The organism is Pseudomonas kermanshahensis, from assembly GCF_014269205.2.
GTDB classification, from domain to species: Bacteria; Pseudomonadota; Gammaproteobacteria; order Pseudomonadales; family Pseudomonadaceae; genus Aquipseudomonas; species Aquipseudomonas kermanshahensis.
Genome location: NZ_JABWRY020000002.1, coordinates 253,191 through 309,169, shown reverse-complemented (window position 1 = coordinate 309,169; position 55,979 = coordinate 253,191). Strand labels below are relative to the sequence as shown.

The 55,979-nt window shown below is 63.3% G+C and carries 52 protein-coding genes and 1 pseudogene (2 of these 53 cut by a window edge); 28 read left to right on the top strand and 25 right to left on the bottom strand.

The window, feature by feature from the left end; translation table 11 throughout:
- The 3 genes from HU764_RS25870 to ycaC form a co-directional block, all read right to left on the bottom strand.
- Window positions 1-132, bottom strand: the start of a protein-coding gene (locus HU764_RS25870) for an alpha/beta fold hydrolase (RefSeq protein WP_186703079.1). The gene continues 687 nt to the left of window position 1, outside the view; only the first 132 of its 819 coding nucleotides appear in the window; the start codon lies at window positions 130-132; its stop codon lies beyond the left edge, outside the window.
- A 39-nt stretch (window positions 133-171) separates the two neighbouring features.
- Window positions 172-738, bottom strand: coding sequence for an antibiotic biosynthesis monooxygenase (locus tag HU764_RS25865; protein ID WP_027592186.1), 567 nt, complete (start codon window positions 736-738; stop codon window positions 172-174).
- A 117-nt stretch (window positions 739-855) separates the two neighbouring features.
- Entirely contained in the window at window positions 856-1,485 is a 630-nt protein-coding gene (gene ycaC, locus HU764_RS25860; RefSeq protein WP_085272178.1) for an isochorismate family cysteine hydrolase YcaC, read from the bottom strand.
- 433 nt (window positions 1,486-1,918) lie between these two features.
- On the opposite strand from ycaC, the gene HU764_RS25855 reads away from it, so the two are divergent.
- Window positions 1,919-2,380 carry a PBECR2 nuclease fold domain-containing protein gene (locus HU764_RS25855; protein WP_159455775.1) on the top strand — a complete coding sequence of 154 codons (462 nt, stop codon included), beginning with the start codon at window positions 1,919-1,921 and terminating at the stop codon, window positions 2,378-2,380.
- Between the two features lie 335 nt (window positions 2,381-2,715).
- Window positions 2,716-4,143 carry a mechanosensitive ion channel family protein gene (locus tag HU764_RS25850; RefSeq protein WP_186681468.1) on the top strand — a complete coding sequence of 476 codons (1,428 nt, stop codon included), beginning with the start codon at window positions 2,716-2,718 and terminating at the stop codon, window positions 4,141-4,143.
- Window positions 4,144-4,260: 117 nt separating this feature from the next.
- Here HU764_RS25850 and amaA read toward each other — a convergent pair whose 3' ends face one another.
- Window positions 4,261-5,547 (bottom strand): L-pipecolate oxidase, encoded by a 1,287-nt coding sequence (gene amaA / locus HU764_RS25845; protein WP_027592183.1) that lies wholly within the window; start codon window positions 5,545-5,547, stop codon window positions 4,261-4,263.
- 181 nt (window positions 5,548-5,728) lie between these two features.
- Complete coding sequence (gene amaB / locus HU764_RS25840) at window positions 5,729-7,219, bottom strand: L-piperidine-6-carboxylate dehydrogenase (RefSeq protein ID WP_012274799.1); 1,491 nt, start codon at window positions 7,217-7,219, stop codon at window positions 5,729-5,731.
- Window positions 7,220-7,354: 135 nt separating this feature from the next.
- Here amaB and HU764_RS25835 point away from each other — a divergent pair, with 135 nt between their 5' ends.
- Window positions 7,355-8,239 carry a LysR family transcriptional regulator gene (locus HU764_RS25835; RefSeq protein WP_186703078.1) on the top strand — a complete coding sequence of 295 codons (885 nt, stop codon included), beginning with the start codon at window positions 7,355-7,357 and terminating at the stop codon, window positions 8,237-8,239.
- 145 nt (window positions 8,240-8,384) lie between these two features.
- Window positions 8,385-9,779: a 2-oxoadipate dioxygenase/decarboxylase HglS gene (hglS, locus tag HU764_RS25830; RefSeq protein ID WP_186703077.1), complete on the top strand. Its 1,395-nt coding sequence runs from the start codon at window positions 8,385-8,387 to the stop codon at window positions 9,777-9,779.
- 3 nt (window positions 9,780-9,782) lie between these two features.
- On the opposite strand, the gene HU764_RS25825 is transcribed toward hglS, so the two are convergent.
- Window positions 9,783-10,736 carry a LysR substrate-binding domain-containing protein gene (locus HU764_RS25825; RefSeq protein WP_027592180.1) on the bottom strand — a complete coding sequence of 318 codons (954 nt, stop codon included), beginning with the start codon at window positions 10,734-10,736 and terminating at the stop codon, window positions 9,783-9,785.
- 154 nt (window positions 10,737-10,890) lie between these two features.
- Here HU764_RS25825 and HU764_RS25820 point away from each other — a divergent pair, with 154 nt between their 5' ends.
- Window positions 10,891-12,279, top strand: coding sequence for a NorM family multidrug efflux MATE transporter (locus HU764_RS25820; protein WP_027592179.1), 1,389 nt, complete (start codon window positions 10,891-10,893; stop codon window positions 12,277-12,279).
- Window positions 12,280-12,310: 31 nt separating this feature from the next.
- On the opposite strand, the gene HU764_RS25815 is transcribed toward HU764_RS25820, so the two are convergent.
- Window positions 12,311-13,975 (bottom strand): putative bifunctional diguanylate cyclase/phosphodiesterase, encoded by a 1,665-nt coding sequence (locus HU764_RS25815; protein WP_186703076.1) that lies wholly within the window; start codon window positions 13,973-13,975, stop codon window positions 12,311-12,313.
- 286 nt (window positions 13,976-14,261) lie between these two features.
- Here HU764_RS25815 and rep point away from each other — a divergent pair, with 286 nt between their 5' ends.
- Together rep and HU764_RS25805 are read left to right on the top strand one after the other, a co-directional pair.
- A complete protein-coding gene (gene rep / locus HU764_RS25810; protein WP_099430788.1) occupies window positions 14,262-16,271 on the top strand; it encodes a DNA helicase Rep in 2,010 nt (669 codons plus the stop codon).
- A gap of 65 nt (window positions 16,272-16,336) precedes the next feature.
- Window positions 16,337-16,909 carry a xanthine phosphoribosyltransferase gene (locus tag HU764_RS25805; protein ID WP_003253535.1) on the top strand — a complete coding sequence of 191 codons (573 nt, stop codon included), beginning with the start codon at window positions 16,337-16,339 and terminating at the stop codon, window positions 16,907-16,909.
- A gap of 122 nt (window positions 16,910-17,031) precedes the next feature.
- Here the strand turns inward: HU764_RS25805 and HU764_RS25800 are convergent, their stop codons facing one another.
- The 5 genes from HU764_RS25800 to dadA form a co-directional block, all read right to left on the bottom strand.
- Window positions 17,032-18,888 (bottom strand): acetyl-CoA hydrolase/transferase C-terminal domain-containing protein, encoded by a 1,857-nt coding sequence (locus tag HU764_RS25800; protein ID WP_186703075.1) that lies wholly within the window; start codon window positions 18,886-18,888, stop codon window positions 17,032-17,034.
- Window positions 18,889-19,116: 228 nt separating this feature from the next.
- Window positions 19,117-19,521, bottom strand: coding sequence for a c-type cytochrome (locus HU764_RS25795; RefSeq protein WP_033693936.1), 405 nt, complete (start codon window positions 19,519-19,521; stop codon window positions 19,117-19,119).
- Between the two features lie 154 nt (window positions 19,522-19,675).
- Window positions 19,676-20,224: a cupin domain-containing protein gene (locus tag HU764_RS25790; protein ID WP_027592174.1), complete on the bottom strand. Its 549-nt coding sequence runs from the start codon at window positions 20,222-20,224 to the stop codon at window positions 19,676-19,678.
- 123 nt (window positions 20,225-20,347) lie between these two features.
- Window positions 20,348-21,421, bottom strand: coding sequence for an alanine racemase (alr, locus tag HU764_RS25785; protein WP_186703074.1), 1,074 nt, complete (start codon window positions 21,419-21,421; stop codon window positions 20,348-20,350).
- 147 nt (window positions 21,422-21,568) lie between these two features.
- Entirely contained in the window at window positions 21,569-22,873 is a 1,305-nt protein-coding gene (gene dadA / locus HU764_RS25780) for a D-amino acid dehydrogenase (protein ID WP_186703073.1), read from the bottom strand.
- Window positions 22,874-23,028: 155 nt separating this feature from the next.
- On the opposite strand from dadA, the gene HU764_RS25775 reads away from it, so the two are divergent.
- Window positions 23,029-23,517 (top strand): Lrp/AsnC ligand binding domain-containing protein, encoded by a 489-nt coding sequence (locus HU764_RS25775; RefSeq protein WP_186703072.1) that lies wholly within the window; start codon window positions 23,029-23,031, stop codon window positions 23,515-23,517.
- Window positions 23,518-23,519: 2 nt separating this feature from the next.
- Here the strand turns inward: HU764_RS25775 and HU764_RS25770 are convergent, their stop codons facing one another.
- On the bottom strand, window positions 23,520-23,873 hold the full coding sequence (locus tag HU764_RS25770; protein ID WP_027592171.1) for a YkgJ family cysteine cluster protein: 354 nt from the start codon (window positions 23,871-23,873) through the stop codon (window positions 23,520-23,522).
- A gap of 194 nt (window positions 23,874-24,067) precedes the next feature.
- Between HU764_RS25770 and HU764_RS25765 the strand changes: the two genes are divergently transcribed.
- Window positions 24,068-25,360, top strand: a complete 1,293-nt coding sequence (locus HU764_RS25765) for an NAD(P)/FAD-dependent oxidoreductase (protein ID WP_027592170.1) — start codon at window positions 24,068-24,070, stop codon at window positions 25,358-25,360.
- A 28-nt stretch (window positions 25,361-25,388) separates the two neighbouring features.
- Here the strand turns inward: HU764_RS25765 and HU764_RS25760 are convergent, their stop codons facing one another.
- Window positions 25,389-25,619: a DUF1127 domain-containing protein gene (locus HU764_RS25760; protein WP_186681487.1), complete on the bottom strand. Its 231-nt coding sequence runs from the start codon at window positions 25,617-25,619 to the stop codon at window positions 25,389-25,391.
- A gap of 178 nt (window positions 25,620-25,797) precedes the next feature.
- Here HU764_RS25760 and HU764_RS25755 point away from each other — a divergent pair, with 178 nt between their 5' ends.
- Window positions 25,798-27,228, top strand: coding sequence for an aminotransferase-like domain-containing protein (locus tag HU764_RS25755; RefSeq protein WP_177323868.1), 1,431 nt, complete (start codon window positions 25,798-25,800; stop codon window positions 27,226-27,228).
- A 60-nt stretch (window positions 27,229-27,288) separates the two neighbouring features.
- Window positions 27,289-28,842, top strand: a complete 1,554-nt coding sequence (locus HU764_RS25750) for a phospholipase D family protein (RefSeq protein ID WP_186681489.1) — start codon at window positions 27,289-27,291, stop codon at window positions 28,840-28,842.
- 121 nt (window positions 28,843-28,963) lie between these two features.
- Here the strand turns inward: HU764_RS25750 and HU764_RS25745 are convergent, their stop codons facing one another.
- Both HU764_RS25745 and HU764_RS25740 read right to left on the bottom strand, forming a co-directional pair.
- On the bottom strand, window positions 28,964-30,103 hold the full coding sequence (locus HU764_RS25745; protein ID WP_186703071.1) for an MFS transporter: 1,140 nt from the start codon (window positions 30,101-30,103) through the stop codon (window positions 28,964-28,966).
- Window positions 30,104-30,242: 139 nt separating this feature from the next.
- The gene (locus HU764_RS25740) at window positions 30,243-31,736 is read right to left on the bottom strand and encodes an aldehyde dehydrogenase (protein WP_027592165.1); all 1,494 of its coding nucleotides are present in this window, start codon (window positions 31,734-31,736) and stop codon (window positions 30,243-30,245) included.
- A 196-nt stretch (window positions 31,737-31,932) separates the two neighbouring features.
- On the opposite strand from HU764_RS25740, the gene HU764_RS25735 reads away from it, so the two are divergent.
- Window positions 31,933-32,292 (top strand): cupin domain-containing protein, encoded by a 360-nt coding sequence (locus HU764_RS25735; protein WP_027592164.1) that lies wholly within the window; start codon window positions 31,933-31,935, stop codon window positions 32,290-32,292.
- Between the two features lie 77 nt (window positions 32,293-32,369).
- Here the strand turns inward: HU764_RS25735 and rpmG are convergent, their stop codons facing one another.
- Both rpmG and rpmB read right to left on the bottom strand, forming a co-directional pair.
- Window positions 32,370-32,525: a 50S ribosomal protein L33 gene (gene rpmG, locus HU764_RS25730; RefSeq protein WP_003253507.1), complete on the bottom strand. Its 156-nt coding sequence runs from the start codon at window positions 32,523-32,525 to the stop codon at window positions 32,370-32,372.
- An 11-nt stretch (window positions 32,526-32,536) separates the two neighbouring features.
- Entirely contained in the window at window positions 32,537-32,773 is a 237-nt protein-coding gene (gene rpmB / locus HU764_RS25725; protein WP_003253504.1) for a 50S ribosomal protein L28, read from the bottom strand.
- A 360-nt stretch (window positions 32,774-33,133) separates the two neighbouring features.
- Here rpmB and HU764_RS25720 point away from each other — a divergent pair, with 360 nt between their 5' ends.
- Entirely contained in the window at window positions 33,134-34,723 is a 1,590-nt protein-coding gene (locus HU764_RS25720) for an ABC transporter substrate-binding protein (RefSeq protein WP_085272164.1), read from the top strand.
- A 119-nt stretch (window positions 34,724-34,842) separates the two neighbouring features.
- On the opposite strand, the gene radC is transcribed toward HU764_RS25720, so the two are convergent.
- Window positions 34,843-35,523: a RadC family protein gene (radC, locus tag HU764_RS25715; protein ID WP_186681492.1), complete on the bottom strand. Its 681-nt coding sequence runs from the start codon at window positions 35,521-35,523 to the stop codon at window positions 34,843-34,845.
- Window positions 35,524-35,650: 127 nt separating this feature from the next.
- Here radC and coaBC point away from each other — a divergent pair, with 127 nt between their 5' ends.
- From coaBC to argB, 4 genes and pseudogenes are all read left to right on the top strand, one after another.
- Entirely contained in the window at window positions 35,651-36,862 is a 1,212-nt protein-coding gene (gene coaBC, locus HU764_RS25710; protein WP_027592161.1) for a bifunctional phosphopantothenoylcysteine decarboxylase/phosphopantothenate--cysteine ligase CoaBC, read from the top strand.
- Between the two features lie 5 nt (window positions 36,863-36,867).
- Window positions 36,868-37,323 carry a dUTP diphosphatase gene (gene dut, locus HU764_RS25705; protein ID WP_186681494.1) on the top strand — a complete coding sequence of 152 codons (456 nt, stop codon included), beginning with the start codon at window positions 36,868-36,870 and terminating at the stop codon, window positions 37,321-37,323.
- A 135-nt stretch (window positions 37,324-37,458) separates the two neighbouring features.
- Window positions 37,459-38,832 (top strand): annotated as a pseudogene (locus HU764_RS25700) (phosphomannomutase/phosphoglucomutase); the annotation flags it as partial.
- A gap of 30 nt (window positions 38,833-38,862) precedes the next feature.
- Window positions 38,863-39,768, top strand: a complete 906-nt coding sequence (gene argB / locus HU764_RS25695) for an acetylglutamate kinase (RefSeq protein ID WP_027592158.1) — start codon at window positions 38,863-38,865, stop codon at window positions 39,766-39,768.
- Window positions 39,769-39,861: 93 nt separating this feature from the next.
- Here argB and pyrE read toward each other — a convergent pair whose 3' ends face one another.
- On the bottom strand, window positions 39,862-40,503 hold the full coding sequence (pyrE, locus tag HU764_RS25690; RefSeq protein ID WP_008091580.1) for an orotate phosphoribosyltransferase: 642 nt from the start codon (window positions 40,501-40,503) through the stop codon (window positions 39,862-39,864).
- Between the two features lie 80 nt (window positions 40,504-40,583).
- Between pyrE and HU764_RS25685 the strand changes: the two genes are divergently transcribed.
- On the top strand, window positions 40,584-41,363 hold the full coding sequence (locus HU764_RS25685) for an exodeoxyribonuclease III (protein ID WP_003253401.1): 780 nt from the start codon (window positions 40,584-40,586) through the stop codon (window positions 41,361-41,363).
- Window positions 41,364-41,502: 139 nt separating this feature from the next.
- On the opposite strand, the gene rph is transcribed toward HU764_RS25685, so the two are convergent.
- Entirely contained in the window at window positions 41,503-42,225 is a 723-nt protein-coding gene (rph, locus tag HU764_RS25680; protein WP_186703070.1) for a ribonuclease PH, read from the bottom strand.
- A gap of 225 nt (window positions 42,226-42,450) precedes the next feature.
- Between rph and HU764_RS25675 the strand changes: the two genes are divergently transcribed.
- Window positions 42,451-43,314, top strand: coding sequence for a YicC/YloC family endoribonuclease (locus tag HU764_RS25675; protein ID WP_085272162.1), 864 nt, complete (start codon window positions 42,451-42,453; stop codon window positions 43,312-43,314).
- A gap of 13 nt (window positions 43,315-43,327) precedes the next feature.
- Window positions 43,328-43,948 (top strand): guanylate kinase, encoded by a 621-nt coding sequence (gene gmk / locus HU764_RS25670; protein ID WP_027592155.1) that lies wholly within the window; start codon window positions 43,328-43,330, stop codon window positions 43,946-43,948.
- Window positions 43,949-44,062: 114 nt separating this feature from the next.
- Here the strand turns inward: gmk and HU764_RS25665 are convergent, their stop codons facing one another.
- From HU764_RS25665 to HU764_RS25655, 3 genes are all read right to left on the bottom strand, one after another.
- Window positions 44,063-45,604 (bottom strand): APC family permease, encoded by a 1,542-nt coding sequence (locus tag HU764_RS25665; RefSeq protein WP_186703069.1) that lies wholly within the window; start codon window positions 45,602-45,604, stop codon window positions 44,063-44,065.
- Window positions 45,605-45,716: 112 nt separating this feature from the next.
- Window positions 45,717-46,490 (bottom strand): gamma-glutamyl-gamma-aminobutyrate hydrolase family protein, encoded by a 774-nt coding sequence (locus HU764_RS25660; protein ID WP_099455723.1) that lies wholly within the window; start codon window positions 46,488-46,490, stop codon window positions 45,717-45,719.
- 4 nt (window positions 46,491-46,494) lie between these two features.
- Window positions 46,495-47,838, bottom strand: a complete 1,344-nt coding sequence (locus HU764_RS25655; protein WP_420876208.1) for a glutamine synthetase family protein — start codon at window positions 47,836-47,838, stop codon at window positions 46,495-46,497.
- A gap of 244 nt (window positions 47,839-48,082) precedes the next feature.
- Here HU764_RS25655 and HU764_RS25650 point away from each other — a divergent pair, with 244 nt between their 5' ends.
- The 5 genes from HU764_RS25650 (at window position 48,083) to HU764_RS25630 (ending at window position 52,751) form a co-directional block, all read left to right on the top strand.
- Entirely contained in the window at window positions 48,083-48,955 is an 873-nt protein-coding gene (locus tag HU764_RS25650; RefSeq protein WP_186703067.1) for a LysR family transcriptional regulator, read from the top strand.
- A 179-nt stretch (window positions 48,956-49,134) separates the two neighbouring features.
- The gene (gene rpoZ / locus HU764_RS25645) at window positions 49,135-49,398 is read left to right on the top strand and encodes a DNA-directed RNA polymerase subunit omega (RefSeq protein WP_012312123.1); all 264 of its coding nucleotides are present in this window, start codon (window positions 49,135-49,137) and stop codon (window positions 49,396-49,398) included.
- A gap of 59 nt (window positions 49,399-49,457) precedes the next feature.
- Window positions 49,458-51,566, top strand: a complete 2,109-nt coding sequence (gene spoT / locus HU764_RS25640; RefSeq protein WP_027592150.1) for a bifunctional GTP diphosphokinase/guanosine-3',5'-bis pyrophosphate 3'-pyrophosphohydrolase — start codon at window positions 49,458-49,460, stop codon at window positions 51,564-51,566.
- Between the two features lie 23 nt (window positions 51,567-51,589).
- Entirely contained in the window at window positions 51,590-51,970 is a 381-nt protein-coding gene (locus tag HU764_RS25635) for a RidA family protein (protein WP_027592149.1), read from the top strand.
- A 55-nt stretch (window positions 51,971-52,025) separates the two neighbouring features.
- Window positions 52,026-52,751 carry a hypothetical protein gene (locus tag HU764_RS25630; RefSeq protein WP_099430803.1) on the top strand — a complete coding sequence of 242 codons (726 nt, stop codon included), beginning with the start codon at window positions 52,026-52,028 and terminating at the stop codon, window positions 52,749-52,751.
- Between the two features lie 130 nt (window positions 52,752-52,881).
- Here HU764_RS25630 and HU764_RS25625 read toward each other — a convergent pair whose 3' ends face one another.
- Window positions 52,882-53,739, bottom strand: coding sequence for an SDR family oxidoreductase (locus tag HU764_RS25625; protein WP_099455724.1), 858 nt, complete (start codon window positions 53,737-53,739; stop codon window positions 52,882-52,884).
- A 192-nt stretch (window positions 53,740-53,931) separates the two neighbouring features.
- On the opposite strand from HU764_RS25625, the gene exbB reads away from it, so the two are divergent.
- The 3 genes in view from exbB to HU764_RS25610 are tightly spaced (at most 3 nt apart) and all read left to right on the top strand, a layout consistent with a single transcriptional unit that may run on beyond the window.
- Window positions 53,932-54,903, top strand: a complete 972-nt coding sequence (gene exbB, locus HU764_RS25620) for a tonB-system energizer ExbB (RefSeq protein WP_027592146.1) — start codon at window positions 53,932-53,934, stop codon at window positions 54,901-54,903.
- 3 nt (window positions 54,904-54,906) lie between these two features.
- On the top strand, window positions 54,907-55,335 hold the full coding sequence (gene exbD, locus HU764_RS25615; protein ID WP_027592145.1) for a TonB system transport protein ExbD: 429 nt from the start codon (window positions 54,907-54,909) through the stop codon (window positions 55,333-55,335).
- Window positions 55,332-55,979, top strand: the 5' portion of a protein-coding gene (locus HU764_RS25610) for an energy transducer TonB (protein WP_027592144.1). It continues 84 nt past the right edge of the window; 648 of the gene's 732 nt are visible here — the first part of the coding sequence; the start codon lies at window positions 55,332-55,334; the stop codon falls past the right edge of the window. The genes exbD and HU764_RS25610 overlap by 4 nt, the downstream gene beginning before the upstream one ends.

Below are 55,979 nucleotides of genomic sequence, written 5' to 3'. Positions count from 1 at the left end.
GACCAGGAATTCCATCTGCGAATCCCACATGTCGGCGTCCAACGGCCAACCATGGCTGAACAGCACGGGCTTGCCGCTGCCCCAGTCCTTGAAATAGAGCGAAGTGCCATCGCGGGTTACGAGTGTGCTCATATCGGTATCTCCTTGAAAGTCTATAGGGAAGGGGCTGAATCAGCCACGCAGCCAGTTGGCGCAGCGGCGGGTTACCCACGGCATGATGTAGAACACCACGGGCAGGATGACAAACAGGTTGACGATCAGGTTGCCGGTGATCGCGCCGCCCAAGTGCGGAAAGCGCGCGAACAACGGCGCCAGCAGTTGCGGAATGACCATGGTCATCGGGCAGATCACCAGGTAGGTCAGCAACGCTTGCTTCCAGCGCGGCGGTTGTGCCGCCGTGGTGCTCGGTGGGGTGAACCAGAACTCTGGGTCTTCATGAACCTGGGTGTTGTCACCCTCCTCCAGCAGCGGCAGCACCTGGCTGACCAGCGTCTGGCGCTCGGTGGAGTTGACCCAGGCCTGCAGCAGGCTGGCATCGCTGAAGCGCACCACGGTGGTGAAGTGGCGGCCGCCGTCTTCGGGGCGGATCACGTTGACGTCGAGGTGGCCGGGTTGGCGGCGCGCGGCACTGACCGTGTGCTTGAGCCAGTCCTCGTAGCCGGCCAGCGCCTCGGCGCGAACCTTGTGCTGGATGACCAGGGTGACCACGTTGCGGTTGTCTTGGAGTGCGGTGTTCATCGACATTCCTTGGGATGAGCTGGCCCGCACTCACTGTGCAACAGCGAACGGGCGGAGGATTGAATGGGTGTGCTGCCCTTGCCGGGCACCGACGGTCGGTGCCCGGTGCGCGGCGGGTTACTTGCCGGCGTTGAAGGCGTTGTAGCTGGTCATCAGGTTGCGGTAGTCCGGGATGTGGTTGGAGCACAGCGCCGCCAGGCCTTCGACGTCATTGCGCCAGTCGCGGTGCAGCTCACAGGCCACGCCGAACCAGGTCATCAGCTGCGCACCGGCCTGGCTCATGCGGTCATGGGCGGCATCGCGGGTCATCGCATTGAAGGTGCCGGACGCATCGGTTACCACGAACACCTCGAACTCTTCTTCCAAGGCTGCCAGGGCCGGGAAGGCGACGCAGACCTCAGTCACTACGCCGGCGATGATCAGCTGCTTCTTGCCGGTCGCCTTTACCGCTTTGACGAAGTCTTCGTTGTCCCAGGCGTTGATCTGGCCTGGGCGGGCGATGTAAGGGGCGTCTGGGAACAGCGCTTTCAATTCAGGCACCAGCGGGCCGTTGGGGCCTTGCTCGAAGCTGGTGGTGAGGATGGTTGGCAGGTTGAAGAACTTGGCCAGGTCGGCCAGGGCCAGCACGTTGTTCTTGAACGCGTCTGGCTCGATGTCGCGGACCAGGGACAGCAGGCCAGCCTGGTGGTCGACCAGCAGCACAGCGGCGTCGTCTTTGTTCAGGCGGTTGTATTTGAATGGGGCCATGGTCGTTGCTCCTAAGGGTTTTGATGTTCAGTAAGTTGGGTGTTTCGCGTTGATGGGAGAAGATTAAAACCATCACCTTTGGAGCGGTAGATAGCGGTTTTTGGCTTTAGCGTTCTGTTTTGTGAACGATTGATTGGCAGGCCTGTAAACCGGCAAGCCGGCTTCATGGACGCTGGGCTTGTTGAAGACCACAAGCCAATTCCTACGCCATGCTTCGTCTGAGGAAAATCCCTACAAGTAGTGTCGATACCGATCTGATTGTTCGTGTTGCCCGTGATACCTAGGCTTGTGGACTTGCCGTCGCTTCAGCAATCGCTAGTCGCCAGGTACTTCTTTGAACCCCCCTATCTCGCCCGCGAAAATCACTGAGAAAACGTGTCAGAGCACTTGGTTGGATAGGGGGTTGCCAGACCTCAGGTCTCTTGACCGTGAAATGCGTGCACAAGCCATCGATGAGGTCGCTGCAGCAGGCACCCATGAGGGCGCCATCGAGCGGGTTGCTCACCACCTAGGCTTGAGCAACTCATCGAGCGCCTTTGTGGTCATCAACACACCCTTGGGGGATGTTCAGATTCGACGCAGCTGCATCCATCACATCGTCGAGAAAAGGCAAGATGCGCGGGAGCGCTACATCCAAGTCGCTGTGGATACCCTGACCGGGCCGTTTGAGGTGTGGAGCGTGGCCTATACCAACGACACACATAGGTTGGCATTTATAGGGGTATATGAAGCCAAGCGGCAGATGCTGGCGATCGTTACGCTCGAGAGCGGAAAAATACTGTGGAATTTCATGCAGTGCGACGCGAAAGCACTCAACAAGCACCGCCATGGCGAACTGCTGTACAAGCGCTATGAGTTTCTGCCGGGCAAAGAAAAGGGCCACTGTCACCAGTAGCCCTGAATAGACGCTTGATATTCATATACACACCCTCAAGCCGGGGTGTGGAGGTCTCACCCTGCGCTGATGATTCAGCCATCGACGGGGTTCCTACGCCAGTTACTGCCGCTGAATGGCAACTGGTTTCGCGCTCGGGTAAAACGCTATCACAGTCTTTGAGCAAGTCAACAGCTTTGCGGCAATGCGGGATGTAGTTGGAGCACAGCCCGCGACCCCTTCGACCACAGGGCAACGGCCTTGACCGTCAGATACAACTTACCCGTCCCCCATTGCCTGCCTGCCCAACCTGCTCTATTACTACGCACAGCCCTCCCCTCACCCCCGAGACCACCATGCTGGCTTTCATCCAGTCGTCCCCGTTGTTGCTCGGCACTTCACTGATCCTGCTCGACCTGATTCTCTGGCAACTGATCCCCCTCCAACGCCGGGCCTGGCGTATCGGCTCGCGGCTGGTGATTTTCCTGCTGTTCAGCTGGGTGCTGCTGGCCGCGGGCATGAGCCCTTTGCAGCCGCCGCCATGGCCTGACGATGTGTCGCGCAACCTGATGGCGACAGTGCTGACGATCGGCTGGTGGCTGTTCGGTGCGCGCACGGTGACTGTGGTGTTTGGGCTGTTGCTGGTGGCGCGTGGTAGCCATGGCGGGCGGTTGCTGCAGGATGTGCTGGGGGCGCTGATCTTTTTGGCGGCGGTGGTGGCGGCGGCGGGCTATGTGATGCAACTGCCGGTGAAGGGGCTGCTGGCCACCTCCGGGGTGATGGCCATCGTCATCGGCCTGGCGCTGCAAAGCACCTTGGCCGACGTGTTCAGCGGCATCGTGCTGAACACGACGCGGCCGTATCAGATCGGCGATGCCATCTCCATCGACGGCACCGAAGGCAAGGTGCTGGACATCGACTGGCGTGCCACGCGGCTGCTGACCAGTGCCGGCAGCCTGGCGGTGATCCCCAATTCGGTGGCGGCCAAAGCCAAACTGCTCAACCACAGCCGCCCGCCTGACGTGCATGGGGTGTCGATCAGTGTGGTGGTGCCGGCCAAGGTGCGCCCCAAGCGGGTGTTCGATGCGCTGGAAAAGGCCCTGCAGGGCACGCGCGCGATACTCGCCACGCCCAAGCCCAAGGTCACGGTGAAGGCTTCGACCCTGGAGTCGGTGGAGTACGAAGCCAGTGGCTTCATTGCCGACATGGGCGGCAAGACCGACGCGCGCAATCAGCTGTTCGACCTGGCCCATCGGCACCTGGAGGCCAGTGGCGTGATGTGGAACGTCGACCTGGCCCTGCCGCCGCGCAGCCGCCAACGCGAGGTGCTGGATGAAGTGCGGGTGTTCCGCTCGCTGAGCGATGAAGAGCGCGATGCGCTGAGCCAGCGCATGACGGCCGTGGAATACCTGGCGGACCAAGTGATCCTGGGTGTGGGCGAGCGCTCGGACCACCTGCTGGTGATTGGCAGCGGCGTGGTTTCAGCGTCGATTCGCGATGGTGACAAGCTGCTGGAGGCCGGGCGCATGGGGCCGGGGGAAGTGCTGGGGATCGAGGGCATCATCGACGAAGACGACGGCTTTGCCGAGTTCCGCACGCTGACCAGTTGCGTGCTTTACCGCATCGACAAGGAACAGGTGAAGAGCTGCCTGGTGCAGCGGGGCGAGGTGCAGACGGCGTTGAGCAAGTTGCAGCGGTTCAGGCGGCAGAGCCGGGAGTCGTTGTTGCTGCAGAAGCCGGCCCTGATCAAGAAAGGTGGCTTTCTCAGTTGGTTGCACAAGTAATATTTTCCACTGTGCTGGCCTCTTCGCGGGGCAAGCCCGCTCCCACAGATACATCGCAAAGGTTGAATTCACCGGTGTACTTGTGGGAGCGGGCTTGCCCCGCGAAGAGGCCAGTGGCTACAACACCACCCTCAAGCACTGCCCCGCGTGGTACAGCGAGAACCCGGACTCGTAGAACGCCGTGCGCAGCGACGGGGCGCTCACCCCGGTCATCGGCGAGAACGGAATCGGCAGGCTGTCCGCTTCGTCCTTGAGCAAGAACTCGGCAAACGCTCGCCCGATCACGGTCCCGGTGGTGTTGCCGCGGCCGTTGTAACCGGTCACCGCCACCAGCCCCGGCGCCGGCTCGAACAGGCGCATCAGGTGGTCGGGGGTAAAGTCGATGCAGCCGGTCCAGTGCATCTCCCACTCGACCTTGCCCAGCTCAGGGTAGTAATGGCTCTGAATACGGTCAGCCCAGCTGCGCACGAACCAGGCCGGCTTGTTGTCGACCCGGCCTAGGCTGCCGAGCAGCAGGCGGCCCTGGTCGTCGCGGCGGATGCTGCTGAGCACAGTGCGGGTGTCCCAGGAGCCCTGGCCATGCGGCAGCACCTTGTCGGCGGCAGCGCCGTGCAGCGGCTTGGACGCGACCTGGTAGTAGTAACCGCGGAAGAACTGCTTCTGCAGGTTGCTCCAGTCGCCTTCGGTGTAGGCACCGGTGGAAATCACCACCTTGTCGGCGCGCACCGAGCCACGTGCCGTTTTCACGCGCCAGCCATCGCCTTCGCGCTCCAGGCCCTCGACCGAGGACTGCTGGAACACCTTGCCACCCAGGCGCGAAACCGCAGCGGCCAGGCCTTGGGTGTAACCCATGGGGTTGATGGTGCCGGCGCGGCGGTCGAGCAGCGCGGCGGAAATCTTGTCGGTACCGCAGTATTCCTGGCACTGGGCGCCGGTCAGCAGTTCGACGTCAGCGCCGCGGCGGCTCCATTGTTCATGGCGGGCTTCGAGGTCGGCGATGCCGGTGGCGTTGTGCGCCATGTGCAGCGTGCCTTTGTGCTGGGCTTGGCAGTCGATGCCCAGGCGCTCGATCATGGCGAATACCTCGCCCGGTGCTTCGCCAAGCACTTTGTTCAAGCGGCTGCCCTGCTTCTGGCCGAGGGTCGCCTCGACGTCGTCGGGGCGGATCCAGGTGCCGGCATTGACCAGGCCGACGTTACGTCCGGAGCCACCGTGGCCGATCTTCCAGGCTTCCAGCAAGATCACCGACTTGCCCTGTTCGAGCAGGTGGATCGCTGCGGACAGGCCGGTGATGCCGCCACCGATGACACAGACATCGGCCTTGTGCTCACCGGCCAGGGCCTGGGCGGCGACGGTCGGTTTGCTGACGAATTCCCACAAGCATTGTTGACGCAGTTCGGACATGGCCGGCTCCAGCAGTGTTGTTCTTATTGCGGGTGCATCTGGTTTTGTTGGGGCCACTTTGCGGCCCATTCGCGGGACAAGCCCGCTCCCACAGGGACCACACAGGCCTGAAAGGCAGCGGGGATCCTGTGGGAGCGGGCTTGCCCCGCGAACCGGGGGCAAAGCCCCCGGCCATGCAGCATCAGTCGAACACGATACCCTGCGCCAGCGGCAGCTCACGCGAGTAGTTGACGGTGTTGGTCTGACGACGCATGTAGCCTTTCCAGGCATCCGAACCGGATTCACGACCACCGCCGGTTTCTTTTTCGCCACCAAACGCACCGCCGATCTCGGCGCCGCTGGTGCCGATGTTGACGTTGGCGATGCCGCAGTCGCTGCCCGAGGCACTCTGGAAGCGCTCGGCTTCACGGATGTCGGTGGTGAAGATGCACGAGGACAGGCCTTGTGGCACTTCGTTGTTCAGGCGCAGGGCCTCTTCGAAATCATCGTAGGCCAGCACGTAGAGGATCGGCGCGAAAGTCTCGTGGCGAACCACGTCGCTCTGGGCCGGCATCTCGGCGATGGCTGGGGACACGTAGTAGGCGTTCGGGTACTGGTCAGCCAGCTGACGCTCGCCGCCAAACACCTGGCCACCTTCGTCGCGGGCCTTGGCCAGCGCGCCCTGCATGGCGTCGAACGACAGTTTGTCGATCAGCGGGCCCACCAGGTTGTCTTTGCGTGGGTCACCGATACGTACTTTGCCGTAGGCGGCTTTGACGCGGGCAACCACTTCGTCCTTGATCGAGCGGTGCACGATCAGGCGGCGCAGGGTGGTGCAGCGCTGGCCCGCAGTACCCACGGCGGAGAACAGGATGCCGCGCACAGCCAGGTCCAGGTCCGCGCTCGGGGCCAGGATCATGGCGTTGTTGCCGCCCAGTTCGAGAATGCTGCGGCCGAAGCGTGCGGCAACACGTGGGCCGACTTCACGGCCCATGCGGGTGCTGCCCGTGGCGCTGACCAGCGGCACACGTGGGTCATCGACCATCGCTTCGCCCGCTTCACGGCCCCCGATGACCAGTTGCGCCAGGCCAGCCGGTGCATCGCCAAAGGCTTTCAGGGCTTTTTCGAACAGCGCCTGGCAGGCCAGGGCGGTCAGTGGGGTCTTTTCCGACGGTTTCCACACCACCGAGTTACCGGCCACCAGGGCCAGCGCGGTGTTCCAGGCCCAGACGGCAACCGGGAAGTTGAAGGCGCTGATCACGCCAACCACGCCCAGCGGGTGCCAGGTTTCACGCATGTGGTGGCCAGGGCGCTCGGAGGCGATGGTCAGGCCGTACAGCTGACGCGACAGGCCGACGGCGAAGTCGCAGATGTCGATCATTTCCTGGACTTCGCCCAGGCCTTCCTGGGTGATCTTGCCGGCTTCGATCGAAACCAGTTCGCCGAGGTCGGCCTTGTGTTCACGCAGCACTTCACCGAACAGGCGGACCAGCTCGCCACGGCGTGGGGCCGGCACGGTGCGCCAGGCGTCGAAGGCGCTTTGCGCCTGATCGATGCGGGCGATGGTCTCGGCCTTGCCGAGCAGTTTCACCGAGGCGATCTGGCTGCCGTCGATCGGCGTGTGAACAGGGTAGTCGCCCTGGGTGTAAGCCTCGGCGGCAACGCCAAGGCGCTCGAGCAATCCAGCAACCATTTGTGCATCTCCTACATCGGTGATGGGGTGGAAAAATGATGTGGATCAGTATTAATCCGATCACACCAGTGCAACAAACGACCTTTATTCCGCATATCATTCCGTCAGGTAATGATTTGAGCCGCAGAGACCGCTATGTCCAAACGCCTGGTGCCCTCCATGACCGCCCTGCAGTGCTTTGAAGCTGCAGCCCGTCATTTAAGTTTCACCCGTGCCGCCGAAGAGCTGCACCTGACCCAGAGCGCGGTGAGCAAGCAAGTGGCGCAACTCGAAGACATGCTGCGCCACCACCTGTTCCTGCGCATTCGCCGCCGCCTGCAACTGACGCCAGCGGGCAGCCTTTACCTGGCCGAGGTCAACAAGATCCTCACCCAGGTGGACATGTCGAGCCGCTACGTACTGACCTATGGCGAGCAGACCGAGATTTTGAAGGTAGCCACTCAACCGAGTTTTGGCGTGCGCTGGCTGATCCCCCACCTCAAAGGCTTTGGCAAGCGCCACACCAATATCCACCTGGACATCCGTAACGAGATGGAGCCATTCGCTTTGCTGCAAGGCTCGGCGGATGTGGTGTTCTTCTATGGGCAAGGCACCTGGCCGGGGGCGACCTGTGTGGAGCTGTTCCGCGAAGAGGTGGTGCCAGTGTGCGCGCCGGAGCTGTTGGCCGGGCGGGCGCTGGCCGATGCCGGTGAGTTGGCCGAGCTGGTGCTGCTGCAGAGTACGTCGCGGCCAGAGGCGTGGCATGAGTGGTTTCTGGAGCTGGGGCTGCAGAGTGTGAGTGCCTACCATGGGCCGCGGTTCGATACGTTCTATATGGCCTTGAGCGCGGCGCAGGCGGGCTGTGGGGTGGCGCTGGTGCCGCGGTACCTGGTGGCCAAGGAGCTGAATGAAGGCAGCCTGGTCATTGCCTGGAATCATGCGATGAAGAGCGCCGGGGCGCATTACCTGGCGTATGCCGAGCATGCGGCGGAGGTGCCGAAGGTGCGGGCGTTGGTGGAGTGGATTCGCGAGCAGTTGTAGGCTCTAGGGCCTCTTCGCGGGTAAACCCGCGAAGGGGCCCTAAGGTCGATCAAAAAAGGAATGACACTCGCACTTTTTTTCGCTTGTGAGCCATGTGCATTCCCAGCTTTCATGTAAGCGTCCGAACCCAACCAGGAAGCTAGCGATGCCCGCCCACGATTTCGTCAGCCCAGACAGCATCCGCGCGCAGTTCTCTGCCGCCATGTCGCTCATGTACAAACAGGAAGTGCCGCTGTATGGCACGCTGCTGGAGCTGGTGAGCGAAATCAACCAGCAGGTGATGACCCAGCAACCAGAGGTGGCCGAAGCGCTGCGCTGGACCGGCGAAATCGAGCGCCTGGACCAGGAACGCCACGGCGCCATCCGCGTCGGCACCGCCGAAGAACTGGCCACCATCGCCAAACTGTTCGCGGTGATGGGCATGGAGCCCGTCGGCTACTACGACCTCAGCTCTGCAGGCGTACCCGTGCACTCCACCGCCTTCCGCGCCGTGCACGAGCAGTCCCTGCATGTCAGCCCGTTCCGGGTGTTCACCTCGCTGCTGCGCCTGGAATTGATCGACAACCCGCAACTGCGCGAACTGGCACAGGGCATCCTGGCCAAACGCAAGATTTTCACCCCGCGCGTACTCGAGCTGATTGCCCAGCGCGAGCGTGACGGCGGCCTCAGCGCAGCCGACGCCGAGGCGTTCGTGCAGGAAGCGCTGCACACCTTCCGCTGGCACCATGACGCCACGGTAACCGCCGAGCAGTACCAGCAACTGCACGACCAGCACCGTCTGATTGCCGATGTGGTGGCCTTCAAGGGCCCGCACATCAACCACCTGACCCCGCGCACCCTGGACATCGACGCGATCCAGGTCGGCATGCCGGCCAAGGGCATTCCACCAAAGGCCGTGGTCGAAGGCCCGCCCACCCGCCGCCACCCAATTCTGCTACGCCAGACCAGCTTCAAGGCGCTGCAGGAAAAAGTCGCCTTCAGCGGCCAGCAAGGCAGCGAGGGCAGCCACACCGCGCGTTTCGGTGAGATCGAACAACGCGGTGCCGCACTGACGCCGAAGGGTCGCCAGCTGTACGACAAACTGCTTGATGCTACCCGCGCCGCCTTGGGCGGTGTGCCAGCCGAAGCCAATGCCGAGCGTTACAGGACGCTGTTGAGCCAGACCTTCGCCGAGTTCCCCGACGACCTGGCGCAGATGCGTGAACAGGGCCTGGCCTACTTCCGTTACTTCGCCACCGAAAAAGGCCTGGCCGCTCGCGATCACAGCGACCGCCCGACCACCCTGCAAGGGCTGATCGATGCGGGGCATGTGCACTTCGAGGCGCTGGTGTACGAAGACTTCCTGCCAGTGAGTGCAGCGGGGATCTTCCAGTCCAACCTGGGCGATGATGCGCAGGCAGAATACGGCAGCAACGCTAACCGTGAGGCGTTCGAAGCTGCATTGGGGTTGAAGGTGCAGGATGAGCTGGCGTTGTATGCGCAGAGCGAGCGCCGCTCGTTGCAGGCGTGTGCACAGGCGCTGAACCTGGGGTCGATGTAAGGCTTAGGGTCGCATTGGGTCGCGCTGCGGCCCAAGCGTCGGCAGGACCTGCACATCTGGCAGGTCCATCGCAGCCACCTCCGCGTGCAAGAATTCGCTCAAGCGCCGCAACCGCTCGCCACCCGGCCGGGTGCGCGGCCACACCAGGTAGTAATCCATGCCGCTGGGCACCGCCGTTGGCCAGGGCAAGCTCAAACGCCCCTGCGCCACATCCTCGGCCACCATCAGCAAATCCCCCATCGATATCCCATAGCCACGCGCCGCTGCGATCATGCCCAACTCCAGGGTATCGAACACCTGGCCGCCCTTGAGCGACACCTTGTCGCTAAGCCCCATGCGTTCCAGCCATTCGCGCCAGTCACGCTTGTCCACGGTCGGGTGCAGCAGTTCGATGCAGGCCAGCCGACGCTCGTCCCACGGCCCATCATCGAGCAGGTCCGGGGCGCCCACCGGGATCAGCAGTTCGGGAAACAACCGGCGCACTTCCCAATGCGCCGGGAACACGCCATCGCTGAGCAACACGGCGCAATCGAAAGGTTCCTGGTTGAAGTCGACATGGTCGACGTCCATCCAGGCACTGGTCAGCTGCACTTCGTTACCGGGCTGCAGGTGACGAAAACGGCTAAGGCGGGCCAGCAACCAGCGCATGGTCAGGGTAGAGGGCGCTTTCATGCGCAAGATGTCATCTTCGCCGCGCAAGGTGTCGCAAGCCCGCTCCAGCGCGGCGAAGCCTTCGCGCACGCCGGGCAGCAACACCCTGGCCGCTTCGGTCAATTGCAAGCTGCGGCCGCTGCGCACGAACAGGCGGCAAGCGAAGTGTTGTTCAAGGGTGCGGATATGGCGGCTGACCGCACTCTGGGTAATCGAAAGCTCTTCGCCGGCACGGGTGAAGGAGCTCAGTCGCGCAGCGGCTTCGAATGCGCGCAAGGCATACAACGGTGGAAGCTGACGAGACATTAGGCACCTGCCATGCGGGCTGGGGAACGGATCGCTGACAGCATAAACACATGAGTCAAACTCATGCCAATGATCGTTTTTATCCTTTTGTGCAAAGCTGACCAAAGCCTCAGAATCGCCCTTCGCTCACGGGATCAGGAAAAGGACCACACGCATGCATGTAGCGCCTACCACCGAACTCAAGGCTTTGCTGCGCCTGGCTGGGCCGCTGATCGCCTCGCAGTTGGCGCACATGCTGATGGTGCTGACCGACACCCTGATGATGGCCCGCATCAGCCCGCAAGCCTTGGCGGGCGGCGGTTTGGGCGCTGCGAGCTACTCGTTCGTGTCGATTTTTTGCCTGGGCGTGATCGCCGCGGTCGGCACGCTGGTGGCCATCCGCAAGGGTGCCAACGACATCGAGGGCGTCACACGCCTGGCACAAAGCGGCCTGTGGCTGGCCTGGGGCCTGGCCCTGGTCGCAGCGCTGGTGCTGTGGAACCTGGAGCCGGTGTTGCTGATGTTTGGCCAACAGCCGGAGAACGTCGCCTCGGCCGCCGAATTCCTCACCCTGCTGCCGCTGGCCCTGCCCAGCTACCTGACCTTCATGGCCCTGCGTGGCTTCACCAGCGCGCTTGGCCGCTCGACGCCGGTGATGGTCATCAGCGTGATAGGCACAGTGCTCAACTACCTGCTCAACGTTGCGTTGATCGAAGGCATGTTCGGCCTGCCCAAGCTGGGCCTGATGGGCATCGGCCTGGTCACAGCCGTGGTGTCGCTGGGCATGGCGATTGCCTTGGCCCTGTACATCCGCTGGCATTCGGCCTATGCCGCCTACCCGCTGCGCCAGGGCCTGTCACGCCCTTCCCTGCCGGCCCTGCGCGAGCTGTGGCGGCTGGGCCTGCCGATTGGCGGCACGTACATGGTGGAGGTCGGCCTGTTCGCCTTTGCCGCACTGTGCATGGGCGTGCTCGGCAGCACGGAGCTGGCGGCGCATCAGATCGCGCTGCAGATCGTTTCCACGGCGTTCATGGTGCCCACCGGGCTGTCTTATGCCGTAACCATGCGCGTGGGCTTGTACTACGGCGGCGGCAACCTGCTCGCGGCGCGCAGCGCAGGCCGGGTGGGGATCGGTTTTGGCGGGATGATCATGTTCGCCTTCGCCGCGCTGTTCTGGCTGTTGCCGGATGCCCTGGTGGGGTTGTTCATCGACCGCAACGACCCCGCGTTCGCGGCCATCTACCAACTGGCCGTGCAACTGGTGATGGTCGCGGCCTGGTTCGAGCTGTTCGACGGCATGCAGACCATCGCCATGGGCTCGATCCGTGGGCTGAAGGATGCCAAGACCACCTTCCTGATCGGGCTGTGCTGCTATTGGCTGGTGGGCGCCCCCAGCGCTTGGCTGTTCGCCTTCAACCTGGGAGGCGGCGCGGTCGGGATCTGGTGGGGGCTGGCGTTGGGGCTGGCCTGTGCGGCAGTGGCGCTGACCCTTGGCTTTGAATGGCGGATGAAACGGCTGTTGAGAAAGGCGGGTTTGCCTGACAGGTCTGCACTGCCTGTGTGATTGCCGGGGCTGCTTTGCAGCCCTAGCCGCATTACAGGCTAACCAGATGCGGCGTTCCACAGTCCTGCAAAAACGCCATCAACTCCGCCACCGGCAGCGGCTTGCTGACCAAAAATCCCTGCACCTGGTCACAGCCGAACTCGCGCAACAACGCCATCTGCGCTTCGCTTTCCACTCCCTCGGCAACCACTTCGAGGTTGAGGTTATGCGCCAGGTTGATCATGGCGTGCACCAGCTTGCGGTTCTCCTCGCGCATTTCCATCTCGGCGACAAAGCTGCGGTCAACCTTGAGCAAGGCGATTGGCAGGCTGTTCAAGTGCACGAACGATGAGAAGCCGGTGCCGAAGTCATCCAAGGAAAAACGCACGCCCAAGCGCCCAAGGGCATCCATGGTCTGGCGCACCTGTTCGTTGCGGCGCATGACCGCCGTCTCGGTCAGTTCGAACTCCAGCCAGCGTGCATCGACGCCGTGCTCGATGATCAACCGGCTCAGGGTGGCCAGCAGCTGGCTGTCCTGAAACTGCCTGAAGCTCAGGTTCACCGCCATGTGCAGCGGCGGCAGGCCATGCTCGCACAGCGCCTGCATGTCACGCAGCGCGCGCGATATCACCCAGTAGCCAAGCGGCACGATCAGCCCGCTCTGCTCGGCCAGCGGCACGAACTCGCTGGGCGGCAACAGGCCGCGCTCGGCATGGCGCCAGCGCACCAGCGCCTCGAGGCCAACGATGCGCCCATCGGCCAGGTTCAGCCGTGGCTGGTAATGCAGCTCCAGCTCGTCACGGCGCAGGGCCCGGCGCAGCTCGCTTTCCAGGTCGGCGAGGCTGCGGGCGTTGCGGTTGATGCGTTCGTTGAAGACATGAAAGGTACAGCCCTGGCTACCCTTGGCCTGGCGCATGGCGATGTGCGCATGCCACATCAGCGGGTCGGCGCCGCCCTGCGCCCGGGCGTGAGCCAGGCCCAGGCTGCAGCCGAGCAGCAGGCTTTCGCCGTCGATCCAGTAGGGCTCGGCCAAGGCTTCGATGATGCGTTCGGCCATCCACTCGGCGCGGTTCGGGTCGCGGCGGGTATCGATCAGCAGGGCGAATTCGTCACTGCCCAGCCGGGCCAGCTGGTCGCCGGCCTCCAGTTGCAGCTTGAGCCGTGCCACCACCTGCAGGATCAGCCGATCGCCGCTTTGATGGCCAAGCGCGTCGTTGACGTGGCGGAAGTTGTCCAGGTCGAGGTGGCCGAGGGCCAGGCCACGGCCATCCCCCTCTGCCAGGCGCGTGGTCAGCAAGGCCTGGAAACCCTGGCGGTTGGCAATACCGGTCAGCGGGTCCTGCTCGGCCAGGCGTTGCAAGGTGGCAACCAGCACGCCGCGCTCGCGAACGTGGCGCAACGAGCGGCGCAAGGCATCGGCATTGAGGTGGTCACGCACCAGCCAGTCGCTGACCCCGGTGGGCGCCACTTCAGGCTCGTGATCGAGCAGCACGACCGTGGGCAGCTCGCAGCGGCCGGGGGCTGGCAGCAAGGCCGGGGTGGCCAGGATAACGGCTTGGCGATCGTGGCTGAACAGGCTGTCGACCGACTCCCAGTCAGGTGCGGTCAACAACACCGCGCTGCCGCTCAGTGCCTGCACGCACTCGCGCAACAGCACGGCCCATTCCGGCTCATCAGCCAACAGCAGCAAACGCAACGGTTCGACAGGCGTGGACAAGCGGGCTCCTTAGGGCATGGGCGGGTGCAACGGCAGAGGCCAAGTATGCCACTGCATGAATGAAAATGATTTACGCTTTTATATATGTAGGCAACGACACATTTCGTCGTGCATCGTGCGCGAAACCAGGCCAACCGGCAAATAGGATTTTTTCGGTGAATAGCATGAGCCTGACTAATACTTATGCACTGATAAAAGTCTGACTCAGACGTCAGACGGTCGCGCCATTACCGGCCCATGCCTGTTAGAATGCGCGGCTATTTTCTGGCGACCCCCGGTTTCTAGCATGTCCCGACTCAATCCCCGGCAACAGGAAGCCCGAGACTACGTCGGCGGCCCTCTTTTGGTGCTCGCCGGTGCAGGTTCCGGCAAGACCAGCGTCATCACGCGCAAGATTGCCCACCTCATCCAGAACTGCGGCATCCGTGCCCAGTACATCGTGGCGATGACCTTCACCAACAAGGCCGCGCGCGAGATGAAGGAGCGGGTCGCCACCTTGCTGCGCCCGGGGGAAGGCCGCGGCCTGACGGTGTGCACCTTCCACAACCTGGGTTTGAACATCATCCGCAAGGAGCACGACAAGCTGGGCTATAAGCCAGGCTTTTCGATCTTCGACGAGTCCGACATCAAGGCGTTGCTGTCGGACATCATGCAGAAAGAGTATTCCGGCGACGACGGCATCGACGAGATCAAGAACATGATCGGTGCCTGGAAGAACGACCTGATCCTCCCGCCCGAGGCCTTGGAAAAGGCCCGCAACCCGCGCGAACAGACCGCTGCCATCGTCTACACCCACTACCAGCGCACGCTCAAGGCGTTCAACGCGGTGGACTTCGACGACCTGATCCTGCAGCCGGTCAAGCTGTTCCAGGAACACCCCGAGGTGCTGGAGCGCTGGCAGAACCGCGTGCGCTACCTGCTGGTGGACGAATACCAGGACACCAACGCCAGCCAGTACCTGCTGGTGAAAATGCTGATCGGCATGCGCAACCAGTTCACCGTGGTGGGCGACGATGACCAGTCGATCTACGCCTGGCGTGGCGCGCGGCCCGAGAACCTGATGCTGCTCAAGGAGGACTACCCCTCCCTGAAGATCGTCATGCTCGAGCAGAACTACCGCTCCACCAGCCGCATCCTGCGCTGCGCCAACGTGCTGATCGCCAACAACCCACACGCGTTCGAGAAGCAGCTGTGGAGCGAGATGGGCGTGGGCGACGAGATCCGCGTGATCCGCTGCAAGAACGAGGAAGCCGAGGCCGAACGCGTGGCCATGGAAATCCTTACCCTGCACCTGCGCACCAACCGCCCGTACAGCGACTTCGCCATCCTTTACCGCGGCAACTACCAGGCCAAGCTGATCGAACTGAAGCTGCAGCACCACCAGGTGCCGTACCGCCTTTCAGGTGGCAACAGCTTCTTCGGCCGCCAGGAGGTCAAGGACCTCATGGCCTACCTGCGCCTGCTGGTAAACCCCGACGACGACAACGCCTACCTGCGCGTGATCAACGTGCCGCGCCGGGAAATCGGCTCCACGACCCTGGAAAAGCTCGGCAACTACTCGACCGAACGCGGTATCTCGATGTACGCCGCCAGCGAAGAGCTGGGCCTGGGCGAGCACCTGGACGCCCGTTACACCGAGCGCCTGCAGCGCTTCAAGCACTGGCTGGACGGGGTGCGCCACAAGGTGGCGCTGGATGACCCGATCGCCGCGCTGCACGAGATGATCCGCGACATCGACTACGAGAACTGGATCCGCCAGCAAACCGCCAGCGACAAGGCGGCGGAGTTCCGCATCAGCAACGTCTGGTTCCTGGTCGAAGCGCTGAAAAACACCCTCGAGAAGGACGAAGAGGGTGACATGACCATCGAGGACGCCATCGGCAAGCTGGTGCTGCGCGACATGCTTGAGCGCCAGCAGGAAGAGGAAGAAAACGCCGAAGGTGTGCAGATGATGACCCTGCATGCCTCCAAGGGCCTGGAATTCCCTTACGTGTTCATCATGGGCATGGAAGAAGAGATCCTTCCGCACCGCTCCAGCATCGAAGCCGACACCATCGAAGAAGAACGCCGCCTGGCCTACGTGGGCATTACCCGCGCGCGCCAGACCCTGGCCTTCACCTTTGCGGCCAAGCGCAAGCAGTACGGCGAGATCATCGACTGCACCCCGAGCCGGTTCCTCGACGAACTGCCGCCGGACGATTTGGCCTGGGAAGGCCTGGACGATGCGCCCGTCGAAGTGAAAGCCGCGCGTGGCAACAACGCACTGGCCGATATTCGGGCAATGCTCAAACGCTGATCAACCCTTACTCTTTAACCGTTGCCGCTGTTGCGGCCACCTTTGCTACATCGAGGAAAACCACAGTGGAAGCACTGCATCAGAAGATTCGCGAAGAAGGCATCGTGCTTTCCGATCAGGTTCTTAAAGTCGACGCGTTTCTCAACCACCAGATCGACCCTGCGCTGATGCAGTTGATCGGTGACGAGTTCGCCCGCCTGTTCGCCGACGCCGGCGTGACCAAGATCGTCACCATCGAAGCCTCGGGCATCGCCCCGGCGGTGATGACTGGCCTGAAGCTGGGCGTGCCGGTGATCTTTGCGCGCAAGCACCAGTCGCTGACCCTGACCGAGAACCTGCTGACTGCCTCGGTGTACTCCTTCACCAAGCAGACCGAGAACACCGTGGCCATCTCGCCGCGCCACCTCAACAGCAGCGACCGCGTGCTGGTGATCGACGACTTCCTGGCCAACGGCAAGGCGTCGCAGGCACTGATCTCGATCATCAAGCAGGCCGGCGCCACCGTGGCCGGCCTGGGTATCGTCATCGAGAAGTCGTTCCAGGGCGGCCGTGCCGAGCTGGACAGCCAGGGCTACCGCGTTGAATCGCTGGCCCGGGTGAAGTCGCTGGAAGGCGGTGTGGTCAGCTTCATCGAGTAAGCCTGTACCGGCCCCATCGCCGGCAAGCCGGCTCCCACAGGTACTGCACAAGGCGCGGCCTCGTGAAGTTCCTGTGGGAGCTGGCTTGCCGGCGATGGGCTGCAAAGCAGCCCCGGCAATCTTCAGGGCGCCGCCAACCCTGCCAGCAAAAGCCGCTGATACAACTCTTCCTTCAATCCCTGCGGAGCGTCCAGCCCCATCCGCTTCAGGTGCCCCTCATACCCCTCCGGCCCCGGCGCATCCAGCGCGGCCTTCCCCAGCTCCAGCGCCTCGCTCAGCCTGAACTTGCTCTTCAACCAGTTCAGCGCCCGCAGCAAGTCCCGCTCCTCAGCCGTGAAATCAGTCCCCAGCGGATACTCCGGAAACAACCCTGCATGCCGTGCCCGGATAGCCTCGAGCCGCTCCGGCGTATTGTCAGTGAAGCGGGCTTCCAGCTCGAAATCCTTGGCCAGCTTGCCGGCCTGCTTGGCCTGCGCCATCAGCTCGCCCTGGAAGCGTGAGTCACTGACCGCCAGCAGCCGCGCAATCACCTCACTGTCCGTCTGCCCACGCAAATCGGCGATGCCGTACTCGGTTACCACGATGTCACGCAAATGCCGGGGAATGGTGCAGTGGCCGTACTGCCAGAGCAGGTTGGACGTCACCTGCCCGCCCGCCTCACGCCAACTGCGCAGCAGCAAAATCGAGCGCCCACCCTCCAGCGCGTGGCCTTGGGCGACGAAGTTGTACTGCCCGCCCACGCCGCTGAGCACACGGCCATCCTCCAGCTGGTCGGCAACCCCCGCGCCGAGCAAGGTCATGGTGAACACGGTGTTGATGAAGCGGGCATCCCGACGTTGGCGGCGTTTCAGTTCCTCTTGGCCATACAGCTCGTTGATGTAGCTGATCCGCGTCATGGCAAAGCGTGCGCGCTGCTCCAGCGGCATTTCGCGCAAGCGTTGGTAGAACGCCCGCGGGCCAAGGAAAAACCCGCCATGCACCAGCACGCCCTGCTCGTCCGCCGGGCGCCGCACCACGCCTGCCTCGGCCAGCGCCAGCAGGCCGTTGACGAACATCTCGCTGCAACCGTAGAGGCCTTGGGCGAAGGCATCCAGCCCCCCTTCGCGCTCGATCAGGGCCTGCCACGGGCCGGCATCCAGTTCATCCATCAAGGCCCGGTAGCCGGCGTTGTCGCCCTGCCTGGCCAGCAACGCGGCGGCTACGGCATCGCCCATGGCGCCAATGCCGATCTGCAAGGTGCCGCCATCGCGCACCAGGGTGCTGGCGTGCAGGCCAATGCAGTGGTCCTGGGTGTTGACCGGCATGTTTGGCGTAGAGAACAGCCGACGTTGCTCCACCTCGTCAATCAGCAGGTCGAAGGCGTCGATGCTCAGCTCCGCATCACCCGGCATGTAGGGCAGTTCGGCATGAACCTGCCCGAGCATGAGAATGGTCTCGCCGGCCGCGCGGCGCTTGGCGATCATCGGCAGCAGGTCGAGGGTGATGTCGGGGTTGCAGGCCAGGCTCAGGTGCACGGGCTTTTCTGGCGTGGCAGCCACCAGCTGGGCAATCAGGTTCAGGCCCTTGGCGTTGATGTCGCGAGCGGCGTGGCTGTAGTTGCTGCTGATGTAGTCCTGCTGGGCAGTCTCGCTGTGCAGCAGGCTGCCGGGCTGCATGAAGAACTGCTCGACGCGGATGTTCGGTGGCAGGCAGTCGTTGCGCAGGTCGGCGAGGTAAGTGAGCTCTTCGTAGTCGGCAAAAACACGCTCGACGAAGGGCTCGAGAAAGCGCCGCTGCAGGCCATCACCCAGTGGCGGGCGGCCGAGGCTGAGGGCGGTGTAGATCGTCAGGCGACGTTCGGGCAGGTCGCGCACTCGGGCGTACAGGGCGTTGACGAAGGCGTTGGGTTTACCAAGGCCCAGTGGCAGGCCCATGTGGATATGGGCCGGCAGGCGTGACAAGACCTGCTCGACAGCCTGATCGATGGCGCAGAGGTGCATCTTGGCCTCCTGAGTCTTCCATGGGGTCAGGGGTTGGACATGGGATATGGCGGGTTGGTTGCCTGTGCGGGCCTCTTCGCGGGGCAAGCCCGCTCCCACAGGTACACCGCAGCATTCAAAGACTGTGAGGTCCGTGTGGGAGCGGGTTTACCCGCGAAAGGGCCGGCACAGCCAGCACAAAAACAAAGCCCGCCATCAACGGCGGGCCTCGTGCAATTCAGCTGTTACTCACAACCCCGACATCTTCTTGATCGCCCCTTTCAGGTCATCATCCGAGCAATCAGCGCACGTGCCTTTAGGCGGCATGGCGTTGATGCCGGTAATGGCCTTGGCCAGGATGCCATCCAGGCCGCCCTGGTGGTCGGCGCGTTCTTTCCACGCGGCGGTATCGCCGATTTTCGGCGCGCCGAGCAAGCCGGTGCCATGGCAGGCATTGCAATGCTTGGCGATGATGTCGTCTGGCGTCTTGGCACCGCCGCCGCCTGCCGCCGCGGCCACTTCCATGCCCTTGCACTCCTGGCCTTGGACGCACACTTGGCCAACCGGCTCCAGGCGCTTGGCGATGTCGTCGTTGGTCGCAGCGGTTGCGCTCATTGCCCAGAGGGCGAATACGGCTGCTGGTACGGCCAGCATCTTCTTGATTTGGTTCACGCGTACACCCTCATGGTGGCTAATCACGCTCGCGGCCACGGGTCGGCGAGCGTTGAAAAGTATAGCGGGAACCCAGAGACCGTGAAACGACCCTACACAGGAAAGGGGTATTGCCGAATCAATGCACTGCGCTGGATCAAAAGTTTGAAGGCGTCGCCGCGCTGATCAGCCGGGCAGGCGCGTCGAAGGGGTTGCGAAAGCGGTGCGGGCGGGTGCTTTCGAAGTAGTAACTGTCGCCTTCTTCGAGGATGAACACCTCGTTGCCGACCACCAGTTCAAGCCGGCCTTCGAGCAGGATGCCGGTCTCTTCGCCGTCGTGGGTGAGCATTTCGGCGCCGGTGTCGGCACCCGGTGGGTAAACCTCGGTGAGAAACGCGATGGCCCGGTTGGGGTGCGACTTGCCCACCAGTTTCATGGTCACCGCGCCGTCCGAGATATCGATCAGCTCATCGGCCTTGTAGACGATCTGCGTCGGGCTCTCGACAGCCAGTTCGACCGAAAAGAATTCGACCATCGACATCGGAATGCCGCTCAACACCTTGCGCAGCGAACTGATCGAAGGGCTGACGCTGTTTTTCTCGATCATCGAGATGGTGCTGTTGGTTACGCCCGCGCGCTTGGCGAGTTCACGTTGTGACAGGCCCTTGAGCTTGCGGATGGCTTGCAGTCGTTCGCCGACGTCCAAAGCTGGAGCCTCCTGAAACGGGTAGAAATAGGGGTGGATGTGAACGATATCATGGCAATGCCGTTCAGTATTTACAACACACCACCCCTCAAGCTGTCCGCTTCAGCGTCTCATTCGTCGCACTTACTCACCGCAGTAGTCTTTCGGCACCCGCTTCAGGTTGCAGAAGATCTGGTAGGGGATGGTGCCGGCCTGCGCAGCCACTTCGCTGGCCAGCACCTGCTTGCCCCACAGCTCTACCGGGCTGCCGATGTTAGCCTCAGGCACATCGGTCAGGTCGATGCAGAGCATGTCCATCGAGACCCGGCCGATCAGCTGGGCGCGCTTGCCGGCGACCATCACCGGGGTGCCATTGGGGGCTTGGCGCGGGTAGCCATCGGCGTAGCCCATGGCAACCACGCCGACACGGGTCGGCCGCGGGCTGGTGAACTTGGCGCCGTAGCCAACCGGCTCACCGGCGGGCAGTTCGCGCACGCTGATGACGCGCGATTGCAAGGTCATCACCGGTTGCAGGCGTTGCGCCTCGGCCTGGGCGACTTCGAAGGGGGTGGCGCCATACAGCATGAGGCCTGGGCGTACCCAGTCGCCGCCAGCTTGTGGCCACGCCAACACGCCGGGCGAGTTGCGCAGGCTGCACTCGGCGGCCAGGCCCTGACGCGCAGCCTCGAACACCGCGATCTGCTCGGCGGTGGCGTCGGCGTCCAGTTCGTCGGCACGGGCGAAGTGGCTCATCAGTACGATGCGCACCACCTTGCCGCTGGCCAGCAGGCGCTGATACGCCTCGTGGTAATCCTTGGGGTGCAGGCCGACGCGGTGCATGCCGCTGTCGAGCTTCAGCCAGATCGTCAGTGGCTTGTGCACCTGGGTCTTTTCGATCGCTTCGAGTTGCCACAGCGAATGCACCACGCACCACAGGTCGTGCTCGGCGATCAGCGCCAGCTCGCTGGCCTCGAAAAAACCTTCGAGCAGCAAAATGGGGGCTTTGATGCCCGCGGCGCGCAGCTCCAGGGCTTCTTCGATGCAGGCCACGGCAAAGCCGTCGGCTTCGGCTTCCAGCGCCAGGGCGCAACGCACCGCGCCATGGCCGTAGGCATCGGCCTTGATCACGGCAAGGGCTTTGGCGCCGGTCAGTTCACGGGCGAGGCGGTAGTTGTGGCGCAGGGCCTGGAGGTCGATCAGGGCGCGGGCGGGACGCATGGCGGCATGCCTTATGGTGGTTCAGTTTAAAAACAGTGTCTGCTTCTTCGCGGGCAAGCCCGCTCCCACAGGTACTGCACAGTGTTCGATAGCTGTGCGGTCCCTGTGGGAGCGGGCTTGCCCGCGAAGAGGCCGGTACAGGTGAACTTATTGCTGGTGAACGGGCGCGGTCTGCCCGTGCTTGGCCACTTCCCGGCTGTTGCCATACCGGGAAATATCCAGCCCTTCGGCACTGATCTGCGGCTTTTTACGTGCAATCAGGTCTGCCAGCAGGCGACCGGAGCCGCACGCCATGGTCCAGCCCAAGGTGCCGTGGCCTGTGTTGAGGAACAGGTTACGGAACACTGTGGCACCCACGATCGGCGTACCGTCCGGGGTGGCCGGGCGCAGGCCGGTCCAGAAACTGGCTTGGCTCAGGTCACCGCCGCGAGGATAAAGGTCGTTGACGATCATCTCCAGCGTTTCGCGCCGACGCGGGTTGAGCGACAGGTCAAAACCGGCGATCTCAGCCATGCCGCCAACGCGGATGCGGTTGTCGAACCGGGTGATGGCAACCTTGTAGGTCTCGTCGAGAATGGTCGACGTCGGCGCCATCTCGGCGTTGGTGATCGGCACGGTCAGCGAGTAACCCTTGAGCGGGTAGACCGGCGCCTTGATGCCCAGTGGCTTGAGCATTTGCGGCGAGTAGCTGCCCAGGGCCAGCACGTAGCGGTCGGCGGTTTCCAGCTTGCCGTCGATCCATACACCGTTGATGCGGTCACCGGCAAAGTCCAGGCGCTGGATGTCCTGGCCAAAGCGGAACTCCACACCCAGCTTCTGCGCCATGTCGGCGAGCTTGGTGGTGAACAGCTGGCAATCGCCGGTCTGGTCGTTGGGCAGACGCAGTGCACCGGCGAGGATGTCTTTTACCCCGGCCAGGGCCGGTTCGACGCGAGCAATGCCATCGCGGTCGAGCAGTTCATAAGGCACGCCGGACTGTTCGAGCACAGCGATGTCCTTGGCTGCGGCATCGACCTGAGCCTGGGTGCGGAACAACTGGGTAGTGCCCAAGGTGCGGCTTTCGTAGGCGATGCCGGTTTCGGCGCGCAGCTCGTCGAGGCAGTCGCGGCTGTACTCGGACAGGCGCACCATGCGCTCCTTGTTCACCGCATAGCGGCTGGCGGTGCAGTTGCGCAGCATCTGTGCCATCCACAGGTACTGGTCAACGTCGCCGGTGAGCTTGATGGCCAGTGGCGCATGGCGTTCGAGCAGCCACTTGATGGCTTTGAGCGGCACACCCGGGGCAGCCCAGGGCGAGGCATAGCCGGGCGAGATCTGGCCTGCGTTGGCGAAGCTGGTTTCCATGGCCGCCGCTGGCTGGCGGTCGACCACCGTCACTTCAAAACCTTGCCGGGCCAGATAATAGGCACTGGCGGTTCCGATGACACCGCTACCAAGTACCAGAACTCGCATTGTTGATCCCTCGCACGCGGCGCACCGCAGTCTTTTGTTGAAATGGCATGGATGCGCGCAGTATAAAAATTACAGACCAGTGCAATTCACTATATAAAAGCCTATATTTGGCGAGAATTCTCGGCAATATTGCCTTTCACGGAGGGGCATCCCCTATGAGAACCCAGCACCAGAGCAAGCGTGAACTGGACAAGATCGACCGCAACATACTGCGGGTCCTGCAGAATGACGGCCGTATTTCCTTCACCGAACTGGGCGAGAAAGTTGGGCTTTCCACCACCCCGTGCACCGAGCGCGTCCGCCGCCTGGAGCGCGAGGGCATCATCATGGGCTACAACGCCCGGCTCAACCCGCAGCACCTGAAGGGCAGCTTGCTGGTGTTCGTCGAAATCAGCCTGGACTACAAGTCTGGCGACACCTTCGAGGAGTTCCGCCGCGCCGTGCTCAAGCTGCCCCATGTGCTGGAGTGCCACCTGGTCTCAGGCGACTTCGACTACCTGGTGAAAGCGCGCATCTCGGAAATGGCCTCGTACCGCAAGCTGCTGGGCGACATCCTGCTCAAGCTGCCGCACGTGCGCGAGTCGAAGAGCTACATCGTGATGGAGGAGGTAAAAGAGAGCCTCTGCCTGCCGATTCCGGACTGAGGCTAGACCAGCACTTGGCGGGTGGTGGCGATGAACTGGTGAACGAGCTGCTCGGCCTCGGGCTCGATCATCTGTTCAGGGCCGCGACCGCGCGGGCAGGCCATGCGCGGGGTGGTGCCGAACAGGCGGCAGATCATCGGCCGCTCTTCATACACCGTGCAACCATTGGGGCCCAGGTGCACGCAGTCCAGGTGCTCCAGCGCAGCGGCCTGCTCCGCCTCGGTCTTGCGCGGCAGGCGGGCCATTTCTTCGGTGGACGTGGTGACCGGACCGCAGCAATCGTGGCAACCGGGCTCGCACTCGAATGAGGGGATGAGCTCGCGCAGGAAGTGGATCTTGTGGCGGTTGCAGGACATGGCGGGTACACAATGAGGGTCGAGGTCGAATTATAGGGCCAATCGCCGGCAAGCCGGCTCCCACCAGTACACCGCTTATCTCAAGGGCAGTGCAGCCCCGGTGGGAGCCGGCTTGCCGGCGATTGGGCCAGTTGCCCCACCACAAAACCCCAGCTTATCCTCCCCCTTCTGTTTTCCTGCCCAGGACCTGCCCCATGATCCACAGCGCGCAGCACGCCGCCTCCTATTACGCCGCCAGCAGCGCGCCCCACCCCGACCACGCTTTCCTGCAAGGCGAGCACAGCGCCGACGTGTGCATCGTCGGCGGCGGCTATTCAGGCCTGAACACCGCCATCGAACTGGCCGAACGTGGCCTCTCGGTGATCCTGCTGGAAGCCCGCAAGCTCGGCTGGGGCGCCAGCGGGCGCAACGGCGGGCAACTCATCCGCGGGGTCGGCCATGGCCTGGATCAGTTCCTCCCGGTGATCGGCGAAGAAGGCGTGCGCAGCATGAAGCTGATGGGCCTGGAAGCCGTGCAGATCGTTCGCGAGCGGGTCGAGCGCCACGCCATCGCCTGCGACCTGACCTGGGGCTACTGCGACCTGGCCAATAAACCTGCTGAGCTGCTGGGCTTTGCCGAAGAGGCTGAAGCACTGCGCAGCTTGGGCTACGAGCATGAGCTGCGCCTGGTCGGCAAAGACGATATCCACAGCGTGGTCGGCGCCGAGTGCTATGTCGGCGGCCTGATCGACATGGGCTCGGGCCACCTGCACCCACTCAACCTGGCACTTGGCGAGGCGGCCGTAGCCAGCCGCCTGGGCGTGCGCCTGTATGAGCAGTCGGAAGTCACCCGCATCGAGTATGGCCCTGAGGTCAAGGTGCACACCGCTCAAGGCCAGGTTCGCGCCAAGACCCTCGTGCTGTGCTGCAATGCCTACCACAACGACCTCAACCGCGAGCTGGGCGGCAAGGTGCTGCCCGCCGGCAGCTACATCATTGCCACCGAGCCACTGGGCGAGGAACGCGCGCGCACACTGCTGCCACAGAACATGGCCGTGTGCGATCAGCGCGTAGCGCTGGACTACTATCGCCTGTCTGCGGACCACCGGCTGCTGTTCGGCGGTGCCTGCCACTATTCCGGCCGCGACCCGCAAGACATCGCCGCCTACATGCGGCCGAAAATGCTCAAGGTTTTCCCGCACCTGGCCGATGTGCGCATCGAGTTCCAATGGGGCGGCATGATCGGCATTGGCGCCAACCGCCTGCCGCAGATCGGCCGTTTGGCCAGCCAGCCGAATGTCTATTACGCCCAGGCATACTCCGGCCATGGGCTGAACGCTACCCACCTGGCCGCGCGCCTGCTGGGCGAGGCCATCAGTGGCCAGCAAAGCGGGCGCTTCGACCTGTTCGCCAAGGTGCCGCACATCACCTTCCCAGGCGGCAAGCACCTGCGCTCGCCACTGCTGGCACTGGGGATGCTCTGGCACCGGCTGAAAGAGCTGGTCTGAACGCTGCCGCTCCTACAAATTGGGCCGTTTATGCCTTCCAGAAGGGTTTGCGCCCTTCTGTACGGGCCTGCTCCCAGCTCAGCCCGACATCGCGCAACTCATCGTCTGTCAGCTGCAGCAGCGCCTTGCGGGTATGCCAGCGATGCACCATCAGCCCCCAACGGCTCAGGCCCGCTGGCGCATTGAAGACCTTGGCCCGCTGCCCGGCGTCCAGGTCCTTGGCCATCAGTTGCAAGCGCATATCGCTCATGCCACCCATCACTGCGTTCTCCCGTTCAGTTGATACCGTGGAGCAAGCATGCGCGTTGGCAATGGTGACAATACAGATCCACTAGCGGCTTATTATTCCCATACAGAATTGGCGAATCGACGCGTGAATGCTGTATTTTCAGCGCAACTGTACTGGTCGCTGTATGCAGGCGACGCTGGAGTATGCCGTGACGCTCTACCTCAACCTCGCCGAGCTGCTCGGCGCCCGTATCGAACAAGGCCTGTATCGCCCCGGCCAGCGCCTGCCTTCGGTGCGCGCCCTCAGCATGGAACACGGCGTCAGCCTGAGCACCGTGCAGCAGGCCTACCGCATGCTCGAAGACAGCGGCATGGTCTCGCCGCGGCCCAAGTCGGGCTACTTTGTCAGCGAACACCGCCACCTCCCTGCCCTGCCCGCCGTCAGCCGCCCGGCCCAGCGCCCTGTGGATATTTCCCAGTGGGAACAGGTGCTGGAACTGGTCCGCAGCACCCCGCGCCAGGACGTGATGCAACTGGGCCGCGGCATGCCCGACGTCAACAGCCCGACCCTCAAGCCGCTGTTGCGCAGCCTCGCCCAACTGAGCCGGCGCCAGGACATGCCTGGCCTGTATTACGACAACATCCATGGCAACCTGGCCCTGCGCGAGCAGATCGCCCGCTTGATGCTGGACTCCGGCTGCCGCCTGGGCCCGGCCGACCTGGTGGTGACCACCGGCTGCCATGAGGCGCTGTCCTGCAGCATTCGCGCGGTGTGCGAGCCGGGCGATATCGTCGCGGTCGACTCGCCCAGCTTCCATGGCGCCATGCAAACCCTCAAGGGCCTGGGCATGAAGGCACTGGAGATCCCCACCGACCCGGTCACCGGCATCAGCCTCGAAGCGCTGGAGCTGGCCCTGGAGCAGTGGCCGATCAAGCTCATCCAGATCACCCCGAGCTGCAACAACCCGCTCGGCTACATCATGCCCGAGGCGCGCAAGAAGGCGTTGCTGAGCCTGGCCCAGCGCTACGACGTGGCCATTCTGGAAGACGATGTGTACGGCGACCTGGCCTACACCTACCCGCGCCCGCGCACCCTCAAGTCGTTCGACGACGACGGCCGCGTGTTGCTGTGCAGCTCGTTCTCCAAGACCTTGGCCCCCGGCCTGCGCATCGGCTGGGTCGCGCCGGGGCGTTACTTGGAGCGGGTGCTGCACATGAAGTACATCAGCACCGGCAGCACCGCCAGCCAGCCGCAACTGGCCATTGCCGACTTCATCAAGGCCGGCCATTACCAGCCCCACGTGCGCCGCATGCGCAGCCAATACCAACGCAGCCGCGACGTGATGAGCGACTGGGTCACCCGTTACTTCCCACCGGGCACCCGGGTCAGCCGACCCCAGGGGGGCTTCATGCTGTGGGTCGAACTGCCCGAACATTTCGACACGCTGCGGCTGAACCGCGCTTTACTGGAGCAAGGGGTGCAGGTTGCCGTGGGCAGCATTTTCTCGGCCTCGGGCAAGTTCCGTCACTGCCTGCGCATGAATTTCGCCGCCCAACCTACGCCGGCAATCGAGGCCGCCGTGCGCAACGTGGGTGAAACCGCCCTTCGTCTACTGGATCAGGACGACGCCTGCGCGTAACTTTGCGCCGCCCTCCACGGTCCAACCCCTTAAGCCTTTGCTGTACAGGACGCGCTTACCTTGAGATTGCAGCAAGCTCTGCCGCTTCTGCTGACGCTACTGCTCGGCCTTGCAGGCTGTGCCAGCGTCGGCGCCCCTCGCGAAGTCAGCCAGGCGCTGCCGGCCAACGATTCCGCCTTCGGCCGCTCGGTGCTGCGCCAGGCGGCACCTTATGAGGGGCGCTCGGGCTTTCGCCTGTTGCCCAACAGCAACGAGGCGTTTCGCGCGCGCGCCGAGCTGATCCGCAACGCCCAGGCCAGCATCGACCTGCAGTACTACATCGTCCACGACGGCCTCAGCACCCGCGCGCTGGTGCATGAGCTGCTGCGTGCCGCCGACCGTGGCGTGCGCGTGCGCATCCTGCTGGACGACACCACCAGCGATGGCCTGGACACCATCATGGGCACCCTCGATGCCCACCCGAACATCCAGATCCGCGTCTTCAACCCGCTGCACCTGGGGCGCAGCACCGGCGCCACGCGGGCCGTAGGCCGCCTGTTCAACCTGTCGCGCCAGCACCGGCGCATGCACAACAAGCTGTTCCTGGTGGACAACAGCATGGCCATCGTCGGCGGGCGCAACCTGGGTGACGAGTACTTCGATGCCGAGCCCAACCTCAACTTCACCGACATCGACTTGCTGGGCGTAGGCCCGGTGGCCGAACAACTTGGCCACAGTTTCGACCAGTACTGGAACAGCGCCCTGAGCCGACCGATCGGCGATTTTCTCTGGCGCCTGCCGGATGCCGACGACCTGCGCGCCAGCCGGCACCGCCTGGAAGTTTCCTTGGCCGAGGCGCGGACGCGGCGCAAGGCCTTGTATGACCGGTTGATGGCGTACCAGTCACAGCCGCGCCTGGATATCTGGCGCAACGAGCTGATCTGGGCCCACAGCCAAGCGCTGTGGGATGCGCCGAGCAAGGTGCTAGCCGATGATGAGCCCGACCCGCACCTGCTGCTGAGCCAGCAGTTGGCGCCGGACCTGGCCAACGTGCACAAAGAGCTGATCCTGGTATCGGCGTACTTCGTGCCGGGCGAGCCGGGGTTGCTGTACCTGACCGGCCGTGCCGATGCCGGGGCGTCGGTCAGGCTGCTGACCAATTCGCTGGAAGCCACCGATGTGCCAGCGGTGCATGGCGGCTATGCGCCCTACCGCCGTGCGCTGCTCGAACATGGTGTGCAACTGTTCGAGCTGCGCCGCCAGCCGGGCGACCCGAGCGCCGGGCGCCTGAGCTTCCGTGGCAGCTCCGATTCGAGCCTGCACAGCAAGGCGATCGTCTTCGACCGGCGCAAGACGTTCATCGGCTCGTTCAATTTCGACCCGCGTTCGGTGCTGTGGAATACCGAGGTGGGGGTGCTGGTGGACAGCCCGGAGTTGGCCGAATACACCCGCGAGCTAGCCGTGCAGGGCATGGCGCCCGCGCTGAGTTATCAGGTGAGGCTGGCCAATGACAAGCTGGTCTGGGTGACCGAGGACAATGGCCAGCTGCACACGCTGACAGCAGAGCCCGGCGGGCTCTGGCGGCGCTTCAATGCCTGGATCAGCAAGGCGGTTGGCCTGGAGAAGATGCTGTAGTTCCGATGGCGGGGGGCGCTTTGCGCCCCATTCGCAGCACAAGGCTGCTCCTACAGAGCACCGCGTATTCCTGTAGGAGCAGCCTTGTGCTGCGAAAGGGCCGCAAAGCTTCCAAAGAACATCAGGCAGGCGCAGGTTCGAAGGCACCGCGCCGACGGGTCAACACCACCAGCCCTGCGGCCCCAATAGCCATCAACAACGGCAACGCATGCCCGCTGATCCACTGGCTACCCGCCCCGGCCAACAGCGGCCCGAGCAGGCAACCGATGCCCCACAGCTGCGCCACATGGGCATTGGCACGTACCAGCGCATCATCCCGATAACGCTCGCCGATCAGCACCAGCGACAGGGTGAACAACCCCCCGGCACTGGCCCCGAACAGCACCCACAGCGGCCAGATCAGCGGCGTGTGCAGCAGCAACGGAATCGCCAGGCTGGAGCACATCAAGGTCACCGCACAACCGGTGAACAGGGTGCGCCGCGACATGTGGTCAGCCAGCGCGCCGATCGGCAACTGCAGCACTGCATCGCCTACCACCACCGTGCTCACCATGAACAAGGCAACCTCGGTGGTGAACCCTTGCTGCAGGCTGTAGACCGGCAACAGGGTCAGAATCATCGCCTCGAACGAGGCAAACAGGGCGATTGCCCAGGCGATCACCGGCAGGCGGCGGCAGAAAGCGACCAGGTCGCGGAAGGTGACGCTGTAGGCTTCAGTGGTCGGCGCCCCGCCGCGGCCCAACAGCACCAGCGGTGCCAGCAACAGCAAGCCGGTCGCGGCCCAGAACCCAAAGTCGTCGTCCGAACCGAGAAAGCCCAGCACCAGCGGCCCGGCCAGTTGGCTCAAGGCATAGCTGCTGCCATACAGCGCCACCAGGCGGCCACGCCATTGCTCGACCACCAATTGGTTGATCCAGCTTTCGCCGAGGATGAACACCACAGTCAGGGACATACCGATCAGCAGGCGCAGGGCCAGCCACAGCGGGTAGCTTGGAAGCACCGCAACCAGGCCGATCGACAGCGCGCCGCCCCAGAGGCACAGGCGCATGGCCGCAGGCACGCCGACCCAACCGGCCAGGCGGCTGGCCAGGCTGGCACCCAGCAGTACGCCCAAGGCGGGCATCGCTGCCATTACGCCGATGGCGAAACTGCCGTAGCCCCAGGCCTCCAGGCGCAGGGAGACCAGCGGCATGCTCACGCCAAGCGCAAGGCCGACGCTGAGTACGGATGCCAGTACGGCGAAGTAGGTGCCCCAGCGCATGTGCTCCCCCTGTTGGATTTTCTTGGGCCCATTCGCGGGACAAGCCCGCTCCCACAGGTACTCCGCGATTGTGAAATCAGCGGTGAACCTGTGGGAGCGGGCTTGCCCCGCGAATGGGCCGCATCGCGGCCCCAGCGATTTACAGCTTGATCCAGGTCGCTTTCAGCTCGGTGTACTTCTCCAGCGCATGCAGCGACTTGTCACGGCCGTTGCCCGACTGCTTGAAGCCACCGAACGGCGCGGTCATGTCGCCGCCGTCGTACTGGTTGACCCAGACGCTGCCAGCGCGCACGGCACGGGCGGTCTTGTGGGCCTTGGAAATGTCCGAAGTCCAGATGCCAGCCGCCAGGCCGTACGGCGTGTCGTTGGCAATGGCGATGGCTTCTTCGGCCGTGTCGAAGGTGATCACCGACAACACGGGGCCAAAGATTTCTTCCTGGGCGATCTTCATGGCATTGGTCACGCCGTCGAAGATGGTCGGCTCGACATAAGTGCCGCCGGTTTCTTCGAGGATGCGCTTGCCACCGGCCAGCAGTTTGGCGCCATCCTTGTGGCCAGCGTCGATGTACGACAGCACGGTGTTCATCTGCTGGGTATCGACCAGCGCGCCAACGGTGGTCTGCGGGTCCAGTGGGTTGCCCGGTTTCCAGCCTTTGAGGGCCTCGACCACCAGGGGCAGGAACGTGTCCTTGATCGAGCGCTCGACCAGCAGGCGCGAACCCGCGGTGCAGACTTCGCCCTGGTTGAAAGCGATGGCGCTGGCAGCGGCTTCGGCAGCGGCTTGCAGGTCCGGTGCGTCAGCGAAGACGATGTTTGGGCTCTTGCCACCGGCTTCCAGCCAGATGCGCTTCATGTTCGATTCGCCAGCGTAGATCATCAGCTGCTTGGCGATTTTGGTCGAACCGGTGAACACCAGGGTGTCGACGTCCATGTGCAGGGCCAGGGCCTTGCCGACAGTGTGGCCGTAGCCTGGCAACACGTTCAGCACACCGGCCGGGATGCCGGCTTCGATGGCCAGCTGGGCGATGCGGATGGCGGTCAGTGGCGATTTTTCGGACGGCTTGAGCACCACCGAGTTACCGGTGGCCAGGGCCGGGCCGAGTTTCCAGCAGGCCATCAGCAGCGGGAAGTTCCACGGCACGATGGCGCCTACGACGCCCACCGGCTCACGGGTTACCAGGCCGAGTTGGTCATGCGGCGTCGGTGCGACTTCGTCGTAGACCTTGTCGATGGCTTCAGCATTCCAGTGCAGGGCTTGTGCCGCGCCTGGGACGTCGATGGTCGAGGAGTCGCCGATCGGCTTGCCCATGTCCAGGGTTTCGAGCAGTGCCAGCTCTTCGACGTTCTTGCGCAGCAAGTCAGCGAAGCGGATCAGCTTGGCCTTGCGCTTGGCCGGGGCCAGGCGCGACCAGACGCCGGAATCGAAGGTGGCGCGGGCGTTCTCGACGGCACGGTTGGCGTCAGCCAGGTCGCAGCTGGCGACCTTGGCCAGGAAGCGTCCGTCGACCGGGCTCAGGCACTCGAAGGTCTCACCGGATGCGGCGTCGGTGTATTCGCCGTTGATGAAGGCACGGCCTTCGATCTTCAGTTGCTGGGCACGTTGTTCCCAGTCCGCACGAGTCAGGGTGGTCATACGAAACTCCTCCTCTTGTTTAGGTGCAACGCCGCACTGAGGACTCACTGGCGTTGTCAGAATTCTGGCCGGGCGACGCGCGCGCACGGGCAAACGACACCCTAAACCAGCCTGTGTAAACTATCAATATATTTGACACGAAAGGCCTAAAAGCCTACTGATGTGCATTTTATTAAACAACAACAGGAGCCGCACCATGAGCATCGCCAGCATCATCGACTTCGCCCAGGTTCTGACCGAGGCTGAACGCTACCGCCCGGCGGCAGAGAAAATCCTCAAGGGCGAGCCCGACCAGGCCGTCTATAACCACTACTCCAGCCCGTGCGGCCAGTTTGCGGCGGGTGTCTGGGAAGGTGAAGTCGGGCAGTGGACCGTGAACTATACCGAGCACGAATATTGCGAGATCGTGCAGGGCGTTTCGGTGCTGCGCGACCAGGATGGCGGCGCCAAGACCCTGCGCGCCGGTGATCGGTTCGTCATCCCGGCCGGCTTCAAAGGCACCTGGGAGGTGCTGGAGCCTTGCCGCAAGATCTACGTGATGTTCGAGCAGAAGTAAGGGTCTGGGGCCCCTTCGCAGGCAAAAAAAAACCCGCGTCCTTTCGGATGCGGGTTTTTTTTAAGGTTGCCGATCAATTACTTGATCTTGGCTTCCTTGTACACCACGTGCTTGCGAACAACCGGATCATATTTCTTGATCTCGATTTTGTCCGGAGTGGTGCGCTTGTTCTTGTCGGTGGTGTAGAAGTGGCCGGTACCGGCACTCGAAACCAGACGGATCAATTCACGCATGATGTTCTCCCTTAAACCTTGGCGCCAGCTTTACGGATGTCAACCAGAACGGCGTCGATGCCGCGCTTGTCGATGATACGCATGCCCTTGGCGGAAACGCGCAGACGCACGAAACGCTTCTCGGATTCAACCCAGAAACGGTGGTGCTGCAGGTTCGGCAGGAAACGACGACGGGTTTTGTTGTTTGCGTGGGAAATGTTGTTCCCGGTTACTGGACCCTTACCAGTAACTTGACAGACTCTCGACATGACTCAGCCCTCTAAAACCACATGCCCAACCCGGCATGGGTTGGCCGCTTAATCTCTCAGTCTTTGGCGCCAGGCGCCGTGATTCTGGAGGTCTTATCGACCGGATCCGCTGATGCGACAGGCCGAGCCCCTAGAAAAGAGCGCTGCTTTATACCAGAAAGACTGCATTGCAACAACAGATGATGAGCATCTAGCTGAGGCAAATCGTGCGCGAGCAGCATAGCGACTAGCGCGGCGCACTGTCGACCACTCGTCGCCAGCCGACAGAAAAAGAGGGTGGTCATTTGCTGATGCGCGCACTAGGGTAGGACGTTTCCAGACTGCACTGGCAGATGGGCCACTGACAGCCAAGGAGTCACGATGCGTGCCGCCGCCTTTTCCTTATTGTTTACCTCCCTGTTTGCAGCCGGCATCGCCCAGGCAGCCCCGCTGAGTGTCTGCAGCGAAGCCAGCCCCGAAGGCTTCGACGTGGTCCAGTACAACTCGCTGACCACCACCAATGCCTCGGCCGACGTGCTGATGAACCGGTTGGTGGAGTTCGACGCCGGCCAAGGCAAGGTTGTCCCCAGCCTGGCGGCGAGCTGGACGGTGTCAGCAGACGGCCTGATCTACGACTTCAAGCTGCGCGATGACGTGAAGTTTCACACCACCGCCTACTTCAAACCGACCCGCGAGCTGAACGCCGACGACGTGCTGTTCAGCTTCCAGCGCATGCTCTACCCGGCCCACGCCTGGCACAAGACTGCGCCGGGCGGTTACCCGCATGCGCAATCGCTGCAACTGGGCAGCCTGATCAAGTCGATCGATGCCCCTGAGCCCCACACTGTGCGCTTCACCCTGACCCACCCGGATGCCACGTTCCTGGCCACCTTGAGCATGGGCTTTGCCTCGATCTATTCCGCCGAGTATGCCGACAAACTGCTCAAGGCGGGCACGCCGGACAAGCTCAACAGCCAGCCGATCGGCACCGGGCCGTTCGTCTTCCAGCGTTTCCAGAAGGACGCCGTGGTGCGCTACCGCGCCAACCCCGACTACTTCGCCGGCAAGCCTGCGGTCGACCCGCTGATCTTCGCCATCACCACCGATGCCAACGTGCGCCTGCAAAAACTCAAGCGCAACGAGTGCCAGGTGGCCCTCTCGCCCAAGCCGCTGGACATCGCTGAAGCCGGCAAGGATGGCAACCTCACGGTAGCCAGCACGCCGGCCTTCATGACCGCCTTCGTCGCCATCAACAGCGAACACCCTCCCCTGGACAAGCCAGAGGTGCGCCAGGCCATCAACCTGGCCTTCGACAAACAGGCTTACCTCAAGGCGGTGTTCGAAGGCACCGCGACGGCCGCCAACGGCCCCTACCCGCCCAACACCTGGAGCTACGCCAAGGACCTGCCCGGCTACCCCTTGGACCTGAAAAAGGCCAAGGCCTTGCTGACCAAGGCTGGCCTGCCTGACGGCTTCAGCACCACAATCTGGACCCGCCCTTCGGGCAGCCTGCTCAACCCCAACCCCAGCCTTGGCGCGCAGATGCTGCAGGCCGACCTGGGCAAGATCGGCATCAAGGCTGAAATCCGCGTGATCGAGTGGGGCGAGCTGATCCGCCGCGCCAAGGCCGGCGAGCATGACTTGCTGTTCATGGGCTGGGCGGGTGACAACGGCGACCCGGATAACTTCCTCAGCCCGCAGTTTTCCTGTGCGGCGGTGAAGTCGGGGACCAACTTTGCACGGTTCTGCGACAGCCGCCTCGACCAGCTGATCAACGCGGGGCGCACCACCAATGACCAGAGCGTACGCAGCCGGCTGTACCAGCAGGCACAGACGCTGATCCAGCAGCAGGCGCTGTGGGTGCCGCTGGCGCATCCGACCGCGGCTACCCTGCTGCGCCAGGGCGTCGAGGGGTACCAGGTGAGCCCGTTTGGGCGGTTGGATTTCAGCAAGGTTTCGGTGACCAAGTAAGCCTGTGCCGGCCTCTTCGCGGGCAAGCCCGCGCCCACAAGGACCTCACAGCCTTTGAATGCTGTGCGGTACCTGTGGGAGCGGGCTTGCCCCGCGAAGAGGCCGGCACAAGTACACCGCTAAGCAACGATCCACCCCTCCTCCACCATCGACAACGGCTCGCCATCGCCCACGATGATGTGGTCCAGCACCCGCACATCGATCAGCCCTAACGCGCGCTTTAGCGCCAACGTCATGTGCACATCATCCTGGCTGGGCTCGCTGTTGCCCGACGGGTGGTTATGGCACAGGATCAACGCCGCTGCGTTGTGCAGCAACGCTCGGCGCACCACTTCCCGCGGGTAGATACTGGCCCGGTCGATCGTCCCCCTGAACAGGATCTCGAACGCCAGCGGCCGGTGCTTGGTATCCAGAAACAGGCAGCCAAACACTTCACTGGCCTCATGGCGCAGCATGGCCTTGAGGTAGCGCCGCACCGCCTCCGGGCTCTCCAGAGCCGGCGTGCGCTCGATCGTCTCATCCAGGTAGCGCCGGCCAATCTCCAGAAGTGCCTGCAACTGGGCGTACTTCACGGGCCCAAGACCTGGCTCGCGCAAAATGGCTTGGCGATCAGCCTCCAGAAATGGCCTCAGGCCCCCAAAGCGAACCAGTAACCCCCGCGCCAGCTCCAGCACGTTACGCCCGGCAACGCCCGAGCCCAGCAGCACCGCTACCAGCTCGGCGTCCGACAGCACCGCAGCCCCCCGCAACAACAACTTCTCCCGCGGCCGTTCTTCAGCCGGCCATTCCCTGATACTCATCCCCACTCCTTGGTCCTGCTGCGGCACGTTTGGGCCCTGTGTTAATCTATTTCGCCTCGTACATGCGACGTTCTGCCGCAGGCAGTTCTTGTCGCCGCCCGCTTTCACTGGAAAAAGGCAAAAGCCTATGCAGCGGCTGTATCACAAGCGCATCGTCCTCGGCGTCGGTGGCGGCATTGCCGCCTACAAAAGCGCCGAACTGATCCGCCGACTCCTGGAGCACGGCGCGCAGGTGCGCGTCGTCATGACCCGTGGCGGTGCAGAGTTCATCACCCCGCTGACCCTACAGGCGCTGTCCGGCCACCCGGTGCACATGGACCTGCTCGACCCCGCCGCCGAAGCGGCCATGGGCCATATCGAGCTGGCCAAGTGGGCCGACCTGGTCCTCATCGCCCCCGCCACGGCCGACCTCATGGCGCGCATGGCCCAAGGCATGGCCGACGACCTGCTGACCACCCTGATCCTGGCCACCGACGCCACCGTTGCCGTCGCCCCGGCCATGAACCAGGCGATGTGGCGTGACCCGGCCACCCAGGCCAACCTCGACCTGCTCAAAAGCCGCGGCATCCAGGTGTTCGGCCCAGCTTCCGGCAGCCAAGCCTGTGGCGACGTAGGCCTTGGCCGTATGCTCGAAGCCACCGACCTGGCCTGGTGCGCCGCCGAAAGCTTCAAGCGCCAGACGCTGACCGGCAAACACGTGCTGATCACTGCCGGCCCAACCCAGGAAAACATCGACCCGGTCCGCTACATCACCAATCATAGCTCCGGGAAGATGGGCTTCGCCCTGGCCGAAGCGGCTGCCGAAGCCGGTGCTCGGGTGACCCTCGTCACCGGCCCGGTGCACCTGCCGACCCCCGACCGGGTCAACCGCATCGACGTGGTCAGCGCGCGGGACATGCTCGCGGCCTGTGAAGCGGCCATGCCCTGCGACCTGTTCATTGCCTCGGCAGCGGTCGCGGACTACCGCCCAGAGGTAGTTGCCACGCAAAAACTCAAGAAAGATCCTACGACCGGCGACGGCATGCTGCTGCAGATGGTGCGTAATCCCGATATCCTTGCGACCATCGCTGGCCGTGGCGACCGCCCGTTCAGCGTCGGCTTCGCCGCCGAAACCGAACACCTGCTCGATTACGCCACACGCAAGCTCAAGGACAAGAACCTCGACCTGATCGTCGCCAATGATGTGGCCAACCCCAGCATCGGCTTCAACAGCGAAGAGAATGCCTTGACCGTGATCGACCGCCAGCAGCACCAGACCCTCTTTGCGCAGACCAGCAAGGGCAAGATCGCCCGGCAGTTGGTCGCCTTCATCGCCGAACGGCTCAACCAGGTTCAATAAGTTACATGCACGCTCTTCAAGCCAAGATCCTCGACCCACGCCTGGGCACCGAATTCCCCCTGCCGCAGTACGCCACCCCAGGCTCTGCCGGCCTGGACCTGCGCGCCCTGCTCAAGGAGGACACCGTCCTCGAGCCCGGCCAGACCTTGCTGATCCCCACCGGCCTGTCGATCTACATCGGCGACCCGGGCCTGGCAGCCATGATCCTGCCGCGCTCGGGCCTGGGCCATAAGCACGGCATCGTGTTGGGCAACCTGGTCGGCCTGATCGACTCGGACTACCAGGGCGAGCTGATGGTGTCGTGCTGGAACCGCGGCGACACCCCGTTCACCATCGCCATTGGCGAGCGTATCGCCCAGTTGGTGCTGGTGCCGGTGGTGCAGGCGCATTTCGACATCGTCGAAGCCTTCGACGAAAGCCAGCGTGGCACTGGCGGCTTCGGCCACTCCGGCAGCCACTGAGCCGACAGCTGACCGTTCAGGCCAAGGATGGCGAACTCTCTGGCGAAACCACCGTCCAAGCGTTCAGTTTGCGCCTGCCCAGACAGCCTTTGACTAATGGAGCTTCCAGAGATGAACGAAATGGCCCACCTGGTCCCCGCACTGCCGGACAGCATTTTCCGCGCTTATGACATTCGCGGCGTGGTCGGCAAGACCCTCCATGCCGAAACCGCCTACTGGATCGGCCGCGCCATCGGCGCGCAGACCCTCGCCCAAGGCGAGCCCAAGATTTCCGTTGGCCGCGATGGCCGCTTGTCCGGCCCAATGCTGGTGGAACAGCTGATCAAAGGCCTGGCCGACGCTGGCTGCCAGGTCAGCGATGTCGGCCTGGTGCCGACCCCCGCGCTGTACTACGCCGCCAATGTGCTGGCCGGCACATCGGGCGTGATGCTCACCGGCAGCCACAACCCGTCGGACTACAACGGCTTCAAGATTGTCATCGCAGGCGACACCCTGGCCAACGAACAGATCCAGGCCCTGCAGACCCGCCTGAAAACCAACGACCTGAGCCGTGGCGAAGGCAGCGTGGAAAAGGTCGAAATCCTCGAGCGCTATTACCAGCAAATCGTCGGCGACGTGAAACTGGCGAAAAAGCTCAAGGTGGTGGTGGACTGCGGCAACGGCGCTGCCGGCGTCATCGCCCCGCAGCTGATCGAAGCCCTGGGCTGCGACGTTATCCCGCTGTTCTGCGAGGTGGACGGTAATTTCCCTAACCACCACCCAGACCCAGGCAAGCCGGAAAACCTTGCGGACCTGATCGCCAAGGTCAAGGAAACCGGGGCCGACATCGGCCTGGCGTTCGACGGTGACGGCGACCGCGTAGGCGTGGTGACCAACACCGGCACCATCGTCTACCCCGACCGCCTGCTGATGCTGTTTGCCCAGGACGTGCTGTCGCGCAACCCGGGCGCCGAGATCATCTTCGACGTCAAATGCACCCGTCGCCTGACCCCGCTGATCGAACAGCATGGCGGCCGCGCGCTGATGTGGAAGACCGGCCACTCGCTGATCAAGAAGAAGATGAAGCAGACCGGTTCGTTGCTGGCCGGCGAGATGAGCGGGCACATCTTCATCAAGGAACGCTGGTACGGTTTCGACGATGGCATCTACAGTGCCGCACGCCTGCTGGAGATCCTCAGCAAGGCCGGGCAAGACGCCGAAAGCCTGTTCGCAGCGTTCCCGAACGATATTTCCACGCCGGAAATCAATATTGATGTGACCGACGAGGGTAAATTCAGCATCATTGATGCACTGCAACGCGACGCCGACTGGGGCGCGGCCAACCTGACCACCATCGACGGTGTGCGGGTCGACTACGCCCACGGCTGGGGCCTGGTACGCGCCTCCAACACCACGCCGGTGCTGGTGCTGCGCTTCGAGGCCGACAACGACGCCGAATTGCAACGTATCAAGGATGTTTTCCGCGCCCAGTTGCTGCGGGTTGCCCCTGAGCTGCAACTGCCGTTCTGACCGACTATCTGTTCCTTACAGGAGCCCTGCATGACCCTCGATCGCGATGCCGCTTCCCATGTAGCCGAAGTTTTGTCCGAAGCACTGCCTTACATCCGCCGCTTTGTCGGCAAGACACTGGTGATCAAGTACGGCGGCAACGCGATGGAGAGCGAGGAGCTCAAAACCGGCTTCGCCCGTGACATCGTGCTGATGAAGGCTGTGGGCATCAACCCGGTGGTGGTCCACGGTGGTGGCCCACAGATCGGTGACCTGCTCAAGCGCCTGTCGATCGAAAGCCACTTCATCGACGGCATGCGCGTGACCGACTCGGCCACCATGGACGTGGTCGAGATGGTGTTGGGCGGCCAGGTCAACAAGGACATCGTCAACCTGATCAACCGCCACGGCGGCAGCGCCATCGGCCTGACCGGCAAGGACGCGGAGCTGATCCGCGCCAAGAAGCTGACCGTCAGCCGCCAGACGCCAGAGATGACCACCCCGGAAATCATCGACATCGGCCATGTCGGCGAAGTCGTGAGCGTGAACACCGACCTGCTGAACATGCTGGTCAAGGGTGACTTCATCCCGGTGATCGCGCCGATCGGCGTGGGCGCCAACGGTGAGTCGTACAACATCAACGCCGACCTGGTGGCGGGCAAGGTTGCCGAGGCACTGAAAGCCGAGAAGCTGATGCTGCTGACCAACATCGCCGGCCTGATGGACAAGCAGGGCCAGGTGCTGACCGGCCTGACCACTGAGCAAGTCAACGAACTGATCGCCGACGGCACCATCTACGGCGGCATGCTGCCGAAGATCAAGTGCGCACTGGATGCGGTGCAGGGCGGCGTGAACAGCTCGCACATCATCGACGGCCGCGTGCCGAACGCGGTACTGCTGGAGATCTTCACCGACAGCGGCGTGGGTACCCTGATCACCAACCGCAAGCCGCGCTGAGTGATTGCTTAGTCTGCCCCGCGAAGAGGCCGGAACAGGCAGAAACAAAAAAGGCGACCCGCAAAGGTCGCCTTTTTTATTACCGAGCCGGAATCAGATCCCGTACTGCGCCCGATACGCCTCAACAGCAGGCAGATGCTGCTTGAGCTGCGGATCATCGGCCAGGAACTCCAGCACCTGGGTCAGCGAAACGATGCTGACCACCGGAATACCGAAGTCACGCTCCACTTCCTGGATCGCCGACAGCTCGCCATTGCCGCGCTCTTCGCGGTTAAGCGCGATCAGCACGCCAGCGGCCTTGGCCTGCTGGGCATTGATGATCTGCATGACTTCACGGATGGCCGTGCCGGCCGTGATCACGTCGTCGATGATCAGTACGTCACCCGCCAAAGGCGCGCCAACCAGGCTCCCGCCTTCGCCGTGATCCTTGGCTTCTTTGCGGTTGAAGCACCATGGCACGTCGAGCTGATGCTGATCGGCCAGGGCCACGGCGGTGGTCGCCGCCAGGGGGATACCCTTGTAGGCTGGGCCAAACAGCACGTCGAACGGGATCTTGCTGTCGACGATGGCCGCCGCGTAGCAACGGCCCAACTGCGCCAGTGCAGAACCTGTGTTGAACAGGCCGGCATTGAAGAAGTACGGGCTGGTACGCCCCGATTTCAGGGTGAATTCGCCGAAGCGCAGAACGCCGCGGTCGATGGCAAAACGAATGAAGTCGCGCTGATACGGCTGCATGGAAAGTCCCGGACACCACGGATTTAGCTAAATGAGTTGAGCTCGGGTATCATACACGCACGAGATTTTTGGGGCCATTTATGCGGATCATCAGTGTGAACGTAAATGGCATTCAGGCTGCGGCCGAGCGTGGTTTGCTCAGCTGGCTGCAAGCCCAGAATGCCGACGTCATCTGCCTTCAGGATACCCGCGCCTCGGCCTTTGAACTCGACGACCCAGCTTTCCAGCTCGATGGCTATTTCCTTTATGCCTGCGACGCGGAGGTGCCCGCCCAAGGTGGCGTAGCCCTTTACTCGCGCATGCAGCCCAAGGCAGTCATCACCGGCCTGGGCTTCGAGACAGCCGACCGTTACGGGCGTTACCTGCAAGCAGATTTCGACAAAGTCAGTATTGCCAGCCTGCTGCTGCCTTCGGGCATGAACGGCGACGAAGACTTGAACCAGAAATTCAAGTTGATGGACGACTTCGCCAAGTACCTGGACAAACAGCGGCGCAAGCGTCGCGAGTACATCTATTGCGGCTCGTTCTACGTAGCGCAGCAGAAGCTCGACATCAAAAACTGGCGCGACAGCCAGCAATCGCCTGGCTTCCTGGCGCCGGAGCGTGCCTGGATGGACGCGATCACGGGCGAGATGGGCTACGTGGATGCCCTGCGTGAAGTCAGCCGTGAAGGCGACCAGTACAGCTGGTGGCCGGACAACGAACAGGCCGAGATGCTCAACCTGGGCTACCGGTTCGACTACCAGATCCTCACCCCAGGCCTTCGCCGCTTCGTGCGTAACGCCCGCCTGCCGCGTCAGCCGCGCTTCTCGCAGCATGCGCCGCTGATTGTGGACTATGACTGGACGTTGACCATCTAGAAAACCATTGGGGCCGCTTCGCGCCCCATCGCCGGCAAGCCAGCTCCCACGGGCATAGCGCATGACTTGAAGTTTGCGCAGTCGCGGTGGGAGCCGGCTTGCCGGCGATGGGCCGCGAAGCGGCCCCAATTGCTATGAATCAGTCGGCCAGGGCGGCCTGCTGCAGTTCGAAGATCTCGTTCATGCCCTTCTGCGCCACGGCGAGCATGGCGTTCAGGTCTTCAGGCTGGAACGGCGCGCCCTCGGCGGTGCCCTGTACCTCGATGAAACCACCGGTGCTGGTCATGACCACGTTCAGGTCGGTCTCGGCGGCGGAGTCTTCCAGGTAGTCCAGGTCGAGCACGGCCTCGCCTTGGTACATGCCCACGGAAACCGCGGCGATCATGTGCTTGAGCGGGTTGCCAGCCTTGAGGCCGCCACGCTTCTTGATCACGGCCAAGGCATCGCACAGGGCGACCATGGCACCGGTGATCGACGCGGTGCGGGTGCCACCGTCGGCCTGAATCACATCGCAGTCGATGTACAGGGTGATGTCACCGAGCTTGCTCATGTCCAGCGCGGCGCGCAGCGAGCGGCCGATCAGGCGCTGGATTTCCAGGGTGCGGCCGCCTTGCTTGCCACGGCTGGCTTCGCGCTGATTACGCTCGCCGGTGGAGCGCGGCAGCATGCCGTATTCGGCTGTCAGCCAGCCTTGGCCCTGGCCTTTGAGGAAGCGGGGCACACCATTCTCCACGCTGACCGTGCAGATGACCTTGGTGTCACCGAACTCAACCAGTACCGACCCTTCGGCGTGCTTGGTGTAGTTGCGGGTGATGCGGATCGAGCGGAGCTGATCGGCGGCGCGACCACTTGGACGTTTCATCTGGGATACCTGTACTGGGACTTGAATCTGCCGAGCATTATAGAGCTCGCAGCTGCGGGAGGACACGCCTATTGTCGCGCCCCTGACAGCCTGTCGCCTTTTCCCACTGCGCATTTCGCCCTCTGTAACATGGCTGGATTGGGCGCCGAGGCCCCACTGCGCTACAATCCTGCGCCTTGCAGCCGAGAGGCTTCCCTGTTCATTCATCTACGCGAGGTACTCCCCATGGTGCACAGCATGACCGCTTTTGCTCGTGTCGAGCGCGCCGGCAGCCAAGGCACCCTGGTCTGGGAGCTGCGCTCGGTCAACCACCGCTACCTGGAGCCGCACCTGCGCCTGCCCGAGGCCCTGCGCGACCTCGAAGGCGCGGTACGCGAAGGCCTGCGCCAGGGGCTGTCGCGCGGCAAGGTGGAATGCACCTTGCGCCTCAACGAAGACAGCACCGGCAAGCCACTGAAAGTGGACCGTGAGCGCGCCGCACAGCTGGTCGCCGCCGCCGAAGAGGTGGCTGGCCTGATCAAGCAGCCGGCCCCGCTGAACCCCCTGGAAGTGCTGTCGTGGCCGGGCGTGCTGGTCGCCGACGCCAGCGACCCGCAAGCGCTGAACGCCGAGGCCGTGGCGCTGTTCGACGACGCGCTGGCCGAGCTCAAGGCCGGGCGCCTGCGTGAAGGCCAGGAGCTGGCCCGGCTGATCAACGAACGCCTGGACAACATGACCACCGAGGTCACCACACTGCGCGCCCTGGTGCCGCAGATGCTGGCGGCCCAGCGGCAGAAAATTCTCGACCGCTTCGGCGACATGCAGGCTGAGCTCGACCCGCAACGCCTGGAGCAGGAGATGGTGCTGCTGGCGCAAAAGAGCGACGTCGCCGAAGAGCTCGACCGCCTCGCCACCCACGTCACCGAAGTGCGTCGCGTGCTCAAGTCGGGCGGCGCGGCCGGCCGGCGCCTGGACTTCCTGATGCAGGAACTCAACCGCGAAGCCAATACCCTCGGTTCCAAGGCATTCGACCCGCGTAGCACGCAAGCGGCGGTCAACCTGAAGGTATTGATCGAACAGATGCGTGAACAAGTACAGAACATCGAGTAAGGCCACCCCGACCATGAATCACAGCAGCGGCACCCTCTACATCGTTTCGGCCCCTTCGGGTGCCGGCAAGACCAGCCTGGTAACGGCCCTGACCCAGGACGACAAGCAAATCCGCGTCTCGGTCTCGCACACCACCCGCGCCATGCGCCCGGGTGAGCAGCACGGGGTGAACTACCACTTCGTCGTGCACGAAGAATTCAAGGCACTGATCGAGCAAGGCGACTTCCTCGAGCATGCCGAAGTGTTCGGCAACTTCTACGGCACGTCGCGCAGCGCACTGCAGCAGACCCTCGACCAGGGCTTCGACCTGATCCTGGAAATCGACTGGCAAGGTGCCCAGCAGGTGCGCAAGCTGATGCCCGAGGCACTCTCGGTGTTCATCCTGCCACCCAGCCAGGAAGCGCTGCGTCAGCGCCTGGATGGGCGTGGGCAGGACAGTGAGGAGATCATCGCCGGGCGCATGAAAGAAGCGGTCAGCGAGATGGTGCATTACGACGAGTACGATTACCTGATCATCAATGATGACTTCGGCGTCGCGCTGGAGGAGTTGAAGGCGGTGTTCCGCTCGAACCGCCTGCAGTTGAAGAAGCAACAGCAGCGCCACGGTGGACTGCTGAAAGAACTGCTCTCCTGAGAGACCGAGCGGGGCTGCTTTGCAGCCCATTCGCAGCGCAAGGCTGCTCCTACAAAGGCAAGGATGTAGGAGCAGCCTTGTGCTGCGAATGGGGCGCAAAGCGCCCCCTCTGCATTACTCCGCCAGCGGCAGGGTCGCCTGCTGACGCAGGGTCGCCCCCAGGAAGTACGCCGGCGCCCGCATCCGCGACAGCAGCATCAGCCCGATGCCGAGCACCGAAATGATCGCGGCAATCACGAACACCAGCCCCAGCCCACCCACATGCGAGCCGCTGCCGAAGTCTGGCGAAGCGCTGTCGATCGCGGTACGCGCGAAGATCACCGACAAGATGACCCCACCGACCAGCGGGCACAGGCCGCGCATGACGAAGTGGCGCACGCTGTCGAACAGGCTGTCGCGGAAGTACCAGACGCAGGCAAACGCAGTCAGCGAATAGTAGAAGCAGATCATCATCCCCAGCGCGGTGATGGTGTCGGCCAGCACGTTCTCGCTCAGGGTACGCATGGTCACGTAGAACAGGCCGGCGGCTAGGCCGGCGCAGATGGTGGCGTAGCGCGGGGTTTGCGAACGCGGGCAAACGCTGGCGAACTTAGGCGGTACCGCACCGTAGTAACCCATGGCCAAGAGGGTGCGCGCCGGTGCCACGAAGGTCGACTGCAGCGACGCTGCGGTGCTGGCCAGTACGGCGATGGACATCAGGATCGCCAGCGGCCCCATCACCGGGCCGGCCAGGTGGGCAAAGACGTTCTCCTGGATGCGCGGGTTGTTCAGGCCTAGGCCCGTTTCGCTGATACCGGCAAACTGCAGGGTGGCGATGGCGGTGAACAGGTACAGGCCGAGGATCAACATCACGGTCCAAGTGGCGGCCTTGCCCGGCACCTCTTCGCTGCCCACCGATTCTTCGCTGACGGTCAGGCAGGTGTCCCAGCCCCAGAAGATGAAGATCGACAGTGAAAGCCCCGCGGCAAAGGCCGAAAACGACTCGACACCGAACGGGTTGAACCAGGCGAAATCGAATTCCAGCGGTGGCGGCGCAGTGGTGCCACCGAAGGCGGCGAAGGCAAAGCCGATCAGCACCAGCAACTGCAGGGCCACCAGGCCGTACTGCACCGTCATGGTGGTGGCTATGCCGCGACAGCAGATCCACACCGCCAGGGCGATGAACACGCAACAGGTACTGATGTTGATCAGCAGGTTATCCGCCAAGGCCGCCAGGACATGGTTGCCGGTGATCTGCCCCAGGAACAGGTAGAAGAAGTCGACCGCCACGCCTGCCAGGTTCGACAGCACGATGGTGGTGGCGACCACCAGCCCCCAGCCCCCGATCCAGCCGATCATCGGGCCAAAGGCGCGCGCCGACCAGGTGAACGAGGTGCCGCTGTCCGGCTCTGCCGAGTTCAACTCGCGATAGCCAAGGGCGACCAGCAGCATCGGCAGGAAGCCGACGATGAATACCGCAGGCAGGTGGGCACCGACCTCTCGCACGGTTGGGCCAAGCGCGCCGGTCAGGGTATAGACCGGGGCGATGGTGGAAATGCCCAGCACCACGCTGGCCAACAAGCCCAGGCGGCCTTTGGCCAAGCCCTTGCTGCGCTGGGTGTTGCCCGCGTCGGCCGCCACATCGGGTGGGCGGCCGGCTTCTGTGTAATCGCTCATGAGTATGTGCCGTAAATTTTGGAATTGTTTTCGCGGGCCTTGCGTACAAGGCCCGCTTTCACTCATTGAAAGCTTGCAACAGGGGGGCGTCATCCGAGACTTTCGGGTGACGTCAGAATGCTTTCTGGCGCGTACCCTCCCGTGCAGCATGGGCAATACAGGCCTCGCGGAACGCCTGGAAAAGGCGCCGGGAGACCGGGTTTTCGGCAAAACGCCATTCAGGGTGCCACTGCACGCCAAGCACGAAGCCCGGCGCATCTGGCATCGACACCGCTTCGATCAGGCCATCCGGGGCCCGCGCCTCGACCCGCAGCCCAGGGGCCAGGCGGTCGATGCCCTGGCTGTGCAACGAGTTGACCTCGAATTGCGCAGCCAGGCCTAGGCGCTCGAACAACCCGCCAGGCGCGATGCCAACGGGGTGACGAGGGCCGTATTGCACCTCCAGGGGTGCGTCCTCAGGTTCGCGGTGGTCAAGGTAGCCAGGCAGCTCCTGCACACGCTGGTGCAAGGTGCCGCCAAGGGCCACATTCAATTCCTGGAACCCACGGCAAATGCAAAACACCGGCACACCGGCGGCAATCGCCGCCTGCAGCAGCGGCAGGGTCAGGCGATCGCGCGCGCGATCATGCCGGGTACCCTCCACGCTGGGGGCGCCATTGTAATGATGCGGTTCGATATTTGAAGGCGAGCCAGTAAAAAGAATGCCGTCGAGCTGGGCCAGCAGCGCGGGGGTATCACTGCCCCCGTCGCGCGCCGGCAAAATCAGCGGCAGCCCGGCAAAGCCGGCCGCCTCGACATACTTGTCGCCCACCGTGTGCGACGAGTTCTTCCCCACCTGCTGGCGGCAGGCGCTGATACCGATCAAGGGGACCGCATTTGCGCTCATGGGCTTACACCGTGTGCAGGTACCAGTTGTACTCGAGGTCGGAGATCGACACTTCAAACTCGGCCAGCTCGCTTTCCTTGCAGGCGACGAAGATATCGATGTAATCCGGGCTGATGTATTGATTGAGCACTTCGCTGTCATCCAGCGCGCGCAGGGCATCGCGCAGGTTGTTCGGCAGGCTCTGTTCCAGTTGTTCGTACGAGTTGCCTTCAATCGGCTCACCCGGCTCGACCTTGCTGGTCAGGCCGTGGTGGATACCGGCAAGAATGGCCGCGAGCATCAGGTAAGGGTTGGCGTCAGCGCCGGCCACACGATGCTCGATGCGCACGTTCTCGCTGCTGTCGGTCGGCACGCGAACCGCGACGGTGCGGTTGTCCAGGCCCCAGCTCGGCGCGTTGGGCACATAGAACTGCGCGCCGAAACGGCGGTACGAGTTGATGTTCGGGCAGAGGAAAGCCATCGACGCCGGCATGGTTTCCAGCACGCCACCGATGGCGTGGCGCAGCGCGTCGCTTTCCAGCGGGTCACTGCTGGCGAAGATGTTCTTGCCGGTTTTCTTGTCCAGCAGCGAGATGTGCACGTGCAGCCCGTTGCCCGCCTGGCCCGGGTAGGGCTTGGCCATGAAGGTGGTGTCCATCTCATGGTCGTAGGCCACGTTCTTGATCAGGCGCTTGAGCAGGATGGCGTAGTCGCAGGCCTTCAGCGGGTCGGCAACGTGGTGCAGGTTGACCTCGAACTGCGCCGGGGCGCTTTCCTTGACGATGGCATCGGCAGGCAGGCCTTGCTCCTTGGCCGCTTCGAGCATGTCTTGCAGGCAGTCGGCGTATTCGTCGAGGTCGTCGATCAGGTACACCTGGGTTGACTGCGGGCGCTTGCCCGAAATAGGCGAGCGCGGCGGTTGCGGGCGGCCGTTGAGGTTGTCCTGGTCGATCAGGTAGAACTCGAGTTCAAACGCGGCGCAGATATCCAGGCCCAGGTCGTCGAACTTGCTCACCACCTGGCGCAGCACTTCGCGCGGGTCGGCGAAGAAAGGCTGGCCTTCGATCTCGTGCATGGTCATCAGCAGCTGGGCGGTCGGGCGTTTCTGCCACGGCTCGTTGCACAGCGTGCCGGGGATCGGGTAGCAGACGCGGTCGGCATCGCCAATGTCCAGGCCCAGGCCGGTGCTTTCAACGGTCGAACCGTTGATGTCGAGGGCAAACAGTGACGCCGGCAGGTTGATGCCTTTTTCGTACACCTTGTGCAGGCTGGCCCGCTCGATGCGCTTGCCGCGTACCACGCCATTCATGTCGGAGATCAGCAGATCGACATACTGCGTATCCGGATGGGCCTGGAGGAAGTCTTTCATCTCGCTGGAAGAACTGGCGCACGGGGTGACCGACGTCATGGTGTACATCCTTTGATTTGCTGCGGCGATGTGGGGATACGGCTGGCGCCTCACGGGCGACGATGGTTGCAGCTGTTGTTTTTTTCACTTTCCCATCGTGGGGATTGGTTGCCTGACCGGGCGCATTGATTCCCAGGGGCGGTTCCACTATAAAATGGCCTCAACGCAACAGACATTGGCATTTCGGCAAGCAGAGCGTGCATCAATGCAATATCAGATTACCCACGCCGACCTCTCCCTGGTCCTGGCCCTGGAACGTGGCCGCTCGTTGGCCAAGGCTGCCGAACTGCTCAAGGTGGACGTCTCGACGGTGTTCCGCTCGATCCGTCGCCTCGAGTCGGCACTGGGCACCGCGCTGTTCGTCAAAAGCCGTAAAGGCTACCTGCCCACCGACACCGCCCAGGCCCTGGCCGAGCAGGCCGAGCGCGCCGAACAGGCCCTGGAAGCCGCGCGCATCGCCATGACCAGCGGCGAACAGGTGGTCAGCGGTACGGTGCGGCTGACCTGCACCGAGGCGGTAATGCACAGCCTGCTGCTGCCGGCATTGGCCGACTTCATGACCAATTACCCGGCGTTGTCGCTGGAAATGGGCACCTCCAACACCTTCGCCAACCTCAGCCGGCGCGATGCCGACATCGCCCTGCGCCTGACCAATACGCCACCCGAACACCTGGTAGGCCGCTGCCTGGGCTCGACCTCCTACGTGATCTGCGGCCAGCCGCAGTGGCGCGAGCGGCTGACCGAGTCGGCCAGCGGCGTGCCGTGGATTGCTCCGGACGACTCGATGCAGGACCACCCGACCGTGGTCTGGCGCAACCAGCAATACCCTGGGTTGAGCCCACGCTACCAATGCAGCGGCATGTCGACCATTGCGCAACTGGTCAGCACCGGGCTAGGCGTGGCGGCGCTGCCCGACTACATGGTGCATGCCTTGCCTGGCGTCGATGCGCTGAGCGGCCCGCTGCCCGGTTGCGACACCCAACTGTGGCTGCTGACCCGGCCCGATTGCCGGGCGTTGCGCTCGGTGCAGACATTGTTCGAGGAATTGACCCCGCGGTTGCGCGACGCGATGTTGTGAGATACAAGAGGAGGGTGTCTGTTGCGGCCCTTTCGCGGCTAAACCCGCCCCCACAGGGGCTGGCCTGATCCGCGCGTGGCAAAACAGCGCTTCCCTATTGGCTGGTGAATTTTTATACTATTGAGTCCGCCTGCCCATATTGGGCTGCACGCCCACCGCAATTGCTACTGAGGAAGACCATGGCCCGCGTAACTGTTGAAGACTGCCTGGAACACGTGGATAACCGCTTTGAGCTGGTCATGCTCTCGACCAAGCGCGCCCGTCAGCTGGCGACCGGCGGCAAAGAGCCACGCGTCGCGTGGGAAAACGACAAGCCGACCGTTGTTGCCCTGCGTGAAATCGCCGAAGGCATCGTCACCAACGAGTTCATCGCTGCTGAAGAGATCGTCACCGAGGATCCGGTCTTCGCCGCGTTCGAGGACGAGTCCAACGAGGCTGTCTGATTGATGCCAGGTCGACGTCGCGCGGCACAAGGCCCTCTTCCTCTGCAAGAGGTGAACCCATGCCGGGTATAGAAGCCTTAGCCGAACGGCTGTCGACCTACCTGGGCCCCGAACAGGTCAACCTGGTTCGGCGCGCCTATTTCTACGCCGAGCAGGCCCACGACGGGCAGCGCCGCCGCAGCGGCGAGCCCTACGTGACCCACCCGCTGGCCGTGGCCAGCATCCTCGCCGACATGCACATGGACCATCAGAGCCTGATGGCCGCCATGCTGCACGATGTGATCGAAGACACCGGCATCGCCAAGGAAGCCCTCTGCCAGCAATTTGGCGAGACGGTTGCCGAACTGGTCGATGGGGTCAGCAAGCTGACCCAGATGAACTTCGAGACCAAGGCCGAGGCGCAGGCCGAGAACTTCCAGAAAATGGCCATGGCCATGGCGCGCGATATACGCGTGATCCTGGTCAAGCTGGCCGACCGCCTGCACAACATGCGCACGCTGGAAGTGCTGTCCGGTGAAAAACGCCGGCGCATTGCCAAGGAAACCCTCGAAATCTACGCCCCCATCGCCAACCGGCTGGGCATGCACACCGTGCGCGTCGAATTCGAAGACCTTGGCTTCAAGGCCATGCACCCAATGCGCTCGTCGCTGATTCACCGGGCGGTCAAGAGCGCCCGCGGCAACCGCAAAGAGATCGTCGCCAAAATCGAACAATCGCTGGCCAACTGCCTGGCTGCCGACGGCATCCAGGGCGAGGTCAGCGGCCGGCAGAAACACCTCTATGGCATCTACAAGAAGATGCGTGGCAAGCGCCGCGCCTTCAACGAGATCATGGACGTGTATGCCTTCCGCATCATCGTCGACAAGGTCGACACCTGCTACCGCGTGCTCGGCGCCGTGCACAACCTGTACAAGCCGCTGCCCGGTCGTTTCAAGGACTACATCGCGATCCCCAAGGCCAACGGCTACCAGTCGTTGCACACCACGCTGTTCGGCATGCACGGCGTGCCCATCGAAATCCAGATCCGCACACGCGAGATGGAAGAGATGGCCAACAACGGTATCGCCGCCCACTGGCTGTACAAGTCCAACGACGACGAGCAGCCAAAAGGCAGCCACGCGCGGGCCCGCCAGTGGGTCAAGGGCATCCTCGAACTGCAGCAGCGCGCGGGCAACTCGCTGGAATTCATCGAGAGCGTGAAGATCGACCTGTTCCCGGACGAGGTCTATGTCTTTACGCCCAAGGGCCGGATCATGGAGCTGCCGAAAGGCTCCACGGCCGTCGACTTCGCCTATGCGGTGCACACCGACGTGGGCAACAGTTGCATCGCCTGCCGCATCAACCGCCGCCTGGCGCCACTGTCTGAGCCCCTGCAAAGCGGTTCGACGGTAGAGATCGTCAGTGCGCCAGGCGCCCGGCCGAACCCGGCCTGGCTCAACTTCGTGGTCACCGGCAAGGCACGCACGCACATTCGCCACGCCCTCAAGCAACAGCGCCGCTCCGAGTCCATCAGCCTCGGCGAACGCCTGCTGAACAAGGTGCTGACCGGCTTCGACAGCAGCCTCGAAAAGATCCCGCAGGAACGCATTCAGGCGATTCTCGCCGAGTACCGCCTGGAGCTTATCGAAGACCTGCTCGAAGACATCGGCCTGGGCAACCGCATGGCCTATGTGGTGGCGCGGCGCCTGCTGTCGGCCGAAGGCGAACAGCTGCCAACGCCGGAAGGCCCGCTGGCCATTCGCGGCACCGAAGGCCTGGTGCTCAGCTACGCCAAATGCTGCACGCCGATCCCCGGTGACCCAATCGTCGGCCACCTATCGGCGGGCAAAGGCATGGTCGTGCACCTGGAGAACTGCCGCAACATCAGTGAAATTCGCCACAACCCAGAGAAGTGCGTGCAACTCTCCTGGGCCAAGGACATTGCTGGCGAATTCAATGTCGAGCTGCGTGTCGAGCTGGAGCACCAGCGCGGCCTGATCGCGCTGCTGGCCAGCAGCGTCAATGCCGCCGACGGCAACATCGAGAAGATCAGCATGGACGAACGCGACGGCCGTATCAGCGTGGTCCAACTGGTGGTCAGCGTGCACGACCGCGTGCACCTGGCACGAGTGATCAAGAAGCTGCGTACCTTGACCGGTGTGGTCCGCATCACCCGCATGCGTACGTAGTCCGCCAACCGCAAGGAGTCATCATGAGCAAGTCCGTCATCAACAGCGACAAGGCCCCTGCCGCCATCGGTACCTACTCCCAGGCAATCAAGGCTGGCAACACCGTGTACATGTCGGGCCAGATCCCACTGGACCCCAAGACCATGGAACTGGTCGAAGGCTTCGAGGCCCAGACCGTGCAGGTCTTCGAGAACCTCAAGGCTGTGGCTGAAGCCGCGGGTGGCTCGTTCAAGGACATCGTCAAGCTGAACATCTTCCTCACCGACCTGAGCCACTTCGCCAAGGTCAACGAAGTGATGGGCCGTTACTTCGAACAGCCTTACCCAGCCCGCGCCGCCATTGGCGTTGCCGCGCTGCCAAAAGGCTCCCAGGTCGAGATGGACGCGATCCTGGTCATCGAGTGATGCCCCTGGTGACGGGCGCCCTGCCCGTCACCTTCTCTCCCCAAGGTTACCCACCATGCGTCAAGCACTGCCCCTCGCGCTGGCAGCCCTGCTTCTGAGCGGTTGCGCCAGCCATAAACCCGAAGACTTCAACGGCACCTGGATCAACCAGGACGCCATCAAAGCCGCCGTCAAAAGTGGCAGCCTGCGTCAGGCACTGAACGAACACGGCCCTGTGTTCGAGTGGAAACTCGACGTGGCTCACCAACAGGCCAGCTTCAGCAATGGCTTCGAGGCGGCCGACGGCCAGTTGAGCGCCAACGAGAAGCAATGGCTGGCCAGCTTCCAGGACGGCCAGACCGAGCAGCTGGCGCTGGATGGCGACGAGCTGAAAACCACCGCGCAGTCCGGTACCGAACAAACCTTCGTGCGCGTCAAGCAACCCGGCAATGCACCGCTGGGTGGCAGCTTCGAGAAGGCGCTGTACCAGGCCTACCTGGGCGGTGAATGGAAAATCATCGACGGCCAGGGCAAAGGCACCGCCGTTCGCTTCAGCGACACCGGTAACGTCAGTGGCCTGCCTGGCCCGGACCGTTTTGCCCTGTGCCTGGCCGGCGATTGCGCGACCATGGGCGGCAGCAACGACAGCCTGTGGCTGGAGCGCAAACAGCGCGGTGCGCCGTTTATCATCAAGCGTGATGGCGACACGCTGGAGATTTTCCAGGCCGTTAACCGCGCGAAGCCGGATGAAATGCCGGTATTGGCGGCCGGTGCTCGGCAATGGGTGCTTGAGAAGGACTGAGGCCTGCCAGGATCTCTACCCGTCACACCGGCCCTTTCGCGGGTAAACCCGCGCCCACAGGTACCCCGCTGACATCCGAATCAGCGCTCACCCTGTGGGAGCGGGTTTACCCGCGAAGAGGCCGGTAGACTCACCCCTTACCCTGCAGAATCGCCGCATACCCTTCTTTGTAACTGGGGTACTCTGGCACCCAGCCCAACGCCCGCACACGGGCATTGCTGCAGCGCTTGCTGCCCGTACGGCGCACCCGCTGCTCATCCGACCACTCGGTAACGCCCAGGTACCCACGCAACCAGCCCACCACATCGGCCAGCGGCGCCGGGTCGTCATCGACACCTATATAGCAGTCATCCAGCGCCACGCCGTCGGCATCGGCCTGCAGCAGGTAAGCCAGCAAGCTTGCGGCGTCTTCGGCATGAATACGGTTGCCATACAGCGGCGGCTCTTCAGCCACACGGTAGCCCTGACGCACCTGGCTCAGTAGCCATTCACGGCCCGGCCCGTAGATGCCGGTCAAGCGCACCACGCTTGCCGGGATACCACTGGCCAGCGCCAAGCGCTCGGCGTCGAGCATGATCCGGCCAGAGTACCCTTCAGGCTCGGTGGCCGCCGTCTCGTCGACCCACTCGCCGTCTTTTTGCGCAAACACGCTGCTGCTGGACACAAACAGCAAGCGACGCGGGTGCTGACCACGTTCGGCAAGCCAGGCCAGCACATGGCGCAACCCGTCGACATAGGCCGACTGATACCCCGCCTCGTCGTGCTGGCTAGCCGCCACGCAATACACCAGGTAGTCCGGCGCTCGCTGTGGCCACGCTGGCGGGATGGTGGGTTCGGCCAGGTCGGCAGCCACTGGCACAACACCCGCTGGCAGGTGCTCGACCGCGCGGCGCAGGCCACTCACCTGCCAGCCGCGGGCCAGCAATTGCTGGGCCAGACGGCCGCCCACATCACCACAACCTACGACCATTACTGAAAGGTCTGACATCTCAAAACTCCCTAGACCAGTTGATCAAACCCGCCACGCTACACGATGAGTGGCTAGACCTTAGGTGAAAAAAGCAACAAGATTACTTTTGTTAACAAGAATTACTTGCAATAATGGCGCCCCTATCTGTTCTCGGCCTATCTCGAGGCCTTGGAGAACGTTCACTCTTTTTCTTCATCAGGTCCGGCCAGCATGACACGTACTCAACCCTCCGCTTCGCCAACCCCGTCGCGCGCCTGGCGTGCCATTGCCGCGCTGATGTTCAGCCTGGTGCTGGCCCCAGTGGCCATGGCCGATGAGCCAACTGCCAACGCCAGCACCCCGGCTGCCGCTGCCGCCCCGGCTAACACCGCCGCTGCCCCAGCCGCAGACGGCTCGGCACCTGTCGCCAACGCCCCGGCCGATGCGCCAGCCGCTGCAGACCCAAGCGTCGAAGCACTGGTCGAAGATACTACCCTGGGCATGGCGCACGACCTGTCCCCGTGGGGCATGTACAAGAACGCCGACATCGTGGTGAAGATCGTCATGATCGGCCTGGCCATTGCCTCGATCATCACGTGGACCATCTGGATTGCCAAAGGCTTCGAGCTGATGGGCGCCAAGCGTCGTCTGCGCGGCGAGATCGCCCAGCTGAAGAAGTCCGCCAGCCTCAAGGAAGCCAGCGACGTCTCGAACAAGGAAGGCACCCTGGCTCACACCTTGGTCCACGATGCGCTCGAAGAGATGCGCCTGTCGACCAATGCACGTGAAAAAGAGGGCATCAAAGAGCGCGTCGCCTTCCGCCTCGAGCGCCTGGTAGCCGCCAGCGGCCGCAACATGAGCAGCGGCACCGGCGTGCTCGCCACCATTGGTTCGACCGCACCCTTCGTCGGCCTGTTCGGCACCGTGTGGGGCATCATGAACAGCTTCATCGGCATCGCCAAGACCCAAACCACCAACCTGGCAGTGGTTGCCCCAGGCATCGCCGAAGCCCTGCTGGCAACCGCCTTGGGCCTGGTTGCAGCAATCCCGGCAGTGGTCATCTACAACGTCTTCGCCCGCTCCATTGCCGGCTACAAGGCTCAGGTGTCTGACGCTTCTGCCCAGGTGCTGCTGCTGGTCAGCCGTGACCTGGACCACCAAGGCAGCGAGCGCGCCGCCCCGCACATGGTGAAAGTGGGGTAAGCCATGGGCCTGCATCTCAACGAAGGTGGCGACGACCTCGCCGAAAACCACGAAATCAACGTTACGCCGTTTATCGACGTGATGCTGGTACTGCTGATCATCTTCATGGTGGCGGCGCCCCTGGCCACGGTCGACATCAAAGTCGACCTGCCGGCCTCGACCGCCAAACCAGCGCCGAGGCCCGAGAAACCGGTGTTCGTCAGCGTCAAGGCCGACCAGAAGCTGTATGTCGGCGACGATCAGGTATCTGCGCCCGACCAGCTTGGCCCGATGCTCGATGCCAAGACCAAGGGCGACAAGGAAACCACCATCTTCTTCCAGGCCGACAAGGGCGTGGATTACGGTGACCTGATGGAAGTGATGAACAACATGCGCGCGGCCGGCTATTTGAAGGTCGGTCTGGTAGGTCTCGAGACGGCAGCCAAGAAATGACGAAGACGCGGCACAACCTGGCGCGTTACAGCGGCAGCCTGGCACTTGTGCTGGGTGTCCATGCCGTCGCTGTGCTGCTCACGCTCAATTGGTCGGTGCCTCAGGCCATCGAGCTGCCGCCGGCAGCCATGATGGTCGAGCTGGCACCTTTGCCGGAGCCTGCGCCACCACCTCCTCCAAAAGCCGTCCCACAGCCGCCGGCACCGGTTGAAGAACTGCCGTTGCCCAAGCTGGTGGAAGCCCCTAAACCCAAGATCGCCATCGCCAAGCCGCCCAAGCCGAAGGCCAAGCCCCAGCCGCCCAAGCCCGAGAAAAAGCCTGAGCCGCCGAAGGAAGCGCCGCCGACCGAAAGCGTGGTAGACGCACCGCCAAGCAACACGCCGCCGCAGAAGTCCGCGGCACCGGCACCGAGCATTGCGTCCAACAGCAACGCCCTGCCTACCTGGCAGAGTGACCTGCTGCGCCACTTGGCCAAGTACAAGCGTTACCCGGAAGACGCGCGTCGTCGCGGCCTGCAGGGCATCAACCGCCTGCGCTTCGTGGTCGATGCCGAAGGCAAGGTGGTGTCGTACGCCATGGCCGGAGGTTCGGGCAGCGCGGCACTGGACCGGGCGACCCTGGAAATGATCCGTCGTGCCGGCACG

What these genes read in the sequence shown, in the direction of transcription:
- HU764_RS25720 (WP_085272164.1), top strand. Translation starts at nt 33,134, where the DNA reads ATGCGTGCCGCCGCCTTTTCCTTATTGTTTACCTCCCTGTTTGCAGCC.
- HU764_RS25770 (WP_027592171.1), bottom strand. Translation starts at nt 23,873, where the DNA reads ATGTCCTGCAACCGCCACAAGATCCACTTCCTGCGCGAGCTCATCCCC.
- HU764_RS25635 (WP_027592149.1), top strand. Translation starts at nt 51,590, where the DNA reads ATGAGCAAGTCCGTCATCAACAGCGACAAGGCCCCTGCCGCCATCGGT.
- HU764_RS25655 (WP_420876208.1), bottom strand. Translation starts at nt 47,838, where the DNA reads ATGAAAGACTTCCTCCAGGCCCATCCGGATACGCAGTATGTCGATCTG.
- HU764_RS25795 (WP_033693936.1), bottom strand. Translation starts at nt 19,521, where the DNA reads ATGCTGGCCGTACCAGCAGCCGTATTCGCCCTCTGGGCAATGAGCGCA.
- HU764_RS25745 (WP_186703071.1), bottom strand. Translation starts at nt 30,103, where the DNA reads ATGCGCTGGGGCACCTACTTCGCCGTACTGGCATCCGTACTCAGCGTC.
- rph (WP_186703070.1), bottom strand. Translation starts at nt 42,225, where the DNA reads ATGAAACGTCCAAGTGGTCGCGCCGCCGATCAGCTCCGCTCGATCCGC.
- HU764_RS25835 (WP_186703078.1), top strand. Translation starts at nt 7,355, where the DNA reads ATGTCCAAACGCCTGGTGCCCTCCATGACCGCCCTGCAGTGCTTTGAA.
- HU764_RS25760 (WP_186681487.1), bottom strand. Translation starts at nt 25,619, where the DNA reads ATGGGTGGCATGAGCGATATGCGCTTGCAACTGATGGCCAAGGACCTG.
- coaBC (WP_027592161.1), top strand. Translation starts at nt 35,651, where the DNA reads ATGCAGCGGCTGTATCACAAGCGCATCGTCCTCGGCGTCGGTGGCGGC.
- dadA (WP_186703073.1), bottom strand. Translation starts at nt 22,873, where the DNA reads ATGCGAGTTCTGGTACTTGGTAGCGGTGTCATCGGAACCGCCAGTGCC.
- pyrE (WP_008091580.1), bottom strand. Translation starts at nt 40,503, where the DNA reads ATGCAGCCGTATCAGCGCGACTTCATTCGTTTTGCCATCGACCGCGGC.
- amaB (WP_012274799.1), bottom strand. Translation starts at nt 7,219, where the DNA reads ATGGTTGCTGGATTGCTCGAGCGCCTTGGCGTTGCCGCCGAGGCTTAC.
- HU764_RS25625 (WP_099455724.1), bottom strand. Translation starts at nt 53,739, where the DNA reads ATGTCAGACCTTTCAGTAATGGTCGTAGGTTGTGGTGATGTGGGCGGC.
- HU764_RS25675 (WP_085272162.1), top strand. Translation starts at nt 42,451, where the DNA reads ATGGTGCACAGCATGACCGCTTTTGCTCGTGTCGAGCGCGCCGGCAGC.
- ycaC (WP_085272178.1), bottom strand. Translation starts at nt 1,485, where the DNA reads ATGGCCCCATTCAAATACAACCGCCTGAACAAAGACGACGCCGCTGTG.
- HU764_RS25685 (WP_003253401.1), top strand. Translation starts at nt 40,584, where the DNA reads ATGCGGATCATCAGTGTGAACGTAAATGGCATTCAGGCTGCGGCCGAG.
- HU764_RS25820 (WP_027592179.1), top strand. Translation starts at nt 10,891, where the DNA reads ATGCATGTAGCGCCTACCACCGAACTCAAGGCTTTGCTGCGCCTGGCT.
- HU764_RS25650 (WP_186703067.1), top strand. Translation starts at nt 48,083, where the DNA reads ATGCAATATCAGATTACCCACGCCGACCTCTCCCTGGTCCTGGCCCTG.
- argB (WP_027592158.1), top strand. Translation starts at nt 38,863, where the DNA reads ATGACCCTCGATCGCGATGCCGCTTCCCATGTAGCCGAAGTTTTGTCC.
- rpmB (WP_003253504.1), bottom strand. Translation starts at nt 32,773, where the DNA reads ATGTCGAGAGTCTGTCAAGTTACTGGTAAGGGTCCAGTAACCGGGAAC.
- spoT (WP_027592150.1), top strand. Translation starts at nt 49,458, where the DNA reads ATGCCGGGTATAGAAGCCTTAGCCGAACGGCTGTCGACCTACCTGGGC.
- HU764_RS25665 (WP_186703069.1), bottom strand. Translation starts at nt 45,604, where the DNA reads ATGAGCGATTACACAGAAGCCGGCCGCCCACCCGATGTGGCGGCCGAC.
- HU764_RS25865 (WP_027592186.1), bottom strand. Translation starts at nt 738, where the DNA reads ATGAACACCGCACTCCAAGACAACCGCAACGTGGTCACCCTGGTCATC.
- rep (WP_099430788.1), top strand. Translation starts at nt 14,262, where the DNA reads ATGTCCCGACTCAATCCCCGGCAACAGGAAGCCCGAGACTACGTCGGC.
- HU764_RS25630 (WP_099430803.1), top strand. Translation starts at nt 52,026, where the DNA reads ATGCGTCAAGCACTGCCCCTCGCGCTGGCAGCCCTGCTTCTGAGCGGT.
- HU764_RS25735 (WP_027592164.1), top strand. Translation starts at nt 31,933, where the DNA reads ATGAGCATCGCCAGCATCATCGACTTCGCCCAGGTTCTGACCGAGGCT.
- HU764_RS25850 (WP_186681468.1), top strand. Translation starts at nt 2,716, where the DNA reads ATGCTGGCTTTCATCCAGTCGTCCCCGTTGTTGCTCGGCACTTCACTG.
- HU764_RS25775 (WP_186703072.1), top strand. Translation starts at nt 23,029, where the DNA reads ATGAGAACCCAGCACCAGAGCAAGCGTGAACTGGACAAGATCGACCGC.
- radC (WP_186681492.1), bottom strand. Translation starts at nt 35,523, where the DNA reads ATGAGTATCAGGGAATGGCCGGCTGAAGAACGGCCGCGGGAGAAGTTG.
- amaA (WP_027592183.1), bottom strand. Translation starts at nt 5,547, where the DNA reads ATGTCCGAACTGCGTCAACAATGCTTGTGGGAATTCGTCAGCAAACCG.
- dut (WP_186681494.1), top strand. Translation starts at nt 36,868, where the DNA reads ATGCACGCTCTTCAAGCCAAGATCCTCGACCCACGCCTGGGCACCGAA.
- HU764_RS25800 (WP_186703075.1), bottom strand. Translation starts at nt 18,888, where the DNA reads ATGCACCTCTGCGCCATCGATCAGGCTGTCGAGCAGGTCTTGTCACGC.
- HU764_RS25765 (WP_027592170.1), top strand. Translation starts at nt 24,068, where the DNA reads ATGATCCACAGCGCGCAGCACGCCGCCTCCTATTACGCCGCCAGCAGC.
- HU764_RS25660 (WP_099455723.1), bottom strand. Translation starts at nt 46,490, where the DNA reads ATGAGCGCAAATGCGGTCCCCTTGATCGGTATCAGCGCCTGCCGCCAG.
- exbD (WP_027592145.1), top strand. Translation starts at nt 54,907, where the DNA reads ATGGGCCTGCATCTCAACGAAGGTGGCGACGACCTCGCCGAAAACCAC.
- alr (WP_186703074.1), bottom strand. Translation starts at nt 21,421, where the DNA reads ATGCGTCCCGCCCGCGCCCTGATCGACCTCCAGGCCCTGCGCCACAAC.
- gmk (WP_027592155.1), top strand. Translation starts at nt 43,328, where the DNA reads ATGAATCACAGCAGCGGCACCCTCTACATCGTTTCGGCCCCTTCGGGT.
- HU764_RS25855 (WP_159455775.1), top strand. Translation starts at nt 1,919, where the DNA reads ATGCGTGCACAAGCCATCGATGAGGTCGCTGCAGCAGGCACCCATGAG.
- rpmG (WP_003253507.1), bottom strand. Translation starts at nt 32,525, where the DNA reads ATGCGTGAATTGATCCGTCTGGTTTCGAGTGCCGGTACCGGCCACTTC.
- HU764_RS25740 (WP_027592165.1), bottom strand. Translation starts at nt 31,736, where the DNA reads ATGACCACCCTGACTCGTGCGGACTGGGAACAACGTGCCCAGCAACTG.
- rpoZ (WP_012312123.1), top strand. Translation starts at nt 49,135, where the DNA reads ATGGCCCGCGTAACTGTTGAAGACTGCCTGGAACACGTGGATAACCGC.
- HU764_RS25825 (WP_027592180.1), bottom strand. Translation starts at nt 10,736, where the DNA reads ATGTCTCGTCAGCTTCCACCGTTGTATGCCTTGCGCGCATTCGAAGCC.
- hglS (WP_186703077.1), top strand. Translation starts at nt 8,385, where the DNA reads ATGCCCGCCCACGATTTCGTCAGCCCAGACAGCATCCGCGCGCAGTTC.
- exbB (WP_027592146.1), top strand. Translation starts at nt 53,932, where the DNA reads ATGACACGTACTCAACCCTCCGCTTCGCCAACCCCGTCGCGCGCCTGG.